Source organism: Nonomuraea sp. NPDC059194, assembly GCF_042754765.1.
GTDB lineage: Bacteria > Actinomycetota > Actinomycetes > Streptosporangiales > Streptosporangiaceae > Nonomuraea.
The window spans coordinates 55,892-110,444 of the sequence record NZ_JBHZBH010000016.1; the positions used below are offsets into that span (position 1 = coordinate 55,892).

The window sequence follows — 54,553 nt, forward strand, 5'->3', positions numbered from 1 at the left end:
GTCGTGGACCTACGCCATGGGCACCCGCGACGGCGAACACCTGCTCACCAGCCAGGTCAACGGCGACTGGAGCGGCCTGAGCATCTTCGACGCCCTGCTCGCCGCCGAGTTCTGCCCTCGATAAAGGTCCGCCCGCCCGGCGTCACGTCCCCGGCCTCCAAAGTCCCGGTCATGCGCACCCCGGGTCTGGGTGCCCTCTGCCACCGCCGCCGAGCGCGGACCGAGAGGACCGACCGCTGCCGGCGTCGAGGTGGTCGTCTTCCTCGAGGGGGAAGAGCACGTCGCAGTCGTTGGCCGCGATGCCGGCAGTGAGGTCGGGCATGCCGCCCACGTCGACCCACTCGGTGACGATGTCATGCGTCATGGCCCCGGACCGTAGGTCTCGCCGTCGCCCGGCCACCAATAGAGATCTTGATGGCGCCCATCGGCCGTGCGATCGCGACCCGTCCAGACGAGAAATTTACCTGGTCAACCAGGGAATGGAGGGACGCTGGAGTAATGGCTCTCTGGACTCCTGACCCGACCTTCTACCCATCGCCTCGGGCCGCCGCGAACGCCCCTCCCGAACGGCTCGCCTACGTCGCGACCCTGGACCCCTCGGCCGCCAGGCCGGATGCGATAGCCGTACTGGACACCGATCCGGGCTCCGCCGACTACGGCACGGTCGTCGGCTGGACCGACCTGCCGTACACCGGTGATGAGTTGCACCACTTCGGGTGGAACGCCTGCAGCAGCGCGCTGTGCCCCTATGCGCCGCACCCGCACGTCGAGCGCCGATTCCTGGTCGTCCCCGGGTTGCGCTCGTCGCGGATCTACATCCTCGACACCAAGGACCGGGTCAGCCCGGAGATCGTGAAGACGATCGAGCCCGAGGAACTGGCCGGACGCGCCGGATACTCGCGTCCGCACACCGTGCACTGCGGCCCCGAGGGCATCTACGTCTCCGCGCTGGGCGGGGCCGACGGCCAGGAAGGGCCGGGCGGCATCGCGATCCTCGACCACAACTCCTTCGAGGTGCTCGGCCGGTGGGAGGTCGATCGCGGGCCGCAGTATCTCGCCTACGACTTCTGGTGGCACATCAGCCACGACGTGCTCATCAGCTCCGAGTGGGGCACCCCGTCGATGGTCGAGAACGGCCTGGTGGGGGAGCTGCTGCTGGGCCGGAAGTACGGTCACCGGCTGCACTTCTGGGACCTGCGCAAACGCCGCCACGTGCAGGAGGTCGATCTCGGCGACCAGCACCAGCTCACGTTGGAGCTGCGCCCCGCGCACGACCCGACGAAGACGTACGGCTTCGCCTCCGTGGCCGTCAGCGTGGAGGACCTGTCGGCCTCGGTCTGGCTTTGGTTCGACGAGGACGGCCGCTGGCAGGCGCGCAAGGTGATCGAGATCCCCGCCGAGCCTGCCAATCCCGACGACCTGCCGCCGGTACTGAAGCCGTTCGGCGCGGTGCCGCCGCTGATCACCGACATCGACCTGTCGGTCGACGACACGTCCCTGTACGTCTCCTGCTGGGGCACCGGCGAGATCAAGAAGTTCGACGTCTCCGACCCCTTCCACCCCGTCGAGACCGCCTCGCTCAAGATCGGCGGCATCGTACGGCAGGCGGCCCACCCCGCCGCTCCCGACCTGCCCCTGCGCGGCGGCCCGCAGATGGTCGAGATCAGCCGCGACGGGCGGCGCGTCTACGTCACCAACTCCCTCTACGGGGTCTGGGACGACCAGTTCTACCCCGAAGGCGTCGGCGCTTGGATGGCGAACATCGACACCGGCTCGTTCACGTTCGACGAGCGCTTCTTCCCGCACGGTGACGACTTCCGCGGCCTGCGCCCCCACCAGGTACGGCTGCAGGGCGGTGACGCCTCCTCCGACTCCTACTGCTATCCATGACGATCGCGGCGGTGATCCTGCTGGGCGCCTTCCACGGCCTCAACCCGGCCATGGGCTGGCTCTTCGCCGTGGCGCGCGGCCTGCAGGAACGCAGCAGGGACCAGCTCCTCCAGTCGATCCCCGTGATCGCAGCCGGGCACCTGGCGTCGGTGGCGCTGGTCGCGCTCGTCGTCGGCGCCACCGGCTCGCTGGTCACCGGCACGGTGCTGGCGGTCGCCGGGGGAGTGCTGCTGGTCGGGTTCGGACTGTGGCGGCTGCTGTCCAAGCGGCACTTCCGCTGGGTGGGCATGCGACTGTCGCTGCCCCAGCTCGCCGCCTGGTCGTTCCTGATGTCGTCGGCCCACGGCGCAGGACTGATGCTGATGCCGGTCTTCACCGGACTGCACAGGGGCCACGCGATCACGGGCGGGCTGGGCGTGGCCGCCATCCACACGCTGGCCATGTTCGCGGTGGCGGGCACCGTCGCGGTGGTCGTCTACGAGGTGGCCGGGCTCACCTTCCTGCGCCGGGCCTGGTTCAACGTGGACCGGATGTGGGCGGCGGCCCTCATCGGCGCGGGCCTCATCACGCTCGCCCAGCCGATCGCCGGGTGACCACGTTTGGTCAGCCCACCATCGGCAGGCTGCGGTCCAGACCGGTGATGTGCAGCAGCCGCGACATGTACGGGCGGGGAGCGGTCAAGGCGAGCGTGATGCCCTGCGCTCGCGCGCGGCGCTGAATGCCGACCATGACGGCCAGGCCGGTGGCGTCGCAGAACGACACCTGCGACAGGTCGAGGACGAGCAGGCTCGTGCTGTGGCGCAGCGCACCCAGCAGTTTCAGGCGGAGCGCCTTGCTGGTGAAGATGTCGATCTCGCCGGACAGGTGAACGGTCGTGGGTGCCGATGGTCCGGCCCTGCCGAGCGGGGATGCGTCGATGACGGTCATGAGGTTCTCCGATCGGAGAAGAGAAGAAAGGAAACGCCTGCCGACCGGTGGTCGGTCAGCCGTTGGACGGCGGTGTCGGCACCGCTCGGTCCGGTCGGCGGGGCGGCGTGTGGTCACGTTCACGCGGTTCGGCGGCGGTGTTATGGGAGGAGGATCACCCGGCGGGTTGGCGTGAAAGAGAAGTGTCGGCGTCATGGCTGCCCGGCCTGCCCGCGCTCCCCGAAGGAGCCGCGAATGGTCTATCGCCGTGGGCGACGCCGACCTGAATGCCAACGTGCGAAGTGTCCTCGGTGCGTTCAGCCTACCCCACTGCCGAGCTGACCGGGCTATTCGTGCTTGTGGACCGTGACGGCTTGGACCGCCGACAGCGCAATCGTGTGCACAGGGGATTCGTGTCTCGTCACGGCGGAACCCTGTGCGTATTCGTCGAGAACGACGACTTCGTTGACGCGGTCGAATTCGACGACGACGCCCTTGAGCGACTGACCGCCCAGGAGGTGAACCGTCACCCGCTGAGGGGTGCCCGGCAGGTCGGCCAGCAGGTCACGCCACACCTTCATCGCGGCCATCGGGCCGCCTCCTCTCCACGCCTCAGCCATCCCGTATGCCTCCTCGGATCGGCGGAAACGAACGATCGCGCGGCTGGTTTCTTCCACGCGAGAGAGGTTTTCGGCGAGAGGGTGGAACTCCATACGTATTGTACGCCCCTCGTTGATTAGCAACTAAATATATATAACGTGAATTTGGCCGAGGAAAATCAGGAAAGGGTTTCCGGCCCGTCCACCGGAGACGTCAGGGCTGGGAGACGAGCTGGATGCGGATGCCGTTGTCGTAGGGAATGACGATCGTGTGGTCACGCCCGGCCGCCGGACTCGCAGGCGCCGTCCCGAGGAGGAGTGACTACCCTTCACCGACCGATCACTGGCCAGGATACGATCGCCTGCTCACCGGGCCTCCAGCTTCCGCCAAAGGTTGTGAAAGAGTGAACCCCGTGAGCGAGCAGGCGGTCTGTTCGGCGAAGGGGTGCCGGGCTCCGGCGGTGTACGCGCTGGTCTGGAACAACCCGAAGATCCACCCGCCTGAGCGGGAGAAGCTGTGGGTGGCCTGCGAGGAGCACCGTCAGTCGCTCGCCGACTTCCTGGGTGTGCGCGGGTTCCTCCGCCGGGTGGAGAGGCTGGAACGGCCCCATGGCGAGACGGCCCCAGATAACGGATAATCGGGACAAATACCCACAAACCACTCGGACGATGGGATGTGCCCATGGTTGCCATCGACGTTCCGATCTGGGCCGCCCGGCTGCGGGTCCTGCGCCGCGCGCGCCTGTGGAGTCGCACGGAGCTCGGGAAACGGCTGGCCGACGCGGCGGACGAGACCTCACGCGATCGGCTGCCCTCACTCGACACGCTCACCCGGATGATCGAGCTCTGGGAGGCCGGAGAGCAGCGTCCCGACGAGAGGTACGCGGAGCTGCTCTGCCGGGCGTTCGGTGTGGACGAGACGGAGCTGTTCGTCGGTGACGCGACCGAGGTCGGCACCACCCTGTGGCACTACCTGACGGGCATCCCGCTGATGCCGGGGATGTTCACCGCCGAGGAGGAGGAACGCACCGGCCGGGCGATCGAGGCGCCCCAGCGGGCCGACGACGAAACGATCGGCTACTTCAGAACCATCCTCGACGCCTACACCCGCACCGATCTCCGGCCCGCCGACCTGATCAACGTCCTGCGGCCGGTCTTCGCCGGGATCGAGGTATTCCACCGCGATGCAGGCTCGCCGGTCAGGCGCGCTTTCCTGCTGCTCGCGGCGGAGAACGCGGAGCTGATCAGCCGCATGCACCACGAGGCGGGCGACCCGTACGGCGCGCTGACGTGGTCGGACGAGGCCATCCGCGACGCGCGTGAAGCTGCGGACACGCTGCTCGAGGCATACACGCTCGCCCAGCGGGGCGGCCTGTCCGACACCCCGGGCGATCCCGCCCAGCTCGTCGCGCTCGCCGTCGCCGCCCGCGAACGCGGCCACCTCCCTCCGCGCGTGGACGCCCTGGCCCGGCACCATGAGGCGCAGGGTCACGCCCTGGCCGGTGACCACGACATGTGCCACCGCCGGCTGGAAGAATCCGCGCAGTCGCTCGCCGAACCCGGCGACGACCCGCCCTACCGGTTCGACTGTTCGGCCGAGGCCCACAACACCCTGTGCGCCGGGTGCCTGGTCGATCTCGGCCGGGCCAGGGGCGCGCTGGACATCCTGGAACACCAGCCGCCGCAGGCGCCCTCGACGTATGCCGCCGCCTACGCCCTGGCGCGCATGGCCCACGCGTACGCCGACGCCCATGAGCGCGAGCGGTCGGTCGAAACGGCCCGTCAGGCGCTGATCCTGGCCAGGCGGACCGGCGCGTCGCGCGCGCTGCGCGAACTGGCCAGAGTCCGGATCCCGCGCCAGGCGACCCGGGCCAGACGCGTCCTGGTGTAGTCACTCCACGATCCCTCCTCCGGTCCCCGGCCTCTCGGAGGAGCGGGTCGCACGTTGGCGACCCCGGAGAGCAGCAGGTGAGCGGCGGCCTCTAGGCTCGGGCGGCAAGTGCATACGGAATACGAAAGGGGCCGGGAACTTGTCGCCGTGGGAGGCGGTCGCGATCTGCGCGGCCGGAGTCGCAGCCGGGGCCATCAACGCCGTCGTCGGGTCGGGGTCGCTGATCACCTTTCCCACGCTGGTGGCCGTAGGCGTCGACCCCGTCACGGCCAACGTCTCCAACAACATCGGCCTGGTCCCCGGCTCCTTCACCGGCGCGTACGGGTACCGCGCCGAGCTCAAGGGCCAGCGCGACCGCCTCGTCAAGCTGGGCACGGGCTCGGCGCTCGGCTCCCTGCTCGGCGGCCTGCTCCTGCTGATCCTCGACCCCGACGTCTTCCAGATCGTCGTCCCCGTCCTGATCGCGATCGCCTGCGTCCTGGTGGTCCTGCAGCCCAGGCTGAACGGCTGGCTGGCCGCCCGGCGCGAACACGCCCACCCCGACGGCGGCCCGCTGATGTGGCTGGGGGTGTTCGGCGCGGGCGTCTACGGCGGCTACTTCGGCGCCGCCCAGGGGGTGCTGCTCATCGGCCTGCTCGGCGCTTTCCTGACCGAGGACCTGCAGCGGGTCAACGCCGCCAAGAACGTCCTGTCCCTGATCGTCAACGCGACGGCGGCCGTCCTGTTCACGCTCATCGCGCCGGTGGACTGGTGGGCGGTGCTGATGGTGGCGCTCGGCGCGACGCTGGGCGGTTTCCTGGGCGCGAAGGTGGGCCGCAAGCTGCCCGCGCCGGTGCTGCGGGCGTTCATCGTGTGCGTGGGAATCGTCGCCATCATCAAACTGGTGTACGGATAAATCCCAGGTAAATGGGTATAAATCGGGGCATGAAGGGTGACCGGGTTGAGATCGTGATCGACGCGGGAGGCACCCCGCGCACCTACGAAGTGATCGCCACCAAAGCGGGCAGGCGCGTCGAGGTCGCCACCAGACGCGGCCTGGTCGAAGTGAGCGAGGTGACCCGAAGCGGCACGGCCGTACGCACCGCGCGCTTCATGTCCAGCAGAATCCTCGCCCTCGTCGAGCACCCCGCCGACGCACCCCGCCCCAGAGACCAACGCCCCGCGGGTCAACGTCCCGCGGGCCAACAGGGTCAGCGGAAGTCGGCCGCGTGATCGGCCGCCCACTCCTCGAATGACCTGGCCGGGCGGCCCGTCAGCCGCTCGACCGCGTCCGTGACCTTCTCGGGAGCGGTGACGAACTCGCCCCAGGCCTCGACCGCCTCCCTCGCCAAGTCGGGATCGCCCCACATGGCGGCCATCTCCGCCACGGCCTCCTCGGGCGGCATCTCCTCCCACCGCACCTCGCGTCCCACGGCCGCGCCGATGATGCGCACCTGTTCGGCCTGCGTGACGGTGGCGGGGCCGCTGAGCACGGGAGCCTGACCGACGAGCTCGTCCGACAGCAGCGCCTTCACCGCGACAGCGGCGATGTCGGCCTCGTGGATCAGCGAGCGGGCCCCCGCGCCGTACACCCAGCGGACGCTCCCGCCGCGGACCTGCTCGGCCCAGCCGAGCGTGTTGGCCGCGAACCCGCCGGGGCGCAGGAACGTCCACTCCAGCGGAGAGGCCTGGATGAGGCGCTCGACGTCCTTGTGGAACATCGTGGAGTCCTCGGGCAGGTTCGCTGACAGGTAGACGATGCCGCGAGCGTGCTCGGCGACGAGGTCGACCACCTTGGCGGCGGTCTCGGCGGCGAAGCCTGGCCAGATGAGGAAGACCTTCTCGACCCCTTCGAGGGCCGGAGCCAGCGAGGAGGGGTCGGTGAGGTCGCCCTTGACGACCTCGACGCCCTCGGGGAAGGCCGCCTTGGCGGGGTTCCTGACGAGCGCCCTGACCTGGGCGCCCGCGGCGACGAGCTGACTGACTGCTTGGCGGCCGACGTTGCCGGTCGCTCCGGTGACGAGAATCATGGGAACGACTGTAAGAGTTAAACGAAGGTTTAAGTCAAGGGGCGCACCTGGACGGTGCCGTCCTCCCTGACCCGCGTCTCGAAGGTGGGCGCGGGCGCGGTGGCGGGGCCGTGCGCGACCGAGCCGTCGACCAGCCTGAACGTGCTGCCGTGCCAGGGGCAGACCACGCACGGCACGCCGTTCTCCATCACGACCCTGCCCTGGTGGAGCGGACCCGCCAGATGCGAGCACTGGTCGGCGAGCACCGTCACGCCGCTGGCGTGACGCATCACGAACAGCTGGATGTAGCCGAGCCTGCGGGCCACCGGCCGGCCCGCGGGCAGGTCATCGATCCTGCACAGGTCGTGCCAGCCGAGCGGCACCAGGTGCGTGACCTGCTCGGCGTGGTTGGCGCCGGCCGCCTGCCGGTAGGCCATGTGGCCGCCGAGGTAGCCGCCGACGGCGGCGGCGCCGAGCCCCAGGAGCGACATCGCTCGGCCGCCGCCCTCCCGGCCCGCCAGCCTGAGCATGAGGGATCCGGAGAAGAGCCCCACCGCGCTCAGGTTCACCAGCATGTGGACGAACCCCACCCGCTGCTGCTCGAGATGGAGCGAGGACCAGTCGGTCAGCCCGGCGGCGGCCGTCGGCAGCGCGCCGCCGAGCCCGGCGGCGATCAGCGTCCGCGAGGCGCGCGGGTCGGTCTTGGCGAAGTCGAGCAGGGTCGCCGACACCCAGCAGCCGAGCGCCACGGTCGCCAGCGGCGGGTGCAGCGGCTTGCCCGTGGGCACACCGTGCAGCCAGTCGCGCAGCGTGCCCGGCCCGATCTTCTCGCGTACGGCTTTCGCCAGCGTTCTGATCGGCCGGTCCATCGACCTGCTCTTCTCGAGCCTGTCGGCGAGATCGACCGGTCCAGCCAGCCTGACTTTCTCCTTCACGACCGGACCCCTACCCCCACGATAAGGGGATCACTCGGACAGGTGACCTCGGCGGACCGACAGGTCGACCAACTCGTAGGCGTAGGCGCCGAGCGAGGCCGACCCCTCCTCGATGAGCTTCACCTTCTCGCGCACCTGGTCGGCGCGCACCTTGAACAGCGGCCACGTGCCGCCCTCGGTCTGGTGGTTGGCCAGGATCGGGGCGAACCGGTCGAGCGCCTTGGCGAAGCGCGCCTCCACCGTCTCCCGCGCCTCGAACTCCTCCCACAGCTCCCTGAACTGGGTCGCCTGGTCAGAGGGGAGCAGCGCGAAGATCCGGTCGGCGGCGGCGCGCTCGGCCTCGGCCTGCGCCGCCACGGCCACCGCGTCGTAAATGAAGACGTCGCCCGCGTCGATCTCCACCAGGTCGTGCACGAGGAGCATGGCGACCACGCGCTGGATGTCCGTGCCGGGCGGCGCGTGCTCGCCGAGGATCATCGCCAGCATGCCGACGTACCAGGAGTGCTCGGCGTCGTTCTCCCGCCGCGAGCCGTCCATGAGGCTGTTGCGGCGGATCACTCTCTTCAGCTTGTCGATCTCCAGAGCGAAGGCGATCTGGGTGTTCAGTCGGTCCTCTTCCGGGGCGCTAGTCACGCGCGACACCCTATTCATGACCGACACGTCCGGTCGACCGCGTCACAGCGCCTCGACGGTGACGGGAACCCCGTTGAACACGGCGTTCCCCGACGGGACGTCGATCACGGCGTCGTCGGTCAGCGTGTTCGCGTTGACGCCGGGATGCTTGGTGGCAACCGACTGCGTGCTGTCCGCGTGGCCCCAGCCGTGCGGGAGGCTGACCACTCCCTGCATGATCGTGTCCGTGGGCTCCAGCGTGACCGTGATCCGGCCCGTGGCCGAGGTGAGCACCGCCTGGCCGTCCAGGCCGAGCCGTTCCACGTCGGCGGGGTGGATCTGCAGCGTGCACCTGTTGCTGCCGCCGACCAGCGGGCCGACGTTGTGCATCCAGCTGTTGTTGGAGCGCAGGTGGCGGCGGCCGATCAGCACCATCTCGGGCGGTGTGTGCTCCAGCCGCGCCTTCAGCCGCTCGACGTCCTCCATGAGCTGCGGGGGCGCCAGCTCGACCCGTCCCGAGGCGGTGCGGAGGGCGCCGGGCAGCCGGGGCTCCAGCGCGCCGAGGTCGAGCCCGTGCGGGTTCTCGCGCAGCTTGGCCAGCGACAGCCCGTACGGCCCGAGGCGCAGCATCAGGTCGAGCCTGCGCTCCGCTCCCGTCTCCCCGTCGAGCTGGAATTCCACGCCTGCCTTCTGGAGCGTCTGGTCGATGATGAACTCGTCCAGGTCGCCGTCGAGCCCCGAGGCGATCATCGCGAGCCGCGCCATGATCTCCGACTCCGACGGCCGCTCGCCCAGCGGAAGGACCGGCGGCGAGTAGCGCGCGTAGTTGCGCACCGCGAACCCGAGCAGCGCGAAGTCGAAGTGCCCCGACTGCAGCACCCGCGGGGGCGGCAGGATCACGTTCGCGTGCCTGGTCGTCTCGTTCAGATAGGGATCCACGCTGACCATGAAGTCGAGCCGCTCGAACGCCCTGTCCAGCCGCGGCCCGTTCGGCGCCGACAGCACCGGGTTGCCCGCCACCGTCACCAGGAAGCGCACCTGGCCCTCGCCCGGCGTCTCGATCTCGTCGGCCAGCGTCGCCACGGGCAGTTCGCCGTTGGCCTCGGGCAGGCCGCGCACCCTGCTCTTCCACCTGCCGGTCGTGTACGGCTTGCGGGTGTTCGGCGCCTCGGTCGCCGCCATCGGGAACATCGCCCCGCCCGGCCTGTCGAGGTTGCCCGTCAGCGTGTTCAGCACGTCGACCAGCCACTGGGTCAGCGTGCCGAACTCCTGGGTGCAGGTGCCGATCCGCCCGTAGACGGCGGCGGAGGGCGCCGCGGCCAGCTCGCGGGCCAGCCTGACGATCGTCTCCGCGGGCACGCCGGTACGGCCGGCGACCACCTCGGGGGAGAAGTGCTCGGCCGCCTGCCTGACCTCCTCCAGGCCGTTGACCTCGCCCGACACCGTGGTCAGCCCTTCGGCGAACAGCGTGTGGACCAGGCCGAACAGCAGGTAGGCGTCGGCGCCCGGCCGTACGAACACGTGCTCGTCGGCCAGGGTCGCGGTCCTGGTGCGGCGCGGATCGACCACGACCACCCTGCCGCCGCGCCGCCTGATCGCCTTCAGCCTGCCGGGGAAGTCGGGCGCCGTGCACAGCGACCCGTTCGACTCCAGCGGGTTGGCGCCGAGCATCAGCAGGTAGTCGGTGCGGTCCAGGTCGGGGACGGGGATGCGCAGCGGGTGCCCGAACATCAGTCCGCTGGCCACGTGCTTGGGCATCTGGTCGGCGGTGCCGGCGGAGTAGACGTTCCTGGTGCCGAGCGCTCTGACCAGTGGTGTGCTGTAGAGCGCGCCCGCCATCGTGTGGGCGTTGGGGTTGCCGAGGTAGACGGCGATCGTCTGGCGGTCCCGCACGGTCGCGAGGGCGCGGGCGACGGTGTCGAACGCCTCCGCCCACGTCACCTCGCGCCACTGGTCGCCCTCGCGGACCAGCGGCTTGGTGAGGCGGTCGGGGTCCTCGTCCAGGCGGCCGAGGCTGGCGCCCTTGGGGCAGATGAATCCCTTGCTGAACGGGTCGTCCCTGTCGCCCTTCACGCTGGTGACGTGGCCGCCCTCGTCGATGGTGAGCGTCAGGCCGCAGACGGCCTCGCAGAGGGGACAGGTGCGGTGCGCGGTCGTCATCGCCACTCCTGGGTTCGTGATCCGAACTCATCTTGTCCCGTACGGCAGGCCGTGGGAAGGCCCGAGGGCCGGGGTCTTCGGGAGCATCTCGACTCTCGAAAACCCCGGCCCCCTCCCCTGGATGGCCTTCGGCGGTTCCGGCGGCTCTTCGGTGGTTCAGGCGGCTCTCGTCGGCTCAGGCGGCGACGAGCAGTTTCGCGGTATCGGGTGGCTCCTCGATGTCGGCGCGGGTGGATCGCAGCGCGACCCAGCCGCTCCTGCCGTACAGCCGCTCCAGGCCGGGACTCACCGCGCCGACGGTCGCCTCGCGCCTGACGATCTCCACGATCACCAGGTGCGCCCACCTGCGGTGCCGGTGGATCCTGACCTCCCGCGCGAAGCAGGCCGCCTCGATCTCCCCCGCGAAGGCCTCGAAGTCCTCCGCGCAGATGCCTGCCCTGGTGAGCACCAGCGCCTTCTCGCCGGTGGCCGTGGGCGTGATCCACAGGATGAGCGGGATCCTTCCCGCGCGGGTGTGCATGGTCGTCTCCATGCAGACCCGCTGGAGGCGGTGCCTGGAGGCGACGCACCACGCGTGCGCGACCAGCCAGTTGCGGCCCACGCGGGTGGCAGCGGGCACCGAGATCGCGCTGGTGAGCGCGATGAACGGAACCCAGCGCCCGCCCCCGAGCGCGCCAGCCACGACCACGACGATCCCGGCGGCGAGCAACAGTTCGGTGCGCATCCGCCAGAGCCTGGTCAGCAGGCCGGGCCGGTCGACGGCCGGTAGGTCGGCGACGGACGGGTGGACCTGGTGCCGAGGATTGCGCGACATTTCACGACACCTCCTCTGGGACGAGCGAGGTGCCCGGCACCTTGAGCTGGTCGAACCTCGAGTCGCGGTACAGGCGGGAGCCGAAACCCGTGCGGCTGACGGTCCAGCCACGCCGGTGGGCGAACTCGTCGGGCTCCATGCAGATGTCCCTGTCGGCCCGCGCGATCCACCCTGCGACCAGTCCCCGGATCAGGGACTTGATTCGGCTGAGCCCCTTGGTACCTTGTGAGTACATAGAAGACCCCTTTCGCGGCGTTCTTGAGGTGGACTTCTTGGCCGGGCCGGGCGCTGACAGCTCGACCGTCACCCGGGTGGCAGCCCGTCGCAGTGACGATTCGGGATCAGCGTCGGTCCGGCTTCGTGCTGATTTCCTGTGTCGCCTTTATGTGGACGGCGCCGTTGCCGGAAGGGGCGGCCGTGCCGGCCGCGCTTGAATCGTCAGCGGAAGGCCCCCTCAGCGGATCGCCACTTCGCCTTCCTGGCCCGATCGTCCTCCCGTGACCTGGCCGCGGCAATAGCTTCGGCGGAAGAAAATTCAAATTTCTTCGCAATTCCCGCTGGGAGATGCGGCGCACGAGTATGTGCAACTTGCACGCAACACCCCGGCAGAGAAAGCTTTTCTCTTGCCCCCACGGTCCTCCCGTGGAAGCCTTGTGGCAAGTCTTCGTGCGAGTCCCCGTGCAACTTGCACGGTCTCCATCACATTTGTCGTTCCCGGTGAGGAGAGCGGACGGGTGCCAGCAGAGCAGAGCAGCCCGACGGTGCGCAGGCTCAAACTCGGCCAGGAGCTGCGGCAGCTGCGCGAGCGCAGGAACATGACGGGCGCCAGGGCGGCGAGCGGGCTGGGCTGGTCGCCGAGCAAGGTGAGCAGGATCGAGGCGGCCAAGACCAAACCGAGCGAGGCGGACATCAAGGCGATGGCGGAGCTCTACCAGGCCGACGACGAGAAGATCGTTGAACTCCTTGGCCTGTTGCGTGACGCGGATCAGCGCGGCTGGTGGGAAGATTACGAAGACGTCCTGCCCGAGGAGTACACAAGACTGCTCGGACTGGAAGCGGAGGCCATCGACCAGCGAGACTGGGAACCCCAGATCGTGCCGGGCCTCCTCCAAACCGAGGACTATGCCAGGGAAGTCATCCTGGCCACCCGCGGCATCGCGCGAATCACGCACAGCGGTGTTCGCAGCAGGGTCGAGGCCCGCCTCGACCGGCAGCAGCGCGTCCTGCACCGGCCCGATCCTCCCACGCTCTGCGTGATGCTGGACGAGTCGGTCTTGATGCGCCGTTTCGGGGAACCCTCGGTAATGCGGGAACAGATGGAGCATCTCCTGGAGGTCTCCCTGCTTCCGCAGGTAAGTGTCCGTGTCCTGACCCTTGAATCGACTCATCCGGTCAACACGGGAGCCTTTATCCATCTGCGGTTCGCGGCGTTCGACGACGTTGTATACCTGGAGTCGCTCTACGGTGCACGGTTCGTCGAAGACCTCGAGCTTGTGGCTGGATATGAAACCGCCTTCGACCACATCAGGTCCGAAGCGCTCGATGAGGACGAGTCACGCGTGCTCATCCAACGCAAGGCGATGATGTGGCGGCGTTGACGGCTATCCAGAGCAAATAGGGGCAATGGCGCCCCTTCGCCCATTTGGGGAGAAAATGCACATCGAGACAACCAGGGCAGACTGGCGCAAGAGCCGGTTCTGCAATGGCGCTGCGGCTTGCGTCGAGTTCGCCCAGCTGGCGGACGGCAACGTGGCCCTCAGGGACAGCAAGGACGAGGACGGGCCGGTGCTGGTCTTCACGCAGGACGAGTGGACCGCTTTCACCGCCGGAGTCCGCGACGGCGAGTTCGACCTCGTGGCCTTGGGCGCGTCCGCATAAAGAACGGCCCTGGCAGGTTGGTGGCACAACCCTCAGGGCCGTTCGGAAGACGCCTCGATCCGGCGTCCTCGATCTCTTGTCTGCTCGTCGCGAAGTCGAGCCTGAAGATCTTCATATCATCGCACGTTGATCATTCCGGTCAGGCACCCGGGTGTCGTTTCCGCCTACTCCCCAAAACCCCGGCGACGATGGCCGCGGCGAGCACCGCCGCTCCCCACCCCAGCGACCTGGTGTCGCGCGCGGGCGCCCCCTCTGCGTGGGACGTGGCAGGCCCCGAGGCGTCACGCACTTCCTCCCATGCAACATCGATGATCTGATGGAACTCCGCCCGCGGACCGCGTCGCGGCGAGGACACCGAGAACGACCAGCGTCACGAGAATGGGGGCCAGCGGCCGGACGCTTCGACGAAAGGCGGCGCGCATGCGTATACCGTGACACACGTGTCGTAAGCCGAAAAGGCTCACGCCCCGTGAAGGGTGGAATCGCTCAGGTCTGTGTCTGGGGGATCTTCGGGCGGATGAGGAAGACCGAGCTCAACCCGGCGAGTACGGCAAGCGCCGCCAAAGCGACCGCCGTCCCGAGCGACGCCTGCCCGGTGCCGCCCTGCATGAGCGAGATGAACAGCGTCCCGACCGTGGCCACGCCGATCACCTGACCCAGCTGCATGACCGTGAGCAGCGCGCCGCTGGCGTCGGCCGCGTAGGCGGCGTCGACCTGCTGGGTGGCCATGTTGGTCACCGCGATCTGCACGCCGAGGCCCGCGCCGATCAGCGCGCTGAGCACCGCGTACGGCAGGCCGCCCCCCGAGGCGGCGGCCAGGCCGAGGTAGGCGGGGGCCGCGACGACGTACCCGAAGGGCACGAGCGAGCGCTGCAGCCGTTGCGGCAGCTTGGGCCACGCCAGCCCGACGGCGGCGAAGGCCAGCGCGCACGGCACGAGCATCAGTCCCGACATCAGCGGCGTCAGGTGCAGTTCCCCCTGCAGGTGCAGGGCCGAGGTGAACAGGAAGGCGCCCCAGGTGGCGGGCCCGAACAGCAGCACCGCGAGGCCGGGCCGCATGCCGGGCGCGCGCAGCACCCTGGCGTCCACCAGCGGGCGGCCGCCACGGGCGGTCACCCAGCGCTCCACGCGGACGAAGAGCGCGAAGACCGCCAGGCCCGCCGCCATCGACACCCATCCCCACAGCGGCCAGCCGAGATCACGGCCGAGCACCAGCGGCACGATGACCAGCAACACCGCCGAGGACAGCGTGACGAGCCCGAGCGGGTCCAGCCCTGCCCTGCCGCCGCCGGCGTCGGCGGGGAGCACCCGTAGCCCCGCGACGAGCAGCACCGCCCCGATCGGCACGAGCACCAGGAACACGATCCGCCAGCCCGCGCCGAACCCGAGCAGGATCCCGCCGAGCGCCTGGCCGACGACGATGCCGCCGCTCACCACCGCCGACCAGAGCCCCAGCGCCCTGCCGCGCGCCTCTCCCTGGTAGCTGCGCTGGATCAGCGTCAGCACCTGCGGCATCATGAGCGCCGCTCCGGCGCCCTGCGCGAAGCGGAAGGCGATCAGCACGCCGGTCGACGGCGCGAGCCCGCAGCCGAGCGTGGTCACCGTGAACAGCGCCAGACCGGTCAGGAAGGTGTTGCGATAGCCGAACAGGTCGCCGACCCTGGCACCGGTGATCAACAGGACGGCATAGGTGATCGTGTAGCCGGCCACGATCATCTGCAGCCCCGCGCCCGAGGAGTGCAGGTCGGCCTCGATCGTCGGGGTGGCGACGTTGACGATGTTGACGTTCAGGACGGCGAGGAACTGCCCGAGCAGGACGATGGACAGGAGCATCCCGCTGCTCCTGGTCGTGGCCGAAGGTTGGGTCATCCTACTAAGGTGCTGTGCCGTGGGTACTAGTAAAAAGAGCCCCTTGATCCTGGTATCGGCGACACCAGGATGAGCAGGCGCCGCGACGACCTGGCCGCGTTCCTGCGTTCCCGCAGGGAGCGGGTGACCCCCGAGATGGCGGGCCTGCCGCCGGGCACCCGCCGGCGTACCCCCGGCCTGCGCAGGGAGGAGGTCGCCCAGCTCGCGGGCGTGGGCGTCACCTGGTACACGTGGCTGGAGCAGGGGCGGCCGATCAACGTCAGCCTGCAGGTCCTCGACGCCATCGCGCGCACCCTGATGCTCGACGCCGCCGAGCGCCGGCAGCTCTACCTCCTGGCGGGACACGCCGTCGCCGCGCCCGTGCGCGACTCCACCCGCGTCACCCCCGCCATGCAGGAGATCATCGACAGGCTCAGCCCGCTGCCCGCCTCGTTCAGCACCAGCCGCCACGATGTCCTTGCCTGGAACGCCGCCTACGCCGCGCTCTTCCCCGAGATCGTCGGCGCCCCCGCGGAGGAGCGCAACTCGCTGTGGCAGTGCTTCGCCGGCGTCGAGTGGCGGACGGCGATGGTCGACAGGGAGCTCGAACTGCCCAGCATCGTCGCCGTCTTCCGCGGCGCCTACACGCGACATGCCGACGACCCTCTGTGGCGCGACTTCGTGAAGCGGCTGTCGGCGGCCAGCCCCGAGTTCGCGGCGCTGTGGGCCACCCACGACGTGGCCGACCCCCGCTCGCGCGAGAAGACGTTCGACAACGACCTGGTGGGGCGGCTGCGGTTCACGAGCACGATGTTCAACTGCACGGGCGCCCCGGAGACCCGGATGATCGTTTACAATCCCGTCGACGAGGCCACACATTCGGCCGTGGTGTGGCTCACCGCGCACAGCGAGCGATCACATGGCATGCTCGGTGCCTGAATCCGGGAGGACAAATGAGACCGAGCCGCGCCGTGGCCGTCGCTGGAGTCGCGATCGCACTGGCCGCCTGTTCGGCGGCGAAGGGCGAACAGGTCACGGAGGCGGCCGAGCAGCCGACGATCTCGCCCAGCCTGCCGCAGGAGCCGGAACGCACGCCGTACACGATCTCCTTCGGGGGTGACGTGCACTTCGAGGGCGTGCTGAGGGGCAGGCTCAACAACCCGCGCACCGCCCTCGGGCCGATCGCCAAGGTGCTGAAGTCGTCCGACCTGGCGATGATCAACCTGGAGACGGCCATCACCACGGGCGGCACGCCCGCGCCGGGCAAGCAGTACACCTTCCGCGCGCCCGCCTCCGCCTTCACCGCGCTCAAGGCCGCGGGCGTGGACGTGGTCTCCATGGCCAACAACCACGGCATGGACTACATGGAGAGCGGTCTGGGAGACTCGCTCGCCGCGATCAAGAAGTCGAAGTTCCCCGTCGTCGGCATCGGCAGGAACGAGACCGAGGCCTACAAGCCCTACCGCGTCACGGTGAACGGCAACCGCGTGGCGATCATCGGCGCGACCCAGGTGCTCGACTCGGAGTTCATCCAGGCGTGGACCGCTGCGGGCGACAAGGGCGGGCTGGCCTCGGCGAAGAACGAGGACCGTCTCATCCGAGCGGTACGGCAGGCCCGCAAGAACGCCGACACGGTGATCGTGCACCTCCACTGGGGCACCGAGATGCAGAAGTGCCCCAACCCCGCCCAGCGCGCCCTGGCCCCGAGGCTCGTCAAGGCCGGCGCGGACGTCATCGTCGGCGGCCACGCGCACATCCTGCTCGGCAGCGGTTTCCTCGGCAACTCCTACGTCAACTACGGCCTGGGCAACTTCGTCTTCTACAACTGGGGCCTCGAGACCGGCAGGACCGGTGTCCTCACGCTCACCATCGACGGGCGTAAGGTGATCAAGGACAGGTGGACACCCGCCTCCATCCAGGGCGGCGTGCCGATCCCGTTGACCGCGGCCGCCAGGACCAAGGCCGTCTCCGACTGGAAGAGCCTGCGTTCGTGCACGGGCCTGGCCGGGAGTCCGGCCGACAGTTAGCCTTTTGGACTATGCGTCTAATAGATTCGGGCGAGGTGCGATTAGCCGTCTACGAGCAGGGCGACCCCACCAAGCCGACGATCCTGTTCCTGCACGGCTACCCCGACGACCACCGGGTGTGGGACCAGGTCGTCCACCGGCTGGAGGACGCCTTCCACATCGTCCGCTACGACGTGCGGGGCAGCGGCGCCTCGTCGGCGCCCCGCACGGTCGGCGGCTACCGGCTCGACCGGCTCGCCGCGGACATGGACGCCGTGCTCGACGCGGTCGGCAGGCCCCGGGTCCACCTCGTCGCCCACGACTGGGGCTCCATCCAGGGCTGGCACATCGTCGGCAGGAGCGACAGGTTCGCCTCCTTCACCTCGATCGGCGGCCCAGGGCTCGACCAGGCCGCCGCGTTCCTCCGCCAGGCGGGCCGTACCCGGGCGATCGGGCAGTTGCTGCGGTCGTGGTACATCGCCGGGTTCCAGCTTCCCGTGCTGCCCGAGCTGATCATGTTCGTGCTCGCGCCCGCGATGGGCGCGGACGCCGCCGACGCCCGCAACGGGCTCAACCTCTATCGCGCGAACATGTTCAGCCGCCTGCGCCGGCCCGCGGACCCGCGAGTGAACGTGCCCGTGCAGCTCATCGAGTGCACCCGCGACCCGTTCGTCTCCCCCTGGCTGCTCGCCTCGCTGCGGCGGTGGGCGCCGACGTTCAGGCGCGAGCGGATCATCGCCGGCCACTGGGCGCAGCGCACCAGGCCCGAAACGGTCGCCGAACTGGTCGCCGCGTTCGTCGACTCGGCCGCCGCGTCGTGACCCGCATTCCACGCGGTTCTACAATCGCGGTTTTCCCGGCGGCACCAGGCCCATTGGAGGCAAGATGAAGTCCGTGTCATCTCTGCCGGTAGACGAGGACGGCACCGAGCTCGCTCCGCTCCGCCGTCAGCCCACACAACGCCGTAGCGCCCGCAGGGTCGAGCGGATGCTCGACGCCTGCGCCCACCTGCTCGACGAGGTCGGCTACGAAGCCCTCTCGACGACCCGCATCGCCGAACGCGCAGGCGTCGCGATCGGGTCCGTCTACCAGTTCTTCCCCGACAAGCGGGCCATCACCCAGGAGCTCACCCGGCGCAACGTCGAGTTGTTCGTCACCAGGGTCGGCGCCCGCTTCCTCGACGAGGACTACCGGGGGTGGTGGGACGCCGTCGACGCCATCATCGACGAGTACGTCGACATGCACAGGACCGTTCCAGGCTTCAAGAGCCTCCACTTCGGCGACGTCGTCGATCTCAACCTGCTCGACTCCGACTCCGAGAACAACATGGTGATCGCGGGACGGCTGCGCGGGCTGCTCCTGCAGGAGTACGGCCTGGCCGACAGCGAGGAGCTCGACGTGGCCTTCCTGGTGGCCGTCGAGGCAGGCGACGCCGTGCTCAAGCTCGCCTTCCGCCGCGACCCCGACGGCGCGCCCGCCATCATCGAGGCCGCCAAGCAACTCGTCAGGTCGTTCCTGTCACGCAGGCTCAGTCCTCGCCGGCCACGCCAGGCGTGATCGGCTCGGACCGCTCCTGATGGGCGCGCCTGCCGCCCGCCGTCTCCGGCGCGAACGCCCGCGGTGCCGGATGCCTCGTCCTCAGGCGGGTGGCGGGAACGGGGGAACAGGGACGGGGGAGAGAGACCAGCTCGATCTTGGTCGCCAGCCGGGCCTGCATCATCGCCACTCTCCGCTCGGCCGCCTCCACGGCCTCCATCCGGGCGGAGAAATATCCGGCGGCGCCCGGGATGACGGTCGACAACACGGCTGCACAGGCGATCATGAAGGTGAATTGCTTGGCCATGCCCAGCCCCTTCCGCCCCTGATGACGTGTGCCATATATGCCCTTGGTCCTGTAGGGACACGCGGTATGTAGTGGGGTTTGCACGAATCGTTGCCGAAGCTGTGCGCAGGCGGTGATGTGCATTGTCCCGGCAAAACCCGGAACGTCTCGGTAGTCTCGCGGTGTGGCGCATGTGACCCGTGAGCACCTTGATCGAATGCTTGAGCAGGCCCTTCTGGCCGACGACCACAGTTGGCTGGCCGGGCAGCTCGGCGAGCTCGCCCTCACCTACTCCTCGGGCGACGTCTCCCGCGCGGCCATCTTCGCGCTGGCCGCCGACGAGTGGAAGCAGGCAGGGCAGCCGGCCCGTGCGCTCGAATGCTTCCAGCGGGCGGTCGAGGACGGCGGCGAGTCGGCGATCGATCCGCGGGCGGGCATCGCCGACACGCTGTTCGAGCTCGACCGGCCGGGCGAGGCGCGCGAGATCATCGAGGCGCTGCGGGCCGAGGGCGCGACCTCGCCCGCCACGGCGCACACCATCGCGGAGACGCTCGTGGCGTACGGGGATCTGCGGGGCGGGCTCGAGTGGGCGACCCAGGCGGCGCTCGCCTGCGCCGAGGACGACCCCGAGCATGTCGCTCTGCTCCGCACCCGCTACCGGATCAGGCTCGACCTGGGCCTGCCCGAGGACGAACTCGACGTCCTGGTCTCCTGACCGGCCTTTTCTCGTACGGCAAGCCCGGCTGCGCTTGCCGTACCCCACCTCAGGAACTCTTGGCCGTCGGAAACGGGAAGGGCCGTGCCCGGGAAAGGGGGCACGGCCCTGATCTATGTGGAACCGCGAACAGGGGGGCGCGCCCCCGTTCAGCGGGTGGAAGCGGTCTCTCAGTCCTGGGCGGGACCCGAGTCCGGTACCAACGCGTCCTGCGCCACCCTCGTCAGCTGGCTCAGCGGCACGTCCGCCACCGCGTCGGGCACGAGCTCCTCGACCTTGCGGACCACCGAGTCGACCGGCGACGACTGATCGATGTCCTGGCCGCTGTCGTCCTGCGCGTCAGACACCGCGGACTGCGGTGGCAGGACCGGCTCCACCGGGATGAGGTTGCTGGCGGGCTCCGGCAGCGAAGACAGCCCCGGTAGGTCCGGCGAGGTGGACACGTCCGTCACCTCCGGCAGGCCCGCCCTCTGGGGCAGCCCCTCGGGGAGGGAAGGATGTCCGGCCCCCGCCGCGACGCCTGCCATGTCGGAGACGCTGAGAACCCCGGTCGTGCGGGACATGCCCGGCAGCCCCGCCTTCTTGGCGAGCTGCTCGACCGTCATCGCCGTCTCGGAGCCCTTGGGGGCGGCCATCGAGGTCTGCGTGGCCTGGGTCCTCACATCCGCCGTCTTGTCGCAGAACGACGCCAACGTCGCCCCGTCGTTGACGGCGATCCGCCGCCCGCACTCCTCCGCGGAAGCTGGCCCCGCGGCCCAGATCATGCCGGTCGCCAGGACGGCCACCGCAAGGACGCTCCGAATACCCCGTGATGCGTTCGACATTCACGTTCCTCTGATCGTGTTCGGTGATCCGACGAGGGAGAAGGTAGTGACGACGACGCGGCCGGTGGTGCGGCTTGGGGCAACGGTGGTGAAGCCCTTAATGATCGGCTCGCGTAACGCCGGCGGGCGGCGAGCGCGATTACGTATAGCTTCGGCAAAGAGCGAACGGGGGATTCCGCAGTGTCGCCGGTCATCCTCACGCATGCCGTGACCGCCCCCTGCCGGATGGGTGACCTCGTGGCGGCGGTGCTGCGTGACCTCGAGGACCTCGCCGTGCGCCGCTTCCCCCAGTGGTTACCGGGGGCCGAGGACGTTTCCGGCCCGGGCGGCGCGGGCGCCAGGGCCGTGCGTGTGCTGGCCGTACGGCTGGCGGCGGGGGACAGGCACTTCGGGCCGTTCCTCGCCGACCTGGCGGAGGCGGCGCTGCGCGGCCGTCCCTGTACGGCACGCGTGTCCGCGGAGGTACGCGCGGCGGGCCTCGGCCGGGTCCTCGGAACGGGTTCGACGATCGCGGTCGAGTCGCCCGGCGGGTTGACCCGGGGCGAGGCGGAGGCGGTGGTCGCGGCCTGCGCGTGGCTCGAACGCTGGACGGGGCTCCGCGTCCTGCACACCACGCCCCACCGACCGGTGAACCAGGCCCCGCCGGTGGGCGCACCCGCGCCGGTGAACCGGGCCACGCCGGAGGGCATGCCGGGGCGTGGGCCGGTGATGCCGCCTCTGCCGGACGACGTGCCGGAGCCGGACGAGCCAAACCCAGCCGATCTGACCCCGGCCGATCTAATCCCGGGCGAGGCGGCCAGGGCCGGGGGGCCGTGGGAGCCCAGGAGAGGGCGGCCGCATCACGCCAGCCCTGCTGAGCAGCGCCTGGAACGAGTGCTCAGGTGGTGCGGCTGGGCCGCCGACCGGGAGTGGAACCAGGTCTACGGCTCCGACCCGCTCAGCAACCCCGTCAGGCTCGACCTCCTCTGGCGGGAGGCGCGGCTGATCGTCGAGATCGACGACGACAGCCACCTGAGGCGGGACACGTTCGAGTCGGACCGGTGGCGCGACGTGCGCCTGGCGCGGGACGGCTACGTGGTGCTGCGCTTCACCAGTCGCGCCGTGCTGACGGACGCGCAGACAGTCGCCCGCGAGATCGCGGCGTTCGTTGACGAAAGGGTTGGACATGGCACTGTCGGTTCCGCAGGTCTCGGTGATGATCGTCCTCATGGCCGAGGCTGATGAGGTGACCAACCCGGAGCTGAAGGAGCGCTACAACATCAAGCTCGACGGCGAGGAGCGCCGTCAGCTCAACGACCTCAAGCTGGTCGAGAGCCGCAAACGCGGTAGGGCGTACGCGCACGTGCTGACCGATGACGGGTGGGCGCGGCTGGCCGAGGAGATCAGCGCGGGCGTGAAGGTCACCTCCGGCTCGAACGGCGCCGCGCTCAGGGCGCTGCTGGCCGGGCTGGTGCGCTTCCTGTCCCGCACGGACCAGCGCTTCGGCGACGTCTTCCAGCCGACGCGCACCGAGCCCGATGGTGGCATCGCCCACGACCTCGACCCCGCCGATGACCGTGACTCCGACGCCCGGCCCGACGCCGCCCGGCCCGATGCCGCCCGGAGTGTCGCCGACGGAGCTGTCGCCGATCGTGTCGTCGAAAGGCAGGAGGTGGAGGCGCGGGTGCGGGCCGCCTACACCGAGCTGGCCCGTGAGCCGGGCGACTGGGTGAGTCTGGCCGACGTCCGGGTACGGCTGGCCGACGTGCCCAGGGATGTGATGGACGAGGCGCTGCGCCACCTGAACAGGCAGCCCGACGTCGTCATGGTCCCCGAGAACAACCAGAAGGCACTCAGGCCCGAGGATCGCACGGCCGCGCTGGCCGTCGGCGACCAGGACAAGCACTACCTGTCGATCGGCGCGCGATGACGGCGGAGTGGGAGGCGCTCGCCGCGCTGAGACTGAACGCCGTCCACGCTCCTGACGACGTGTGGCGGCCCTCGCCGTACCACGTGGAGAGCCTGCACCGGGTGGCCGCGCACGACCTGCGCCGAGGGGTGGCGGAGGCGAAGGAGAGCCTGGACGCCAGCCCGATCGGCGTGGTGATCCAGGGGCAGCGGGGCACCGGCAAGACCCACCTGCTCGGCTGGGCTCGCGAACACGCGCAGCGGGAGGGCGGCTACTTCTTCCTGGTCGGCCTGCTCGACGCGCGCAGCTTCTGGGACAGCATCGTGATCGCCATGCTCGACAGCCTCTGGCGGCCCGTGGACGACGGCCAGTCGCAGCTGCGGCTGCTGCTGAACCGGCTGGCGCAGCTCGCCGACGTTCCCAGGATGGTACGGCGGGCCGTCGACGGCAGGGGCCGCCTGGACAGGGGAGCGCTCGACCTGTTCGTGGAGGCGCTGCGCCGTAAGGGCGGCACCGTGCTCAGGGACGCGCACGACACGGCGAGGGCGCTGGTGCTGCTGGCCTCCGACGACCTGGCGGCGCAGGACGTGGGCCAGGCCTACCTGACGTCCGTCCCCGACGAGGGGCTGGGCAAGTTGTGGGGGCTGACCAGGGGTCACCGTTCGCCACAGGAGGTGGTGCGGGACCTGTCGCGGCTGCTGGCGTTGACGGGTCCTTCGGTGATCGCCGTGGACCAGGTCGACACGCTGGTCGCCCAGTCCGGCTCCCGCCTGGTCGACGAGGGGCAGGGCGTCGCCATCGAACAGGTGGCCGGAGGGCTGATGGCCCTGCGTGACGTCACCAGGCGCACGCTGACCGTGCTGTCGTGCCTGCCGACCACCTGGATGCTGATCCGCGAGCAGGCGACCGACACTGTGCGTGACAGGTTCAGGGAACCCGCGTTGCTCAGGGTGCTGAAGGACGCGCCGACCGCGAGGGCCATCGTCGAGCGGCGTTTCGTGGCGGGGTTCGAGCGGGCGGGGTTCGTCCCGCCGTACCCGACCTGGCCGGTCAAGGAGAGCGCCTTCGACAGCGCGGTCGGGCTGACGCCGCGCCAGATCCTCGTCAAGATCGACAGGCATGTGCAGGCGTGCCTCGCGGAGGGCGAGGTTCGCGAGCTCGACCGCCTGGACGAGCCCGGAGACGGCGGCGACGCGGCCGCCGGCCCGCCGTCCGGCGCGGGCCCCTCGGGGCTGGCGGCGCTCGACGCCCACTTCGCCCTGCTGAGGGAGCGCGCCGAGGTGGAGACCGCGCTCGACCCCGCGACCGAGGACGCCGTCATGCCAGGGCTGCTGTCGGCCGGGCTGACCGCCTGGATATCGGGCAGGGGCGGCCAGGCCCACCGGTACGCCCAGGACCCGCCGCCGAGCAGGAAGCCGCCGCTGCACGCCCGGCTGCGCCTGACACTCGACGAGGCGACGGAGGACGAGGTGCACTGGTGCTTCAGGGGGATCGCCAGCACCAGTCCCGTCGCGGCCCTGCACCGGCTGAGGGCGGCGTGCGTCACGTCGGGCCTGCGGGCGGGAGTGCCGCGCAGGCAGCTGTTCGTGCTGCGGAACGCGCACTGGTCGGGCGGGCCGAAGACGAAGGAGACGCTGGCGTCGTTCGAGGCGGCGGGCGGCCGGGTGCTCCAGGTGGACGAGGCGGACCTGCGGACGCTCTGGGCGCTGCGGACGCTGCTCGACGAGGAGCCGCCGCACCTGCAGGAGTGGCTGACGGCCCGCCGCCCGGCCGACGACGTGAAGCTCCTGGTCGAGGCCCTGCGCCAACCAACCGGAGAACCACCCCGACCGGCCCCACCGGCCGCTCCGCCTGCCGCCGAACCGCCCCGGTCGGGCCTGCCCGCAGCCGAGCCGTCGCGACCGGGGGCGGCTGGTGACCCCGAGGTGACGCGCCCGATCGCCACAGCACCGCCCGCGGCGACGCCGACCCCGCCATCCACAGCGCCCCCTGTCACGGCCCCGCGCGACGCCGACCTGACGAGCTCGCCCCCGGCCGTCACCGGCCTCGCCGCCGCACCCGCCGACCGCGTCCCCTCGTCGGACGCCGCCGCCTCCGAGCGTGTACCGGCGGACGCCGCAGTCTCCGACGGCATCCCATCTCCGAATGTCGCGGCTTCCGAGCGTGTCCCCTCAGCGGACGCCGCGGTCTCCGACGGCGTGCCGTCCCGGAACGTCGCGGTCTCCGAAGGCGTGCCGTACCCGAGTGTCGCGGTCTCCGACCGCTGCCCCTCCACGGACGGCGACGGGACGCTGGTCGTCGGCAGGCGGGCGGACGGCGCGGGCCCGCCCGCCCGCATCGAACTGGCCGCCCTCAGAAAGCACACGGTCATCTTCGCGGGCTCAGGCTCGGGCAAGACCGTGCTGATCCGCAGGCTCATCGAGGAGTGCGCGCTACAGGGCGTCTCCGCCATCGTGCTGGATCCGAACAACGACCTCTCCCGCCTCGGTACGGCCTGGCCGTCGCCCCCGACCGGCTGGGAGGACGGAGACCGGCGCAGGGCCGCCGCCTACCTGGCCGGCACCGACGTCGTCGTCTGGACCCCCGGCATGCGGGCCGGCCGCCCGCTGACCTTCCAGCCGCTTCCCGACCTGGGCGCTCTCGTCGGCGATCCCGACGAGTTCCGCCTGGCGATCGACGCCGCCGTGGCCGCCCTCGCGCCCAAGGCCAGGATCGACGGGCCGACGGCCAAGGCGCATCGCTCTCAGGCCGTGCTGAGGAAGGCCATGGCCCACCACGCGAAAACCGGGTCACACGGGCTGAGGGGGCTGATCGCGCTGCTGTCGGAGCTGCCGGACGGCGTCAGCGATCTGGACGGCGCGGCGAAACTGGCCGCGGAGGTGGCGCAGAACCTGCGGGCGGCGATCATCAACGACCCGCTGTTCGGCGGTGAGGGCACCCCGGTCGACCCGGGCGTGCTGCTGACCCCCGAGCGGGGACGGCGGGCACGCGTGTCGGTGATCAACCTGGCCGGGCTGCAGGAGGACAGCCAGCGGCAGAGCTTCGTCAACCGGCTGCAGCTCGGACTGTTCGCGTGGTTCAGGCGGCATCCCGCCCACGACCGGCCGCTGGGCGGGCTGCTGGTCATGGACGAGGCGCAGACGTTCGCGCCGCAGGGCAAGGCGACACCCGCCACGGGCAGCACGCTGATGCTCGCCGCCCAGGCCCGCAAGTACGGCCTCGGCCTCGTCTTCGCCACCCAGGCGCCGAAGGGCCTGCACAACCACATTCCCGGCAACGCGGCCACGCAGTTCTTCGGCTTCCTGAACGCGCCGATCCAGCGGGACGCGGCACAGGAGATGGCCAGGGCGAAGGGCGGGGTGGCGGCGGAGATCGGGCGGCTGCGGGCGGGCCAGTTCTACGTGGCCGCGGAGGGGGCGGGCTTCCACCAGATCAGGGTGCCGATGTGCCTCAGCCACCACCCGGCCGCGCCGCCGACCTCCGAGGAGGTCCTGACCCTGGCTCGCCCTTGATCTGGTTCATCAGCCGCCATACGCCGGTGCTGGGATTCACCGCCGGATCGTCGCCGAGTCTCTGCGCTCTGTGGTTGGCTTGATCGACTCCGCTCGCATAATCCGCAAAGCGGAGAACTGCTTTGTCGTATGCCGGCAGGTGCTTCCTGAGTAGCCTGACCACGTCGATCTCGTCGAACTCGTCCGGATTCTGCGCGGCCAGCGAATGAGCGTACTTGACCACTTCCAGCGGCGACTTTGGTTTGGTCTTGATCGCAACTGATATTGCCGGATTGCGGTGCGCGACCTTGAGACCGTCGAGATACTGCTTCTCGGTTTCGAGAGAGCCGCAGACCACGAGCAGGCGGCTGGTGAGGCGCCGCTTCTGCTGCGGTTGCCGTCGTGTGCTGCCCTCACGCCTACTCATTGACGGCACGTTGCTTGACGGTGTCCTCCAGTTGCCGGCGGTCCAGTATCGGTACGGCACGCACGGATCCACCCAGATACCGCCGCTCCCAGTCGAGGCGGTCGCGTGGATTGAAGTCGGTCAGCGGATAGAGGGTGGTCGATCCGCCGAGGTCCTTCTCGGTGAACCAGATCTCGTCCCTGGCCAGGATCTCCTCGCCCTGGTGGCGCCGCAGCAGCGACACGTCATGCGTGGTGAAGATGAGTTGAGCGCCACCGGTGTTGGTTTCCGGGTTGGTGAACAACCGAATGAACTCGCGAGCGAGCAAAGGATGCAAACTGGCGTCGAGTTCGTCGATGAGAAGGAGATGCCCTCCGTCGAGCGCTCTCAACGCGGACCCCAGGTGGTGAAACCAGGCTTGTGTCCCCCTGGACTCATCACTGAGGGGGAGTTCGGTGTCTTTCGATCCCGTGCGGTGTCCGAAGTACGCGGTCAGCATGCCGCCCTGCCGTCTCTCGGTTCGGACGGAGGAGATCCCGAGATCGGCGAATGTGAGCAGGCGGATGACGCTGTCGCGGCGAGCCTCGTCCTTCAGCAGTGCTGCTGTGGGATGGTCTTCGTCGAACTCGTCCAGTTCGAGAAGGAACGGCACGTCGACATGTTCAACGCGCCGGTCGAACCAGGTGAAGATATCGCGGGCCTGTTCGAGACCCAGGTAGCCAGAAATGGTGAGCAGCAGGGCGCTAGGTCTGGTGAGATCCTCGATGGCGCTACGGTGCCCACGGAAGGAATCGCCGAATCTGATGCCGGTCGATTCTCGTTCGAAGAGGACCCGGCGTCGTCCTTTGGGGTAGACGTACAGCCACTCCTCGCGCACGTGCTTGTCGTCGATCGCGAAGCCGTACACGTGGCGAATTCCGTTGATCAGGACGTCGACCCCGAATCGCGACTCCTGATCTCCGGCTCCCTGTTCGAGCCGGAAGGGGGTACGCCCCGTGTGATCGTCGCTCGACCACACGGAGCGCCGAACCATCCGTCGCATGAAGGAAAGCGCGTTGAGCAGATTTGTCTTGCCCGACGCGTTGGCACCGTAGATGGCGGCAAGGGGGACGGCTGGGCGAGATCTGTCGTAGGCGGGCAGGAGCAGCAGCTCCTGCTCGTCCCGAATCGACCTGTGGTTGGCCACCCGGAAACTCAACAACACGACAACCTCCACCGATTTCAACGCGCTTCCCGCAAGCAGATTGCGAGAAGCGCGCTTGAATCGTCATGCTACGCCGTGTAGCAGCTCCTGTCAGGCGCGAGCGATCGTCAGCTCGTCATCACCCAGGTCGACCACCACCGTGTCGCCGTCGATCACCTCGCCCGACAGCACCGCCTTCGCGAGCTTGTCCCCGATCGCCGACTGCACCAGCCGCCGCAGCGGCCGCGCGCCGTACATCGGGTCGTAGCCGGTGATCGCCAGCCAGTCGCGCGCCGCGGGCGTGACGTCGAGCGTCAGCCGCCGGTCGGCCAGCCGCTGCCCGAGGCGGTCCACCTGCAGGTCGACGATCTTCGTCAGCTCCTCCGAGCCGAGCGCATCGAACAGGATGACGTCGTCGAGCCGGTTGAGGAACTCGGGCTTGAACGACGTCCGCACCGCTCCCATCACCGCGTCGCGCTTGGCGCCGTTCTCCAGCTTCGGATCGACGAGGTACTGCGAGCCGATGTTGGAGGTCAGGATGAGGATCGTGTTGCGGAAGTCGACCGTACGGCCGTGCCCGTCGGTCAGCCGCCCGTCGTCGAGCACCTGCAGCAGGATGTCGAACACCTCGGGGTGGGCCTTCTCGACCTCGTCCAGCAGCACGACGGTGTAAGGGCGGCGCCGCACGGCCTCGGTGAGCTGGCCGCCCTCCTCGTAGCCGACGTAACCGGGAGGCGCGCCGACCAGGCGGGCGACGCTGTGCTTCTCGGAGTATTCGGACATGTCGATGCGGGTCATCGCCCGCTCGTCGTCGAACAGGAACTCCGCCAGCGCCTTGGCCAGCTCGGTCTTGCCGACGCCGGTCGGGCCGAGGAACAGGAACGACCCTGTCGGCCTGTCGGGGTCGGCGATGCCCGCGCGGCTGCGCCGTACCGCGTCGGAGACGGCCTGGACGGCCTCGCGCTGGCCGATGAGCCGCGTGCCGAGCTCCTCCTCCATCCGCAGCAGCTTGGCGGTCTCAGCTTCGAGGAGGCGTCCGGCGGGGATGCCGGTCCACGAGGAGATGACCTCGGCGATGTCGTCCGAGCCGACCTCCTCCTTGACCATCTGCTGGTCGGGGGTCTCCTGGGTGGCGGTCGACAGCTCCTTCTCCAGGCGCGGCACCTCGTCGTACAGCAGCCTGGACGCCTCGGCGTAGTTGCCGTCGCGCTGGAACCGCTCGGCGGCGCCACGCACCTCGTCGAGCTGCTTCTTCAGGTCGCCGACCCGGTTGAGCCCCGCCTTCTCCTTCTGCCACCTGGCCACGAGCGCGTTGAGCTCCTCCTGCCGGTCGGCGAGCTCGGCGCGCAGCCGTTCGAGGCGCTGGACGGAGGCCTCGTCGGTCTCCTTGGCCAGGGCCAGCTCCTCCATCTTCATCCTGTCGACGTTGCGCTGGAGCTGGTCGATCTCGACAGGACGCGAGTCGATCTCCATGCGCAGCCGCGAGGCGGCCTCGTCGACCAGGTCGATGGCCTTGTCGGGCAGGAAGCGGTTGGTGATGTAGCGGTCGGACAGCGCGGCGGCGGCCACGAGGGCGCTGTCGGCGATCTGCACCTGATGGTGGGCCTCGTAGCGGCCCTTCAGCCCGCGCAGGATCGCGATCGTGTCTTCAACGGACGGCTCGCCGACGAACACCTGCTGGAAGCGCCGCTCCAGCGCGGCGTCCTTCTCGATCCGCTCGCGGTACTCGTCGAGGGTCGTCGCGCCGATCATGCGCAGCTCGCCGCGCGCCAGCATCGGCTTCAGCATGTTGCCCGCGTCCATGGCGCCCTCGGCCGCGCCCGCGCCGACCACGGTGTGCAGCTCGTCGATGAAGGTGACGATCTGCCCGTTGCTCTCCTTGATCTCGGTGAGCACGGCCTTGAGCCGCTCCTCGAACTCGCCGCGGTACTTCGCGCCCGCGACCATCGCGCCGAGGTCGAGCGAGATCAGCTTCTTGTTGCGCAGCGACTCGGGCACGTCACCGGCGACGATCCGCTGGGCCAGCCCCTCGACGACGGCGGTCTTGCCGACGCCGGGCTCGCCGATCAGCACCGGGTTGTTCTTGGTACGGCGCGACAGCACCTGCACCACCCGCCTGATCTCGGAGTCGCGCCCGATGACCGGGTCGAGCTTGCCGCTCCTGGCCCGCTCGGTCAGGTCGACGCCGAACTTCTCCAGCGCCTGGTAGGTGTCCTCGGGAGTCTCGCTGGTGACCCTGGCGTGCCCGCGCACCTTCTCGAACGCGTCGAGCAGCGCCTGCGGCGTGGCCCCGGTGTTCTTCAGGAGGGTGGCCATCTCGCCGCCGTCGGTCGCGAGGCCGACCAGCAGGTGCTCGGTCGAGACGTACTCGTCCTCCAGCCGCTTGGCCCGCTGCGCCGCGGTGTTGATCACCGTGAGCAGCTGCCGCGAGCTGGAGGGCGCGCTCACCGTGGCGCCCTGCGCCTTCGGCAGGCCCGCCAGCGCGGTCTCCACCTTCGCGCGCAACGTCTTCCAGTCGACGCCGACCGCTTCGAGCAGGGGTACGGCGGTGCCGCCCGTCTGGGAGAGCAGGGCGGAGAGCAGGTGCGCGGGTGCGATCTCGGGATTTCCCTCGGCGGCGGCCCGCCGCATGGCGACCGACAGCGCTTCCTGGCTCTTCTGAGTGAGCTTGTAGTCCATATGTTCAGGCCCCCGGTGGCAGCTCGTATCGGATCAGAGCTCTGACCATGGACATCTCGGCCCTGAGGCGGTGAACCTCCTCACGCAGCCTGAGCGCCTCGTTCTCCAGCTCAAGGATCCGCTTGATGCCGGCGAGGTTGATGCCTTCCTCCTGGGACAGGCGCTGCACCTCGCGCAGCTGGATGATGTCGCGCATCGAGTAGAGGCGGCCGCGCCCCGCCGTACGCCCGGGGCAGACCAGCCCCAGGCGGTCGTACTGTCTGAGGGTCTGCGGGTGCAGACCGGACAGCTGCGCGGCCACCGAGATGACATAGACGGGTGTCTCGTCCGACAGGTTGAAGTAGTTGGCGTCCATCGGCCTACTCGCTCCTGGCACGTTGGATGAGGTCGGCCCTCGGGTCGTCGCTCGCGGTGGCCGTGCGGAACTCGTTCAGCAGTTCGCGCGACTTGTCGTCGAGCTCCTGCGGCACGAGCACCTCGACCGTGGCGAGCAGGTCGCCCTTGGTGCCGTCCTTACGGGTGGCCCCCCTGCCGCGAACCCTGAAGGTGCGGCCGTTGGGCGTACCCGCCGGAATGCGCAGAGTGACAGGCAGGCCCTTGAGGACGGGCACCTTGATCTCCGCGCCGAGCGCCGCCTCGGTGAAGGTGACGGGAACGGTGATGGTCAGGTTGTCGCCCGACCGCCCGAACACCGCGTGCGGCTTGACGTGGGTCTGGATGTAGAGGTCGCCCGCAGGCCCGCCGTTCTCGCCCGGCGCGCCCTTGCCCTTGAGCTTGACCCGCTGTCCGTCGGCCACCCCCGCGGGGATGCGCGCCTGGATGGTGCGGGTGCTCTTGGCCCTGCCGCTGCCGTCGCACACGGGGCACGGGTCGTCGACGAGGAGACCACGCCCCTTGCAGTCACGGCAGGGCTCGGAGAAGGCGAAGTTGCCCAGGTTACGGCTGGCCGCACCGGTGCCCTCGCAGGTCGGGCAGACCCGCGGGGTGGTGCCGGCCTTGGCCCCCGTGCCGCTACAGGGCTTGCACGCCGACGACGTGGTCAGCCTGAGCGAGACCGTGTGGCCCTCCACCGCCTCGGTGAAGGTGAGCGTGACCTCGGACTCGATGTCCTGGCCGCGGCGCGGCCTGGACGTCGTGCCCGAGGTGCGGGTGCCGGAGCCGCCCCTGTTGAACAGCCCCCCGAACAGGTCGCCGATGCGCTCGCTCGTGCTTCCGCTCTGCTGTCCCGTGCCGCCGAACAGGTCGCCGAAGTCGAACGGGAAACCACCACCACCACCGCCGCCGGGCCGCGGCCCGCCCACGCCGGACCCGAACAGCGTGCGCGCCTCGTCGTACTCCTTACGGCGCTTGCCGTCGGACAGCACGTCGTTGGCTTCGGAGATCTCCTTGAACCTGGCCTCCTTGGCGGCGTCACCCTGGTTGGCGTCGGGGTGGTACTGCCTGGCCAGCTTCCTGTAGGCCTTCTTGATCTCGTCGGCGGTGGCGGTCTTGGGCACACCAAGGACGGCGTAGTAATCCTTCTCCAGGTAGTCCTTGGTGCTCATCTATGGCGTCCTTTCGGGGGTTTCTTAGTCTTCGTCGGACGCGGCCGGGGCGTCCTCGGGCTCGGCGACCGCGACCCTGGCGGGGCGCAGCACCCGGTCACCGATGCGGTAACCGAGCTGCAGAACCTCGATGGCGGTCGGCTCGGTCACCTCCGAGGAGTAGCTGTGCATCAGCGCCTCGTGGACGGTCGGGTCGAAGGGCTCGCCCTTCTGCCCGAACGGGGTCAGCCCCAGCTTGGTGACGACCGCCTCCAGCGACTCGGCGACCTTGGCGAAACCGCCGGTCAGCTCGCCGTGGTCGCGGGCCCTGCCGATGTCGTCGAGGACCGGCAGCAGCTCCGAGAGCGCACCCCCGACGGCCTGCTCGCGGACCGCGACCCGGTCGCGCTCGACCCGCCTGCGGTAGTTGGTGTACTCCGCCTGCAGCCGCTGCAGGTCCGCGGTGCGCTCGGCCAGCAGGCCGGCGTCACCACCGGCCACGGGCTCGGCGCCCGCCGGAGGAGCGGCCTGGACCTGCTCCTCCATGGCGGACCTCGCCTGACCGGTCTCGGGGTCGATCTTGCGGTTGTCGCGGATCACCGGCTCTGACTCGGGCCCGTTATCGCGCGGGTCAGACATCGTCACTGGTCCTTCTTGGGCTGGTCTTCGTCCACGATCTCGGCCTCGACGACGTCGTCCTCGTCGCCGTCGGCCTTGGCCTGGGCGCCCTCACCCTCGGGGGTGGTGCCGCCCGCCTGCTGCTGGCCCTGGGCGTAGATCGCCGAACCCATCTTCTGGCTGACCGTGGCGAGCTTCTCCGCCGAGGTGCGGATCACGTCGGTGTCGGTGCCCTCGAGAGCCTTCTTCAGCTCGGCGAGCGCGTCGTTCACCTCGGTCTTGATCTCGCCGGGGACCTTGTCGTCGTTGTCGCGGAGGAACTTCTCCGTCTGGTAGGCCAGGCCGTCGGCGTTGTTGCGGACCTCGGCCTCCTCGCGACGCTGCTTGTCCTCTTCGGCGTAGGACTCGGCCTCGCGCATCATGCGCTCGATGTCGTCCTTCGGCAGCGCGGAGCCGCCGGTGATCGTCATCGTCTGTTCCTTGCCGGTGCCGAGGTCCTTGGCGGAGACGTTGACGATGCCGTTGGCGTCGATGTCGAAGGTGACCTCGATCTGCGGGATGCCGCGCGGCGCCGGGGCGATGCCGGTCAGCTCGAAGGTGGCCAGCTTCTTGTTGTAGGAAGCGATCTCGCGCTCGCCCTGGTAGACCTGGATCTGCACCGACGGCTGGTTGTCCTCGGCCGTGGTGAAGACCTCCGAGCGCTTGGTCGGGATCGTCGTGTTGCGCTCGATGATCTTCGTGAAGATGCCGCCCTTGGTCTCGATGCCGAGGGACAGCGGGGTCACGTCGAGCAGCAGGACGTCCTTGACCTCACCCTTGAGCACACCCGCCTGGAGCGCGGCGCCGATGGCGACGACCTCGTCGGGGTTGACGCCCTTGTTGGGCTCCTTGCCGCCGGTGAGCTCCTTGACCAGCTCGGACACGGCGGGCATCCGGGTCGACCCACCGACGAGCACCACGTGGGCGATGTCGGCGACCTTGATGCCGGCGTCCTTGATGACCTGGTGGAACGGGCCCTTGGTCCGCTCGAGCAGGTCGGCGGTCAGGCGCTGGAACTCCGAGCGGGTCAGCTTCTCGTCGAGGTGCAGCGGACCCTCGGAGGAGGCCGTGATGTAGGGCAGGTTGATGTTGGTCTCTGCCTGGCTGGACAGCTCGATCTTGGCCTTCTCCGCGGCCTCGCGCAGCCGCTGGAGGGCCATCTTGTCCTTGGCCAGGTCGACGCCGTGCGCGTTCTGGAAGCGCTTGACGAGCTCGTCGACGACGCGCTGGTCCCAGTCGTCGCCGCCGAGGTGGTTGTCACCCGAGGTGGCCTTCACCTCGACGAAGCCGTGGCCGTCCTCCTGACCGACGTCGAGCAGGGACACGTCGAAGGTGCCACCGCCGAGGTCGAAGACCAGGATGGTCTGGTCCTTGTCCTTGTCGAGGCCGTAGGCGAGGGCCGCCGCGGTCGGCTCGTTGATGATGCGGAGCACGTTGAGGCCCGCGATCGTGCCGGCCTCCTTGGTGGCCTGGCGCTGGGAGTCGTTGAAGTAGGCCGGGACGGTGATCACAGCGTCGGTGATCTTCTCGCCCAGGTAGGCCTCGGCGTCCTGCTTGAGCTTCTGCAGAACGAAGGCGCTGATCTGCTGCGGGGAGAACTTCTTGCCGTCGATCTCCTGGGACCAGTTGGTGCCCATCTCGCGCTTGACCGAGCGAATCGTCCGGTCCACATTGGTGACGGCCTGTCGCTTGGCCACCTCACCGACGAGGACCTCGCCGTTCTTCGCGAAGGCGACCACGGACGGCGTGGTCCGAGAGCCCTGCGCGTTGGCGATGACGGTGGGCTCACCGCCCTCGAGGATCGAGACGACGGAGTTGGTCGTCCCCAGGTCGATACCTACCGCACGTGCCATGAGTACGTCCTTGTAGTCAAAGTTGAGCTTCTTGGGCTCAACCTACGAACCGTCGGGTGGTTTGTCAAACGAGTTGAGCCTACTCGACTCAACCTGGATACGCGTGGAAGCATTCCCGGCTTCCGGGAAAAAACGGGTGACTCACGATCCCGAACGAGACGCGGTGCCATGACAGTTCCGTTGCGTGAATCTCAGTGATCCTCACACCGAGACTCTTCCTGCTTCATCGACCGCTGCCAACTCCGAAGAGTGAGGTCTTACGTGGTCTCCACGAGGCGTTTTCCTCTCCGGGGAACTTCCCGGCGAGGGTTCCGATGTCAAGCAGCCCGGTCGGCGAGCATCGCGGTGAGGAGGTTTCCCGCCGCGTTCTCTTCCCGGTCATGCCGTATGCCGCAGCCGGGACACACCCAGCTCCGGTCAGCCAGGGCGAGTCCCCGGTTGATCCGGCCGCAGTCCCCGCACGTCTTCGACGAGGGGAACCAGCGGTCGGCCTTCCACACGGTCGAGCCGTACCAGTCGGCCTTGTAGCCGAGCTGGCGGACGAACTCGCCGAACCCGGCGTCGGAGATGGCGCGGGCGAGCCTGCGGTTCTTGACCATCCCTCGCACGTTGAGGGTTTCCACAGCGATGGCGGACTTGGTTCTCGTCAGCCTGGTGGTGGTCTTGTGCAAGAAGTCCCTGCGCCGGTCGGCGACCCGAAGGTGCAGCTGTCCGACACGCTTGCGGGCCTTGGCTCGGTTCTTGGAGCCTTCGGCGGTCCGTGCGAGCTTGCGGTTGGCCCGCTTCAAGGCGCGCTGCGCGGCCTTGAGCGGCTTCGGCGCCTCGATCTCCTCGATGGTTCCGTCGCTGTTCTTGATGACAGCGAATGTCTTCAGGCCCAGGTCGATCCCGCATTCCGGGGCGTCGGCGTCGGCTTGGTGGCGCTTGTTGATCTCGTCCCGGTCCACTTCGACCTGGAAGGAGATCCACCAGCGTCCGGCCTGTTCCCGGATGGTAGCGCCGAGTATGCGCGCCTGGCCGGTCGCCAGGCGGTCAACCAGCCAGGACATGTCCTCCCGGGTCGCAACGTCCCCGATCGCGGGCAGCCGGACGGTGCGGGCGTCGAGTGGCTTGGCCCGGTCGGCGTCGTAGCGGAAGCGGGAGCCGTGCTTACGCTTGCGCCACCTTGGGAAGCCCATGCGCGGACCTTTGCGCTCGCCCTTCTTCGAGGCGAGGTAGTTGGCGAACCCTGCCGCCCGCACCCGGCAGGCTTCCTTGGGGACACGGGAGGACATTTTGTTCTCGCCGAACCACGGGAACTGCTCCGGATGGGCGGCGCGCCATTCCTTCTCCAGCGCCGGGGCCGACCACGGCACGGGGGTCAGGTCGTCGCCGGTGATGCCGTAGGACTCCTCGGCCTTACGCTGCGCCCATTTCTTGCGCACGATCTCCAGACAGAAGTTCTCCACCACCCGCGACAACCCACAGTGACGACCCATCAGCACTACCTGCTCGTCGGTGGGGGCGAGCTCGAACCGGACGCCCTGTTTGTGACTGGTCACGCGGCGTCCTGCGCGGCCTGAAGCGCGGCGCGTGCCCTGCGTCCGGCTGAGCGGCGGCCATACAGGCGGGCGCAGAACGAGGTGAGGACCTCGGTCATATCCCGCGCGAGGTCGTCGTCGAGTTCGACGTCTCCGATCACCACGATGCGCCGCCCGGCCGCCTCCAACGCGACCGTCAGATGCTCCGTCCGAACCGGGTGAGCCGGCATCTTGCCATCCCGCACCCATTGCCAGGCGGTTTGGAAGTGCACACCGTTCCACCGAGCCCGCCTCGAAAGCTTCACGCACTGATCATCTGAGAAAGCCTGGCGAACGCTGGTGATTTTGCTACCAGCTAACAAGCCCACGCGACCGCGCAGGACGCGGCCACCGACAACGCACCTAGACCGACTTCGCCCATACTGCCCGCCTCTCCTCTCGACCAGGCGGCGTGGCGCGTGGCGGCGTCTCCGGAAAAGGTGCGGGCCAGCCGCTGCGCGTGCTCGCCGAGCTTCCCGGCGCCAAGGTGTACGGCGAGAGCGCGGAGTGGACCGACTCGCGGCCCCGGGTACTCCAGGGCTGCGAGAAGACGACGTCGAGATCGTGAGCGCTAGTGCTGCTTACCGCCGTCGACGATCTTGCGCTTGCCGATCGGGGACTTCAGCTTGACCGTCGTGGTCTTCTCGATGGCGAGCATGATGCAGGAGACGTTCTGCGCCTTGGCGGCCGTGCCCTCGTAGAGGGTGATGGTCACCCGCTTGGCCGTCTCCTTCACCTTCACGCTGTCCAGCACCGTGCACGGTTCGACGCCCGACCACCAGACGAGCTTGACCTGCCGGTCCTTGGCCTTGGCCTTGGTGAAGGGGACCTTGCGGGTGTTCACGGCGTCGCCGACCGGCTTGACCTGCTTGGGCGGCTTGGTGGGGGCTTGCGAAGGAGTGGAGATCACCGGCTGGGCGGTGACGGGCTCGTGGGGGTTGACGCGGCCTGCCGTGTCGGTGGCGGCAGCGCCGCAGCTCACGGTCAGCATCAGGCATCCGGCCACTAGGGCTGTAGTCCGCATATCCGTATGACGGATCCGGCCACCGCCCGGTTCACCCGTCCTGTCCCACGCAGGCCGGTTTGAGAGCGGGCGGTGGCCGGGGAGACGGCGCGGGGAGGGGGCGGAGGTCGGGAGGCGGCGCGGGAAAGGTCGGTGATCGGGGAGGGGCGTGGGGTCTACGCTGGTGGCGTGCTGCGTCACGTCCTCCTCACCGCCTCGCGAAGCGAGCGCGTCGAGCGCCTCGTCTCCTCGTCCCCGCTCACCAGGGGTGTGGTCCGCCGCTACGTCGCCGACGACGTGGCGGCCGTCGTCCACGACCTGTCCGACCAGGGTCTGCTGGTCACGGTCGACCACCTCGGCGAGGACGTCACCGACAGGACCGTGGCCGAGCGCGAGGTCCGCGCCTACCTGGCCCTCATGGAACGGCTCCCCGCGGGGGCCGACGTCTCTGTCAAGCTCACCGCCCTCGGCCTGCGCCTGTCCGAACAGCTCGCCCTCGACAACGCCGCCTCCGTCTGCGAGGCGGCAGCGGCCAAGGGGCTGACGGTCACCCTCGACGCCGAGGAGCATGACACCGTCGAGGCGCAGCACTCGATCCACTCGACCCTCCGCAAGGAGCACCCCGACGTCGGCGTGGTCGTCCAGTCCTACCTGCGTGACGCGCAGGAGCGCTGCGCGAAGGTCGACAGCGCGAGGGTACGGCTGTGCAAGGGCGCCTACGCCGCTCCCGAGGCGCTGGCGTTCACCTCCCCGAAGGACATCGACCGCAGCTACGTCCGCTGCCTCAAGACGCTCATGGCCGGAACCGGCTACCCGATGGTCGCCACCCATGACCCGCGCCTGATCGAGATCGCCGCCGCGCTGGCGGTGCTGCACGGGCGCGACACGTCCGGGTTCGAGTTCCAGATGCTGTACGGCGTCCGCCCTGATGAGCAGCTGCGCCTGGCGGGGGTCGGCTCGCAGGTCAGGGTGTACGTGCCGTACGGCGACGACTGGTACGCCTACCTCATGCGCCGCCTCGCCGAACGCCCCGCCAACCTCGCCTTCTTCGCCCGCTCACTCCTCTCCAGGGGATAGGTAGGCTGCCCGCATGATTGCGATTCTGGGAACCGGCAAGATGGGCGAAGCCCTGCTGTCGGGGCTGCTGCGGGCCGGGTTCAAGCCGGGCGACGTCCTGGCGACCGTGCGCAGGGAGGAGCGGGCCCAGGCGCTTCGGGAGACGTACGGCGTGCGGACCGTGTCGAACACCGAGGCCGCCAAGGTCGCCGACACGTTGATCCTCGCGGTCAAGCCGCAGGACATGGCCGCCCTGCTGGCCGAGATCGCCCCCTACGTGCCGGCCGACAGGCTCGTCATCTCGGCGGCGGCGGGCATCACGACCTCGTTCGTCGAGCAGCGGCTCGGCGTGGACGTGCCGGTGGTCAGGGTCATGTCGAACACGCCGATCAAGTTCGACGAGGCGATGAGCGTGATCTCCGCGGGGGCCTTCGCGGGTGAGGAGCACCTGCAGCGCACCGAGAGCCTGCTCAAGCCGGTGGGCAAGGTGCTGCGGATCCCCGAGTCGCAGCAGGACGCGGCCACGGCGCTGTCGGGCAGCGGGCCCGCCTACGTCTTCTACCTGGTCGAGGCGATGGTGGACGCGGGGATCCTGCTGGGGATGCCGCGCGCGGCGGCGCTGGACATGGTCACGCAGTCGATCGTGGGAGCGGCGATCATGCTGCGCGACTCGGGAGAACACCCGGTGATCCTCCGCGAGGCGGTCACCTCGCCCGGCGGGACGACGATCGCGGCGATCGCCGAGCTGGAACGGCACAGCGTGCGCGCGGCCTTCCTCGCCGCCATCGAGGCCGCCCGCGACCGCGGCCGCGAGCTCGCCTCCGGCTGACCCGTGGGGTCCCCCGGACCCCACTGTTAAGAAGCTTTCCTGTGTGCGGCATCATTGCCGACCATGACCGTCTGGACCCGAGACTTCCGGCTGTTCTTCACCGCGAGAACCGTGTCCATGCTCGGCTTCTCCATGGTGCCCGTCGCCACCGCCCTCGGGATGCGCCAGGCGGGCTACGGCGCCACCGGTGTCGGCCTCACGCTGGCCGCCGGTACGGGCCCCATGGTCATCCTGATCCTCTTCGGCGGCGTCCTCATGGACCGTTTCACCCCGCGCAGGATGATGGTCGCCGCCGACCTCGTCCGGGTCGTCTCCCAGGCCACCACCGCTGTCCTGTTCATCACCGGCCGCCCTCAGCTCTGGCAGATCCTCCTGCTGTCGGCGGTCAACGGCGTCGCCACTGCCATGTACAGCCCGGGCGTCGCGGGCACCATCCCCCGCATCACCGCCGACGTGCAGAAGGCCAACGCCACCCTCCGCGTCTCGGAGGCGATCGTGCAGCTCGTCGGCCCGGGAGTGGCGGGCGCGCTCGTCGGTCTGGCGGGCGTCGGCACCGTCTTCGCCATGGACGCCGCCGGTTTCGCCATCAGCGCCGCCTGCCTGCTCCTGATGCGCACCAGGGTCATCGCGGGCGCCGAGGCCGAGGAGCCGGTGCTGCGCAGGCTGCGCGAAGGGTGGCACGAGTTCAGGTCCCGCACCTGGATGTGGAGCGTCATCCTCGTCTGGGTCATCTTCGGCATCACGCTGTTCGGCCCGCTGACCCCGCTCGGCTCCCTGCTGATCACCGACGCGTACGGCGAGACCGCCTACGGCCTGGTCCTGTCGGCGGGCGGCGCGGGCACGATCGTCGGCGGGCTGGTCGCCATGCGCGTCCGCCCGGCCAGACCGCTGGCGGCGGGCGCGGCGGGGCTGCTGCTGTTCGCGGTCGTACCCCTGACGATCGCCCTCGGCGCGCCCCTCCACCTGCTCATGGCGGGTCAGGTGGTGGGCGGCGCGGCGTGGGCGTTCTGGTCGGTGATGTGGGCGACCAGCGTGCAGACCCTGGTGCCGGGCGACGCGCTCAACAGGGTCAGCGCCTACGAGATCGGCGGCTCGATGATGGCGATGCCGGTCGGCAACGCGATCGCGGGCCCGGTGGCGGACGTGGTCGGCCCGGAGAACGTGCTGGGCTTCTCCGTGCTGGTCGCGATCAGCGGATGCGCGGCGCTGCTGGCCGTACCGGCGGTGAGAGGGGTACGGCAGGCGACCGCCTGATCCGCCCTCTACGCTAGGCGGCGTGACGGTCAGTCGCGGTATCCCCCCGCTGCTCCTCCTTTTAGCGCTTACCGGCTGCACCGCCGATGAGCCGCCCGCCTTCCAGCTCGCGCAGGTACAGCGCGCCCCGGTCACCGAGGTCGTCGAGGCGCCCGCCACCATCGGCGCCAGGGCCACGGCCACGCTGCGCGCGCCCGCCCAGGGCACGGTGAGCAAGCTGTACGTGCGCGACGGCGAGAAGGTGGCCAAGGGCCAGATCCTCGCCAGGATCCGCTCGCCTCAGGCGACCGGCCAGCTCGACCAGGCGCGCAAGGCGGCGCGGCCGGTGGCCGCCCCCTCGACGCCCCGCCTGGCGAGCATCGACACCAGCGCCTTCGACCGCAAGATCGCCAGGCATTTCGCGAAGGCCAGGGCGGAGGCGCGCAAGGTCGACGACGCGTCCGCGCGCAGGCAGCTGCTGTCGGCCATCGACCTGGCCGAGACCCAGCACAAGGCGAACAAGCAGGCGCTGTCCCAGATCACCGCCTCGCTCAGCCGTACCGTCAGCGGCTTCACCAGCGGGTTGACCGCCTCGATGTCGTCGCTGCAGGCCGCCTCGCGCACGCAGGCGAAGGCGGCGGTGAAGGCGGCCGAGTCCACGGTGAAAGCGCTCACGATCAAGGCGCCGTTCGGCGGCGTCGTCACCCTCGGACGCCCTTCGGGCGGGGGCGGGTCCAGCGCGTTGAGCGGCCTGCTCGGGCAGATCCCCGGGGGCGCGGCGGCGCAGCTGCCTGCCGTACCGGCCGGTGGGTCCTCCGGCGGCGGCGCGGCGGTCGCGGTCGGCGTGCCGGTGTCGGCGGGCGACCCGATCGTGACGGTGACCGATGTCTCCAAGCTGACGCTGTCGGCCGACATCGACGAGACCGACGTGCTGCTGGTCAAGCCGGAGACGCGCGCGGAGATCGAGCTCGACGCGGTGCCGGGCGCGACCTACACCGCGACGGTGACCGGCGTCGGCATCCAGCCCATGGAGGCCACCACCGGCGGCGTCAGCTATCCGGTGCAGCTGTCGCTCGGGCCTGGCGTCTTCGACGACGGTTCCAAAGCGCCCACCCCCAAACCCGGCATGAGCGCGGTCGCCAGGCTGACCGTCCGCGAGGCGCCCGCCGCCGTCGCGGTGCCCGCCTCCGCGATCGTCTCCAGCGGGCGGGAGAGCGTGGTCTGGGTCTCGGCCGACGGTACGGCCCTGCGGCGCGTGGTCAAGCTCGGCGCCCAGGGCGATGCCATGGTCGAGGTGGCGAGCGGACTGACCGTGGGCGAGCGCGTGGTGGTCAAGGGCGCCGACACCGTACGGCAGGGCCAGCCGCTGTCATGACCCCCGCACTGGAGGCCGTCGACCTCACCCGCTCCTACCAGCTCGAAGGCGTCTCCGTCGACGCGCTGCGAGGGGTCAGCCTGCGGATCGGCCAGGGCGAGTTCGCGGCGATCGTCGGGCCCTCGGGGTCGGGCAAGTCGACGCTGATGCACCTGCTCGGCTGCCTCGACCGGCCCACGTCCGGCGCGTTGCGGGTGAACGGCACCGAGATCTCCGCCCTGTCGGACACTGCGCTCGCCTCGCTGCGCAACAGGACGATCGGGTTCGTCTTCCAGTCGTTCCACCTGCTGGGGCGGACCTCGGCGCTGGACAACGTGGCGCTGCCGCTGGTCTATCGCGGGGTCGGCAAGGCGGAGCGGCGGTCGCGGGCCAGGCGGGCGCTGGAGGCGGTGGGGCTGGGACACCGGCTCGACCACCGGCCCTCCCAGATGTCGGGCGGCGAGCAGCAGCGGGTGGCGATCGCGCGGGCGCTGGTGGGGGAGCCCTCGGTGCTGCTGGCCGACGAGCCGACCGGCAACCTCGACACGCGCAACGGCGTCGAGGTGATGGCGATCCTCGACCGGCTGAACGCCGACAGCGGCGTGGCGATCGTGCTGGTGACGCACGAGCCCGAGGTCGCCGCCCACGCTCGCCGCCAGATCCACGTCCGCGACGGCCTCATCGAACTCGACACGGCACGTGGGGAGGCGGACCGGTGAGAGGCGCGGAGGCGTTCTTCATGGCGCTGGAGGCCCTCAGGGTCAACCGGCTGCGCAGCACGCTCACCATGCTCGGCGTCATCATCGGCGTCCTGGCCGTCGTCATCCTCGTGGCCATCGGCTCGGGCGCCAAGAACGCCATCGAGCGGGAGATCTCCGGCCTCGGCAGCAACATCATCCTGGTCGTCCCCGGCCAGCTCAGCGTGGGCGCCGCGCCCACCCAGAGCAGGATGAACCTGTCCGACGCCGCCTTCGTGCGGCGGGTCGTGGGCGACCCCGGCAAGGTCACCGTCTCCGTCCAGTCGGGCGAGACCGTGCGCGTCGGCAGGACGGAGGCGTTCGTCACGATCGTCGGCACCGACGAGAACCTCCCCAACATCTTCCAGCGCCCCCTCGACCGGGGCCGCTATCTGACGGAGACCGACGTCGACACCCGCCGCAGGGTCGCGGTGCTCGGCGCGGAGGTGGCCGACGAGCTGTTCGGCGACGTCGACCCCCTGGGCCGCCAGATCACCGTCTCTGGCGCCCGTTTCCGGGTGGTCGGCGTCTACGCGACGGTCGGCGCGACGTTCGGGGTGGCCCGTGACAAGGAGGTGCACGTCCCCGTCACGACCGCGCAACGGCTGATCGGCGCCGACAAGATCAACGGCATCGCGGTCGGCGCCTCGGGCCCCGACGAGATCGAGCCGCTCCAGCAGAAGGTCGTCGCCGCGCTGGGCGAGCGCTACCCGGGCGAGCGCTTCTCCGCCGTCACCCAGACCCAGCTGCTCGGCACCATCGGGAGTGTGCTCGGGATGCTGACCGGCGTGCTCGCCGCCATCGCGGGCATCTCGCTGCTCGTGGGCGGCGTCGGCGTCTCCAACATCATGCTCGTCAGCGTCCGCGAACGCACCCGCGAGATCGGGCTGCGCAAGGCACTGGGGGCGCGTCAGCGCGACATCCTGGCGCAGTTCCTCATCGAGGCGGTGCTGCTGACCACCATCGGCGGCGTGCTCGGCATCCTGCTGGGCGTGGGCGGCGCGCTGGCCATCCAGGCGCTCACGCCCGTGCCCGCGGCGATCACCTGGTGGTCGGTGGCGCTGGCGTTCGGGGTGTCGGCCGCCGTCGGCGTCTTCTTCGGGGTGGCCCCGGCCCGCCGGGCGGGCCGCCTGGACCCGGTGATCGCCCTGCGCGCGGAGTGACCTCGCGCTCCCTGAGAACCCGGGATCACCCGCACGGCAGCTCCGCCACGATCACGGTGGGCCCGCCGGGCGGGCTGGTCACCGTGAAGCGGCCGTCCAGCGCGGCCACCCGCCGCGCCAGTCCTGACAGCCCGCCGCCCGCCGCGTTCGCCCCGCCCACCCCGTCGTCCTGGACGCGCACGACGACCGTCGTGTCCTGCTCGCGAACCTCGACGGTGACCGCGGTGGCCTCGGCGTGCTTGGCCGCGTTGGTCACCGCCTCGCTGACCACGAAGTACGACGCCGTCTCCACCGCCATCGGCGGCCGGCCGGGCAGGTCGCAGACGACCTTGACCGGGATCTCGGAGCGCTCGGCCACCCCGGCCAGCGCGTCGGCGAGCCCGAGGGAGTCCAGCCCCGACGGGTAGACCCGCCAGGCCACCTCGCGAAGCTCGGCCAGCGCCTGCTGCGCCTGCTCGTGCGCCTGCGCGAGCAGTTCAGGCCGCCCTCTGCGGGCACGCCCGACCAGCATGGACAGCGCCACCAGCCGTTGCTGCAGCCCGTCGTGCAGGTCCCGCTCGATCCTGCGCCGCTCGGAGTCGACGGCCGCCAGCACGCCGGCGCGGCTCTCGGCCAGCTCGGTGATACGGCGGTGCAGCGCCTCGGTGGGGTCGGGGGCGAGCATGCGCGCGGCCAGCCGCCGTTCCAGCGCGTGCACCCCGACCAGGCCCGACAGGTCCAGGAACAGCAGCACCGACCCGCCCAGGGCGGCGTAGGCGAGCAGCGGCACGGTCGGCGCCATGCCGTCGACCGGCAGGCCCCTGCCCCAGAACCAGGCCAGGACGACGGCCACCCCGAGGCCATAGCCGAGCAGGGCGAGGACCAGGCCGCCGAGCACGCCCACCGGCACCCTGGCCGCCAGGTAGCGCAGCTCCTGCCCGTCGGAGCGGTCCGCGTCGAGCCCGAGGGCGGCGGGGTCGAGCCGCAGGCGGCGGGCTTCGAGTACGGCCAGCAGCCGGGCCGCCCGCCGTACGCCGGGCCGGGTCCCGAAGGGCAACGCGGCCAGCACGAAGACGAGATCGAGCAGCGCGGTGACCGTCCCGAGGACCACCGCGCCCAGCAGCCGCAGCCCCCTAATGGTGAGCCACATGCCGACCCTTTCGCCGCTCGCTCAGCCGGACCCCGAGGAAGACGAGGACGGCCAGCGCGACGACGGCGATCACCACGTTGGTGCCCACTCCGACATATGTCTCCACGATGGACCAATTCTCCCCGAGGAAGTAGCCGGCCAGGACGAAGATCGTGTTCCAGATGAGGCTGCCGGCCGTGGTCAGCAGCGTGAAGCCGCCCAGCGGCATCCGCTCGACCCCGGCTGGGATGGAGATCAGGCTGCGGAAGATGGGGATCATCCGTCCGAAGAACACCGTCTTGCGGCCGTGCTTGAGGAACCACGCCTCGGTCTTGGCGATGTCGGAGAGCTTCAGCAGCGGGATCCGCGCGGCCAGGGCCAGGGTGCGCTCGCGGCCGAGCAGTGCGCCCACCCAGTAGAGCGCGAGCGCGCCGACCACCGAGCCCGCGGTGGTCCACAGCAGCACGCTCAGCAGGTCCAGCTCGCCCCGGGAGGAGGCGAAGCCGGCCATCGGCAGGATCACTTCGCTGGGGAGGGGCGGGAAGAGGTTCTCCGCCGCGATCGCCAGCCCGGCCCCCGGCGCGCCGAGGCTTTCCATGAGGTTGATCAGCCATTCCGTCATGCCTCATAAGCTACGAACGATCATGATGTATCCGGAATGAGGTGCATGGCCGTTCCGGGGGTGCGGAAAACCACAGGCACAGCCGGATACGCGCCTCATTCCGGCGGCCGGGCGACCGAACCTACTGTTCCTGGCCATGATCGGAAAGATGTTCGACGTCCCGAGACGGGCGCTGGCCGGGATGGCGGCCCTTCTCACGCTGGCCGCGGTGATCCTGCTGTCCGCCATGGCCGACAGCACGATGCAGCCCCTCCCGACGAGCGCCCCCGGCACCCAGTTCATCGCCGAGCGCGCCCTGGCCCACCTGGAGAGGTTCGCCGCCGAGCCGCGGCCCATCGGCAGCCCCGCCAGTGACCGGGCCAGGGACTACCTGGTCGGGCAGCTGCGCGCCGCGGGCCTCGAGGTCGAGGTCCAGCGGTCGGTGGGAGCCCGCTCGGCGGCGGGGCTGGCGACGTTCGGCCAGGTCGACAACATCGTGGGGCGGCTGCCCGGCACCGATCCGACCGGCACGGTCCTCATCGCCGCGCACTACGACTCCGCGGCCATGGGGCCCGGTGCCTCCGACGACGGCGCGGCGGTGGCCGCGATGATCGAGACGATCAGGGCGCTGCGAGAGGGCACCGGCCCGCGTAACGACATCGTGCTGCTGATGTCGGACGGCGAGGAGGACGGCGTGCTCGGCGCCGAGGCGTTCGTCAGGGAACACCCCCTGGGGCGCAAGGGCGGGGTGCTGCTGAACTGGGAGGCCCGCGGGGTGAGCGGCCCCTCGCTGATGTTCGAGACCTCCAGGAACAACGCCCGGCTGGTCGAGGCGTTCGTCAACGCCGTTCCCGCCCCGCGCGGCGACTCCTCCATGGTGGAGCTCTACCGGCTGCTGCCGAACAACACCGACTTCACCCCGCTGACCAAGGCCGGATTCACCGGCATGAACTTCGCCTACATCGAGCGTTCCTCGCTCTACCACACCGCCGGTGACTCCATCGCCAACCTCAACCGGGGCAGCCTGCAGCACCACGGCACCAACATGCTGGCGCTGGCGCGCTCCCTCGGCGACACGGATCTTCGGACGCTGTCCTCCGACCACGACGTCACCTACTTCCGCGCCCTCGGCACCATGATCACCTACCCGGACCTGTTCGTCTGGCCGCTGGCGGCGCTGGCCGTCCTCGCGGTGGCGGGGCTGGCGGTCGTCGGCCGCGTCAGGCGGCTGCTCAGCCTTCCCCGGCTGCTGGTGGCGACGGTCTCGGCCGTCGTACCGCTGATCCTGTCGGTGGTCCTCGCGCAGGGGCTGTGGGAGCTGCTCGTGGCCTGGCGGCCCGCCTACGACGCGATGGGCGGGCTGCTGCACCGCCCGCTGCCGTTCCAGGCGGCCGTCGCGGTCCTGTCCGCGCTGGCGGTGCTCGGCTGGTACCAGTCGATGCGCCGCAGGCTCGGACCGGCGGCGCTGTCGGTCGGCGCACTGCTCTGGCCGGCCGGGCTGGGCGTCCTGTGCGCCCAGGTCGCTCCGGGGGCGTCCTTCCTGTTCGCCCTCCCTTCGATGCTGTGCGCGCTCGGCGGTCTGGCCGCCCTCCTGCTCCCCCCGCTCACCTGGGTACGGCTGGCGGCGGCCCTGCTGGGTCCGATCACGGCCGCGATGCTGCTGCCCTCCCTGGCAGGCAATGCCTTCGACGGGATGGGGCTGGCGCTCGGCGGGGCGAGCGCGCTGGTGCTGGCACTGTTCGGGCTGTCGGTGCTGCCGATCGTGGAGCTGTTCCTGCCCGACCCGGCCACGAAGCCCAGGCGGGCCGCCGTGCTGGCCGTACCCCTGACGGCGGTCGTCCTCGCGGTGGGGCTGGTGGGCACGGGGCTGCTGGCGGACAGGTTCGACGCGGACCGGCCGCGGCGCACCCACCTGGCGTACGTCATGGACGCCGACACCCGCGCCGCGCACTGGGTCAGCGCCGACGGCGAGCCCGCGGAGTGGACCAGGCGGTACGTGTCAGGCCACGACCGGGCGGCGCTGCCCGAGGGGTACGCCAGGGGCGCGCTGTGGACCGGCCCCGCACCGGCGATCAGCGCCCACGGCCCGCGAGCCGACGTGCTGGCGCGCCGCGGGGACACCGTCAAGCTGCGCGTGACCGGCGGCAACGGCGCACGCTCGGTGACACTGCGGTTCGACCGGCCGATCACCCAGGCCACCGCGGACGCCGGCCGGTTCGGCTCGGTGAGCGTCCCCGTCACCGGCACGCGAACCGGCACCTGGCCCGCCGAGATCCGCTTCCGCGGCATCCCCGCCCGTGGAGTCACGATCACCGTGCGCGTCCCTGGCGCCGACCGGGTCCGTCTCACCGTCATCTCCGAGACCGACGGACTGTCCGCGGTGCCGGGTTTCGTCCCCAGACCCGCGGGCCTGGTCGCGGCCACCAGAGAGGACGGCGACCTCGTCGCGGTCACCCGCACCTACGCCCTGCCCTAGATCCGGCTCTCCCCAGGCGACCTCGATCCCGGCGACTGCGGTAACGTCGGCCGCATGAGCGAGTCGGCGCGAGTCGTCTGGGACGACGCCCTCACTGCCTATGATTTCGGCCCGGGTCACCCCCTCGCTCCCGTCAGGGTCGAGCTGACCATGGCGCTGGCGCGCGAGCTGGGCGTCCTCGACAGGACCGAGGTGGTCGGCTGCGCGCCCGCCACCGACGACGAGCTGGCCCTCGTCCACAAGCGCGACTACATCGAGGCCGTCAAGCGCGTCTCCGCGGACGGCGGGCCCGACCTGACCGCCGGTCTCGGCACCCCCGACAACCCGGCCTTCAGAAGCGTCCACGAGGCCTCCGCGCTCATCGCGGGCGCCTCGCTGGCCGCCGCCCGCTCGGTCTGGGAGGGTACGGCCGAGCACGCCGTCAACATCGCGGGCGGCCTGCACCACGCCATGGCCAACTTCGCGAGCGGCTTCTGCGTCTACAACGACCCCGCCGTGGCGATCGGCTGGCTGCTGGCCCAGGGCGCCTCGAAGGTCGCCTACGTCGACGTCGACGTCCACCACGGCGACGGCGTCCAGGCGCTCTTCTACGACGACCCCCGCGTGCTGACCATCAGCCTCCACGAGAGCCCCCGCACACTCTTCCCCGGCACCGGATGGCCGGAGGAGACCGGCGCGGACGGCAGCGCGGTCAACGTGGCGCTGCCCGCGGGCTGCGGCGACGAGGGCTGGCTGCGCGCCTTCCACGCGGTGGTGCCGCCGCTGCTGCGCGAGTTCCGGCCGGAGATCCTGGTCACCCAGCACGGCTGCGACAGCCACGCGCTCGACCCGCTGGCCCACCTGATGCTCAGCCTCGACGGCCAGCGCGCCGCCTACGAGGCGCTGCACCGCCTGGCCCACGAGACGGCGGGCGGGCGCTGGGTGGTCACGGGAGGCGGCGGCTACGAGCTGGTCCAGGTGGTGCCAAGGGCGTGGACGCACCTCATCGCCGAGGTGTCGGGCCATCCCCTCGACCCGTCGACAAGGACGGGCCAGGCCTGGCAGGCGCTGGTCCGCGAGCGGACGAGGGAGACGCCGCCGCTCACCATGACCGACGGCAGGAACCCGCGGTTCACCGACATCTCCGGCGGCTACGACCCCGCCGACGCGGTCGACCGGGCGATCATGGCGACGAGGAACGCGGTGTTCCCCTTCCACGGCCTCGACCCGATGCCCTGACGGGCCGGGAGCACCGTGTGCGACGTGGGAATTTCGTGACCTAAGTGATGGTTCAGACCATTTGTGGAGCGTAGGCTGCCACAGGTGGGAAGGAGAGCCCAGTGCTGACCCGCGACGAACTGCGCGAGCACCTGGTCCGCACGCGCATCGCCGGAGATGTGGCCACCAGCAGGGAGAACAACCTCGACCACTACAGGTCCGTCGCGAACCGTGACCCGTACTTCCTTTTCGGGCTGACCAGCCTCGAGAACTGGTCCTACCGCGACGTCCTCGCCCAGATGGCCAAGTCGGCCGGCGTGGTCGCCGACCCCGGGCACCGTGAGGGTCAGGACACCATCGACCCCGAGCGCACGATCGACCAGCTCGACCTCATGGCCGAGCGGATCGCCGTTGTGCTGGCCAAGCCCTCACCCCGCGTGCTGTTCGCCACGGGGCACCCGACCGGGCTGCTCGCCATCCACCTGCCGCTGGCCGCGGCCGTGGCGGCCAAGGGGGCCACGCTGCTGTCCCCGGCCGAAGGCTGGACCTACTGGGGAGCGGGCTTCGGCAGGAAGCGTAAGATCCGCTACCTGGGCGACGTCGCGATGCTCGACGACCGGGGCGGCTTCGTCCACACGCACGACTCGGCGCCGATGGAGGCCATGCTGGCCGAGCTCGGCGACGCGCGTCCCGACCTCGTGATCGCCGACCACGGGTGGGCGGGCGCGGCCGGCGAGGCGGGCATCCCGACCGTGGGTTTCGCCGACAGCAACGACCCCGCGCTCTTCCTCGGCGAGGCGGAGGGGAAGATCGATGTCGTGGTTCCGCTCGACGACAACGTGCTCCCACGCTATTACGCGCCGTTGACCGATCGGCTCGTCACACGAGTCTCACAAGCCCTTTGAGTTGAATTCGGCCCTCCCTATACCGTCTTTTCGCGCCTGCATTCCAAGAGGCTCGTCGTCCCTTTGCCAACTTTTGGGAGGGGCTGGGCGACTCTTATGTGTACGAACATGGACGGTTCCAACGTCCAGGCGAGGGGCACGGCCCGGCTGCTGGCCAGCGATTTTGCTGGTTCCGCTGACAGGCGGCTCCGATAACTGGGAAAGTAGGGGGTTTGCGCACTCGGAGTCCCGACTTACGCTGACGGCAGTACACGTGCGTGAGCAATGGCACCAGTGGGGATAACCCGGAAACACGTGCGGAAGAGGCGTCCGATGGGTGCAGGCGAAAGACCTCTCAGCGAGGTGAAGTTCCTGACCGTCGCCGAAGTGGCCACGGTCATGCGGGTGTCCAAGATGACGGTGTACCGGTTGGTGCACTCCGGCGAGCTCCCGGCCATCAGGGTCGGCCGCTCGTTCCGAGTTCCCGAGCAGGCGGTCCACGACTACCTGAGGGAGGCGTACATCGAGGCGGGATAGGCCCAGAAGGTAGCGGTGTGATCGGTGGTCACATCGCGAGTGTCGTCACACGGTCACCCCCAGGGGGCGATCTACCGTGGATCGCCGGTAGTCTGTTGACCGGTGTGCGCTCGCACACCGATTCAGCCTTGCTATCAGTTACCTGGGGGTCCCGTGGGCTCTGTGATCAAAAAGCGCCGCAAGCGGATGGCCAAGAAGAAGCACCGCAAGCTGCTGAAGAAGACGCGCATCCAGCGTCGTAACAAGAAGTAGACGCAGTCTGTGAGGCGCCGATGACCCACACCGTGCTTGTCACCGGGGTCTCGCGCCACATCGGCGCCCGGGTGGCGAGCGTGCTCGCGGCGGACCCGGACATCAGTCGCGTCATCGGAGTGGACACCGTGCCGCCCCCCTCGCTCACCCGAGATGGCGGCATCTCCCTCGGCCGGACGGAGTTCGTCCGGGTGGATCTTCGCAGCCCCGACATCGCTCAGGTGATCGCGGCTGCGGACATCGACATCGTCGTGCACATGAGCCTCGTCAGCGCTCCCTCGGGGAACGCGGGCCGAGCGTCCATGAAAGAGCACAACGTCATCGGCACCATGCAACTGCTCGGTGCCTGTCAGCGGTCGTCGACCGTGCGCCGCGTGGTGGTTCGTTCCACCACCGCGGTCTACGGCTCGTCGGCGATGGATCCAGCGGTGTTCACCGAGGACGTCGAACCTCACGACAGCCCGTCCCACGGCTATGCCAAGGACGCGGTCGAGGTCGAAGGCTATGTCCGGGGCTTCGCGCGACGCCGTCCCGATCTGACGGTGTCGACGCTGCGCTTCGCCAACTTCATGGGCCCCGGCGTCGACTCGCCCCTGACGCGCTACTTCGCCCAGGCCGTCCTGCCGACCGTGTTCGGCTTCGACCCCCGGCTGCAGTTCGTCCACGAGGACGACGCGGTCGAGGTGTTGCGCAGGATGGCGCTGGAGGATCACCCCGGCACGTACAACGTGACCGGGGAAGGCGTGCTTCTGCTGTCGCAGTGCGCGCGCAGAGCGGGCGCCGTCACCCTGCCGGTCCTCGCCCCCGCCTTCCGCCTGCTGGGCGAGTTCGCCCGCAGCGCGGGCCTGGCCGACTTCTCGCCCGAGCAACTGCGGCTGCTGCACCACGGCAGGGTCGTCGACGGCGCCAAGCTCGCCGCCGAACTCGGCTGGAAGCCCAAGTTCACCACCGCCGCGGCGTTCGACGACTTCCTGCGGTCGAGGAAAGGTGTCAGGAGTTGAGCGCCTCTCCCGAAGAGCGCCAGGTGATTCCCATCACCGAGGCGCCCTCCTACACCGCCGGTGACGACGACGCCGTCGCCCGCCTGCTGGCCTTCCTGCGCCACCGCCTCACCGGCGAGTACGAGGTCGACGAGTTCGGCTACGACGCCGAGCTCACCGACAAGGTCCTGCTGGAGCTGATCAGGCCGCTCTACCACCGGTGGTTCCGCGTCGAGACCGTCGGCCTCGACAACATCCCCGCCGACAGCGGCGCGCTCATGGTCGCCAACCACTCGGGCACGCTGCCCGTCGACGCCCTGATGATGCAGGTGGCCGTCCACGACGAGGCGGGGCGCGCGCTGCGGCTGCTCGGCGCCGACCTCGTCTACCAGCTGCCCGTGCTCGCCCACCTGGCCCGCAAGACCGGCCACACCCTGGCCTGCCGCGAAGACGCCGACCGCCTGCTGCGCAAGGGCGAGCTCGTCGGGGTGTTCCCCGAGGGCTTCAAGGGCGTCGGCAAGCCCTTCGCCGAGCGATACCAGCTCCAGCGCTTCGGCCGGGGCGGCTTCGTCGCCTCCGCCATCCGCGCGGGCGTGCCCATCGTGCCCACGGCGATCGTCGGCGCTGAGGAGATCTACCCCAAGATCGGCGACCTGCGCTTCCTGGCCCGGCTGCTCGGCCTGCCGTACCTGCCGATCACGCCGCTGTTCCCGTGGTTCGGCCTGCTCGGCCTGGTGCCGCTGCCGTCGAAGTGGATGATCGAGTTCGGCGAGCCGATCAGGACCGACACGCTGGAACCGGCCGCGGCCGACGACCCGATGCTGGTCTTCGAGCTCACCGACCACGTCCGCGAGGTCGTCCAGCAACTGCTCAACGCCCTGCGGCTGCGCCGCGGCCACGCCTTCTTCTGATCCCTTTTTCTGAGCTCTGTACGGCCTGCCGTACCCCCGAGCGTGAACCCGGATGGCGTCAAACGGAGAGATACCGGGGACCGCGTTGATTCCACGAAGGGGGCGGCCTGTTGACCGCGCCATCTCCCGTCAGAGCCAGGGACGACGAGCTCATCCGAGACTCCCTGGCCGACCCCGAACAGTTCGCCGAGCTGTTCGACCGCTATTCGGGAATGCTGTACCGCTACGTCTCCCGGCGTCTGGGCCCTGAGCCCGCCGAGGACCTGGTCGGGGAGACGTTCCTCGTCGCGTTCTCCAAACGCCATCGCTACGACACGTCCTACACGGACGCCAGGCCGTGGCTGTTCGGGATCCTCACCAAGCTACTCTCACGCCACCACCGTGGTGAGGCGGCCCGCTACCGGGCGCTGCTGCGCGTGCCGCAGGACGGCGTGGCCGAGTCGCCCGCCGAGCGAGTGGCGTCGGGCGTGACGGCGCAGGCCGCCCGCCCGCTGCTGGCCCGTGCCCTGGCCGCCCTGCCCGCCAGGGACAGGGACGTGCTGCTGCTGGTCGCCTGGGGCGACCTGGCCTACGAGGAGGTGGCGCAGGCACTGTCCATCCCGGTCGGAACCGTGCGCTCCCGCCTCAACAGAGCGCGCAGGAAGGTCCGTGCGGCGCTCGGCGACACCAATCCGATGCTGGAGGAGGCGTGACCATGGACGATCTCAGGATGCTGCGCGACTTCGGCGACGCGCTGGAGCACGAGCCGCCCGCCTCGCTGGTCCGCCAGCGCGGGCGCTTCATGATGGAACGGCCGCCGCGCCGTAGGACCAGGCTCGGCGGCTGGCCGATGCTGGGCCTGGCCGCCGTGGCCACGGCGGCGGCCGTCGCCGTCCCCATGGTGGTGCTCAAGACAAGCGGCCCGTTGGCCGACAGAACGGTGGCCCCGCCCGCGGGCGCGCGCCCCGCCACCAAGCCCACCGGGGCGCTCAACGTGCTGCTCGTCGGCTCCGACACCCGCAAGGGCGAGGGCAACGCGAAGTACGGCCCGATCGAGTCGAGGATGCCGGGCCGCAGGGCGGACACGATGATCCTGCTGCACCTGTCGGCTGACGGGAAGAGAGCGGTGGCGGTCAACCTGCCCCGCGACTCGATGGTGCAGTTGCCGAGCTGCGACGGCAAGCCGGGCCAGTTGGCCATGCTGAACTCCTCGCTCAACGTCGGCGGCCTGCGGTGCGTGTGGGCCAGCGTCGAGAAGCTGACGAAGGTCAGGATCGACCACGCCGTCGAGGTCGACTTCGCCGGGTTCAAGAAGATGGTGGACGCCGTCGGGACCGTCAGGGTGAAGGTGCCCACCCCCATCGACGACAAGAAGTCGAAGCTGACGCTGCCCGCGGGCGAGCACGAGCTCAACGGGGAGCAGGCGCTTGGCTACTTCCGGCTGCGCGCCTACGGCGACGGCAGCGACCTGCACCGCATCAAGCGGCAGCACCAGCTCCTGGCCGCGATGGCGGAGGAGGTGAGGAGCAGCCCCGCCAAGCTGAGCGCGTTCATCCGGACGGCGAGCGAGGCGCTCACCACCGACGAGGGGCTCGGGGTGAGCGAGATGACCGACATCGCGAGGGGCATGTCGGAGGCCGCGTTCTCCTCTCTCACCGTTCCCGTCGTGCCCTACTCCGCCGATCGCAACCGCCTGCAGTGGAAGCAGCCCGAGGCGGGCAGGCTGTTCAAGGCGATCGCCGACGACCAGCCTATTGGACGAGCAATCCAGTAGGGGTATCGTCTGCGGCATGAGAGCGTGGACGATGGCGGCAGGGGTGCTGACAGGTGTGGCCATCGGGGCGGCCGTCCGCGCGCGGCGCGCCCCTCACCTGGTGCCGGTGCGGGGCAGCCTCCGCACCGTCACCACCCCTGACGGCGTACGGCTGGCCGTGGAGGTCGACGAGCCCGAGTCGCCGTCGTACGCCGTGGTGTTCGCCCACGGCTGGGTGCTCAACCGCCATTCGTGGCACTTCCAGCGGGAGGCGCTGGCCGGACGCGCCATGCTCGTCTTCTACGACCAGCGCGGCCACGGCGACTCCATCTCGGGCGCCGCCGACAGGTGCACCATCGAGCAGCTCGGGGAG

The 54,553-nt window shown here is 70.0% G+C and carries 57 protein-coding genes and 1 pseudogene (2 of these 58 cut by a window edge); 34 read left to right on the top strand and 24 right to left on the bottom strand.

The genetic code is table 11. From position 1 onward, the window contains the following. Positions 1-124: the 3' portion of a serine hydrolase domain-containing protein gene (locus tag ACFXJ8_RS20565; RefSeq protein WP_379645512.1), read on the top strand. The gene continues 1,043 nt to the left of window position 1, outside the view; 124 of the gene's 1,167 nt are visible here — the last part of the coding sequence; its start codon lies beyond the left edge, outside the window; its stop codon occupies positions 122-124. Positions 125-169: 45 nt separating this feature from the next. On the opposite strand, the gene ACFXJ8_RS20570 is transcribed toward ACFXJ8_RS20565, so the two are convergent. Beyond that, complete coding sequence (locus tag ACFXJ8_RS20570) at positions 170-364, bottom strand: hypothetical protein (RefSeq protein ID WP_379645513.1); 195 nt, start codon at positions 362-364, stop codon at positions 170-172. 134 nt (positions 365-498) lie between these two features. Between ACFXJ8_RS20570 and ACFXJ8_RS20575 the strand changes: the two genes are divergently transcribed. Together ACFXJ8_RS20575 and ACFXJ8_RS20580 are read left to right on the top strand one after the other, a co-directional pair. After that, positions 499-1,890, top strand: a complete 1,392-nt coding sequence (locus ACFXJ8_RS20575) for a selenium-binding protein SBP56-related protein (RefSeq protein WP_379645514.1) — start codon at positions 499-501, stop codon at positions 1,888-1,890. After that, positions 1,887-2,483, top strand: coding sequence for a hypothetical protein (locus ACFXJ8_RS20580; RefSeq protein ID WP_379645515.1), 597 nt, complete (start codon positions 1,887-1,889; stop codon positions 2,481-2,483). Before ACFXJ8_RS20575 ends, ACFXJ8_RS20580 begins: the two co-directional genes overlap by 4 nt. Positions 2,484-2,493: 10 nt before the next feature. On the opposite strand, the gene ACFXJ8_RS20585 is transcribed toward ACFXJ8_RS20580, so the two are convergent. Continuing rightward, positions 2,494-2,817 carry an STAS domain-containing protein gene (locus ACFXJ8_RS20585; protein WP_379645516.1) on the bottom strand — a complete coding sequence of 108 codons (324 nt, stop codon included), beginning with the start codon at positions 2,815-2,817 and terminating at the stop codon, positions 2,494-2,496. A 326-nt stretch (positions 2,818-3,143) separates the two neighbouring features. Further along, positions 3,144-3,473 (bottom strand): hypothetical protein, encoded by a 330-nt coding sequence (locus ACFXJ8_RS20590; protein ID WP_379645517.1) that lies wholly within the window; start codon positions 3,471-3,473, stop codon positions 3,144-3,146. 326 nt (positions 3,474-3,799) lie between these two features. Here ACFXJ8_RS20590 and ACFXJ8_RS20595 point away from each other — a divergent pair, with 326 nt between their 5' ends. The 4 genes from ACFXJ8_RS20595 to ACFXJ8_RS20610 all read left to right on the top strand — a co-directional run bounded on the left by ACFXJ8_RS20595 (position 3,800) and on the right by ACFXJ8_RS20610 (position 6,498). Continuing rightward, positions 3,800-4,033 carry a hypothetical protein gene (locus ACFXJ8_RS20595; protein WP_379645518.1) on the top strand — a complete coding sequence of 78 codons (234 nt, stop codon included), beginning with the start codon at positions 3,800-3,802 and terminating at the stop codon, positions 4,031-4,033. Between the two features lie 44 nt (positions 4,034-4,077). Further along, the gene (locus ACFXJ8_RS20600; protein WP_379645519.1) at positions 4,078-5,286 is read left to right on the top strand and encodes a hypothetical protein; all 1,209 of its coding nucleotides are present in this window, start codon (positions 4,078-4,080) and stop codon (positions 5,284-5,286) included. Between the two features lie 139 nt (positions 5,287-5,425). After that, entirely contained in the window at positions 5,426-6,181 is a 756-nt protein-coding gene (locus tag ACFXJ8_RS20605; protein ID WP_379645520.1) for a sulfite exporter TauE/SafE family protein, read from the top strand. Between the two features lie 29 nt (positions 6,182-6,210). Then, entirely contained in the window at positions 6,211-6,498 is a 288-nt protein-coding gene (locus tag ACFXJ8_RS20610) for a hypothetical protein (protein WP_379645521.1), read from the top strand. Here ACFXJ8_RS20610 and ACFXJ8_RS20615 read toward each other — a convergent pair. The 6 genes from ACFXJ8_RS20615 to ACFXJ8_RS20640 form a co-directional block, all read right to left on the bottom strand. After that, entirely contained in the window at positions 6,477-7,295 is an 819-nt protein-coding gene (locus ACFXJ8_RS20615; RefSeq protein WP_379645522.1) for an NAD(P)H-binding protein, read from the bottom strand. The two genes, ACFXJ8_RS20610 and ACFXJ8_RS20615, sit on opposite strands and share 22 nt — an antisense overlap. 29 nt (positions 7,296-7,324) lie before the next feature. Then, on the bottom strand, positions 7,325-8,209 hold the full coding sequence (locus tag ACFXJ8_RS20620; RefSeq protein WP_379645523.1) for a Rieske 2Fe-2S domain-containing protein: 885 nt from the start codon (positions 8,207-8,209) through the stop codon (positions 7,325-7,327). 30 nt (positions 8,210-8,239) lie between these two features. After that, positions 8,240-8,860, bottom strand: a complete 621-nt coding sequence (locus ACFXJ8_RS20625) for an HD family hydrolase (protein ID WP_379645524.1) — start codon at positions 8,858-8,860, stop codon at positions 8,240-8,242. Between the two features lie 24 nt (positions 8,861-8,884). After that, positions 8,885-10,981, bottom strand: coding sequence for a molybdopterin-dependent oxidoreductase (locus ACFXJ8_RS20630; protein ID WP_379645525.1), 2,097 nt, complete (start codon positions 10,979-10,981; stop codon positions 8,885-8,887). Between the two features lie 175 nt (positions 10,982-11,156). Then, a complete protein-coding gene (locus ACFXJ8_RS20635; RefSeq protein WP_379645526.1) occupies positions 11,157-11,795 on the bottom strand; it encodes a hypothetical protein in 639 nt (212 codons plus the stop codon). Between the two features lies 1 nt (position 11,796). After that, positions 11,797-12,030: a hypothetical protein gene (locus tag ACFXJ8_RS20640; RefSeq protein ID WP_379645527.1), complete on the bottom strand. Its 234-nt coding sequence runs from the start codon at positions 12,028-12,030 to the stop codon at positions 11,797-11,799. A 526-nt stretch (positions 12,031-12,556) separates the two neighbouring features. On the opposite strand from ACFXJ8_RS20640, the gene ACFXJ8_RS20645 reads away from it, so the two are divergent. Continuing rightward, a complete protein-coding gene (locus ACFXJ8_RS20645) occupies positions 12,557-13,393 on the top strand; it encodes a helix-turn-helix domain-containing protein (protein ID WP_379645528.1) in 837 nt (278 codons plus the stop codon). Between the two features lie 55 nt (positions 13,394-13,448). Beyond that, on the top strand, positions 13,449-13,673 hold the full coding sequence (locus tag ACFXJ8_RS20650) for a DUF397 domain-containing protein (protein ID WP_379645529.1): 225 nt from the start codon (positions 13,449-13,451) through the stop codon (positions 13,671-13,673). 486 nt (positions 13,674-14,159) lie between these two features. Here ACFXJ8_RS20650 and ACFXJ8_RS20655 read toward each other — a convergent pair whose 3' ends face one another. Beyond that, on the bottom strand, positions 14,160-15,542 hold the full coding sequence (locus ACFXJ8_RS20655) for an MFS transporter (RefSeq protein WP_379645530.1): 1,383 nt from the start codon (positions 15,540-15,542) through the stop codon (positions 14,160-14,162). 69 nt (positions 15,543-15,611) lie between these two features. Here ACFXJ8_RS20655 and ACFXJ8_RS20660 point away from each other — a divergent pair, with 69 nt between their 5' ends. From ACFXJ8_RS20660 to ACFXJ8_RS20675, 4 genes are all read left to right on the top strand, one after another. Beyond that, positions 15,612-16,460: a helix-turn-helix transcriptional regulator gene (locus tag ACFXJ8_RS20660; protein WP_379645531.1), complete on the top strand. Its 849-nt coding sequence runs from the start codon at positions 15,612-15,614 to the stop codon at positions 16,458-16,460. 14 nt (positions 16,461-16,474) lie between these two features. Further along, the gene (locus ACFXJ8_RS20665; protein ID WP_379645532.1) at positions 16,475-17,548 is read left to right on the top strand and encodes a CapA family protein; all 1,074 of its coding nucleotides are present in this window, start codon (positions 16,475-16,477) and stop codon (positions 17,546-17,548) included. An 11-nt stretch (positions 17,549-17,559) separates the two neighbouring features. Beyond that, positions 17,560-18,348, top strand: coding sequence for an alpha/beta fold hydrolase (locus ACFXJ8_RS20670; protein ID WP_379645533.1), 789 nt, complete (start codon positions 17,560-17,562; stop codon positions 18,346-18,348). Between the two features lie 64 nt (positions 18,349-18,412). After that, positions 18,413-19,084 carry a TetR family transcriptional regulator gene (locus ACFXJ8_RS20675; RefSeq protein WP_379645534.1) on the top strand — a complete coding sequence of 224 codons (672 nt, stop codon included), beginning with the start codon at positions 18,413-18,415 and terminating at the stop codon, positions 19,082-19,084. On the opposite strand, the gene ACFXJ8_RS20680 is transcribed toward ACFXJ8_RS20675, so the two are convergent. Further along, entirely contained in the window at positions 19,056-19,370 is a 315-nt protein-coding gene (locus tag ACFXJ8_RS20680) for a hypothetical protein (protein ID WP_379645535.1), read from the bottom strand. The two genes, ACFXJ8_RS20675 and ACFXJ8_RS20680, sit on opposite strands and share 29 nt — an antisense overlap. Positions 19,371-19,566: 196 nt before the next feature. On the opposite strand from ACFXJ8_RS20680, the gene ACFXJ8_RS20685 reads away from it, so the two are divergent. Further along, positions 19,567-20,064 carry a tetratricopeptide repeat protein gene (locus ACFXJ8_RS20685; RefSeq protein WP_379645536.1) on the top strand — a complete coding sequence of 166 codons (498 nt, stop codon included), beginning with the start codon at positions 19,567-19,569 and terminating at the stop codon, positions 20,062-20,064. A 170-nt stretch (positions 20,065-20,234) separates the two neighbouring features. On the opposite strand, the gene ACFXJ8_RS20690 is transcribed toward ACFXJ8_RS20685, so the two are convergent. Further along, positions 20,235-20,849 (bottom strand): hypothetical protein, encoded by a 615-nt coding sequence (locus tag ACFXJ8_RS20690; RefSeq protein WP_379645537.1) that lies wholly within the window; start codon positions 20,847-20,849, stop codon positions 20,235-20,237. Positions 20,850-21,068: 219 nt separating this feature from the next. Here ACFXJ8_RS20690 and ACFXJ8_RS20695 point away from each other — a divergent pair, with 219 nt between their 5' ends. From ACFXJ8_RS20695 to ACFXJ8_RS20705, 3 genes are read left to right on the top strand one after another with little or no spacing between them, the layout of a single operon-like run. Beyond that, complete coding sequence (locus ACFXJ8_RS20695) at positions 21,069-22,109, top strand: endonuclease domain-containing protein (protein WP_379645538.1); 1,041 nt, start codon at positions 21,069-21,071, stop codon at positions 22,107-22,109. Continuing rightward, positions 22,054-22,797: a hypothetical protein gene (locus tag ACFXJ8_RS20700; RefSeq protein ID WP_379645539.1), complete on the top strand. Its 744-nt coding sequence runs from the start codon at positions 22,054-22,056 to the stop codon at positions 22,795-22,797. Before ACFXJ8_RS20695 ends, ACFXJ8_RS20700 begins: the two co-directional genes overlap by 56 nt. Next, positions 22,794-26,288: a helicase HerA domain-containing protein gene (locus ACFXJ8_RS20705; protein ID WP_379645540.1), complete on the top strand. Its 3,495-nt coding sequence runs from the start codon at positions 22,794-22,796 to the stop codon at positions 26,286-26,288. Before ACFXJ8_RS20700 ends, ACFXJ8_RS20705 begins: the two co-directional genes overlap by 4 nt. Here the strand turns inward: ACFXJ8_RS20705 and ACFXJ8_RS20710 are convergent. The 9 genes and pseudogenes from ACFXJ8_RS20710 to ACFXJ8_RS20750 all read right to left on the bottom strand — a co-directional run. Further along, positions 26,227-26,694, bottom strand: coding sequence for an RloB family protein (locus tag ACFXJ8_RS20710; RefSeq protein ID WP_379645541.1), 468 nt, complete (start codon positions 26,692-26,694; stop codon positions 26,227-26,229). The two genes, ACFXJ8_RS20705 and ACFXJ8_RS20710, sit on opposite strands and share 62 nt — an antisense overlap. Next, the gene (locus ACFXJ8_RS20715) at positions 26,687-27,877 is read right to left on the bottom strand and encodes an ATP/GTP-binding protein (protein ID WP_379645542.1); all 1,191 of its coding nucleotides are present in this window, start codon (positions 27,875-27,877) and stop codon (positions 26,687-26,689) included. Before ACFXJ8_RS20715 ends, ACFXJ8_RS20710 begins: the two co-directional genes overlap by 8 nt. A gap of 90 nt (positions 27,878-27,967) precedes the next feature. Then, complete coding sequence (clpB, locus tag ACFXJ8_RS20720; protein WP_379645543.1) at positions 27,968-30,535, bottom strand: ATP-dependent chaperone ClpB; 2,568 nt, start codon at positions 30,533-30,535, stop codon at positions 27,968-27,970. A 4-nt stretch (positions 30,536-30,539) separates the two neighbouring features. Further along, complete coding sequence (locus ACFXJ8_RS20725) at positions 30,540-30,890, bottom strand: heat shock protein transcriptional repressor HspR (RefSeq protein ID WP_192779185.1); 351 nt, start codon at positions 30,888-30,890, stop codon at positions 30,540-30,542. A gap of 4 nt (positions 30,891-30,894) precedes the next feature. Next, complete coding sequence (dnaJ, locus tag ACFXJ8_RS20730) at positions 30,895-32,079, bottom strand: molecular chaperone DnaJ (protein WP_379645544.1); 1,185 nt, start codon at positions 32,077-32,079, stop codon at positions 30,895-30,897. Between the two features lie 24 nt (positions 32,080-32,103). Then, positions 32,104-32,697 carry a nucleotide exchange factor GrpE gene (gene grpE, locus ACFXJ8_RS20735; RefSeq protein ID WP_379645545.1) on the bottom strand — a complete coding sequence of 198 codons (594 nt, stop codon included), beginning with the start codon at positions 32,695-32,697 and terminating at the stop codon, positions 32,104-32,106. A gap of 2 nt (positions 32,698-32,699) precedes the next feature. Beyond that, a complete protein-coding gene (gene dnaK / locus ACFXJ8_RS20740; RefSeq protein WP_379645546.1) occupies positions 32,700-34,568 on the bottom strand; it encodes a molecular chaperone DnaK in 1,869 nt (622 codons plus the stop codon). 317 nt (positions 34,569-34,885) lie between these two features. Further along, on the bottom strand, positions 34,886-36,109 hold the full coding sequence (locus ACFXJ8_RS20745; RefSeq protein WP_379645547.1) for an RNA-guided endonuclease InsQ/TnpB family protein: 1,224 nt from the start codon (positions 36,107-36,109) through the stop codon (positions 34,886-34,888). Next, positions 36,106-36,279: pseudogene (locus ACFXJ8_RS20750) on the bottom strand (IS607 family transposase); the annotation flags it as partial. The pseudogene ACFXJ8_RS20750 and the gene ACFXJ8_RS20745, both read right to left, overlap by 4 nt. Positions 36,280-36,539: 260 nt before the next feature. Between ACFXJ8_RS20750 and ACFXJ8_RS20755 the strand changes: the two are divergent. Beyond that, the gene (locus tag ACFXJ8_RS20755; RefSeq protein WP_379645548.1) at positions 36,540-36,695 is read left to right on the top strand and encodes a hypothetical protein; all 156 of its coding nucleotides are present in this window, start codon (positions 36,540-36,542) and stop codon (positions 36,693-36,695) included. A 3-nt stretch (positions 36,696-36,698) separates the two neighbouring features. Here ACFXJ8_RS20755 and ACFXJ8_RS20760 read toward each other — a convergent pair whose 3' ends face one another. Then, positions 36,699-37,118: a hypothetical protein gene (locus ACFXJ8_RS20760; RefSeq protein WP_379645549.1), complete on the bottom strand. Its 420-nt coding sequence runs from the start codon at positions 37,116-37,118 to the stop codon at positions 36,699-36,701. A gap of 201 nt (positions 37,119-37,319) precedes the next feature. Here ACFXJ8_RS20760 and ACFXJ8_RS20765 point away from each other — a divergent pair, with 201 nt between their 5' ends. The 6 genes from ACFXJ8_RS20765 to ACFXJ8_RS20790 all read left to right on the top strand — a co-directional run bounded on the left by ACFXJ8_RS20765 (position 37,320) and on the right by ACFXJ8_RS20790 (position 43,502). Beyond that, positions 37,320-38,207 carry a proline dehydrogenase family protein gene (locus ACFXJ8_RS20765; RefSeq protein WP_379645550.1) on the top strand — a complete coding sequence of 296 codons (888 nt, stop codon included), beginning with the start codon at positions 37,320-37,322 and terminating at the stop codon, positions 38,205-38,207. A 13-nt stretch (positions 38,208-38,220) separates the two neighbouring features. Then, complete coding sequence (gene proC, locus ACFXJ8_RS20770; RefSeq protein ID WP_379645551.1) at positions 38,221-39,015, top strand: pyrroline-5-carboxylate reductase; 795 nt, start codon at positions 38,221-38,223, stop codon at positions 39,013-39,015. Positions 39,016-39,078: 63 nt separating this feature from the next. Further along, positions 39,079-40,269 (top strand): MFS transporter, encoded by a 1,191-nt coding sequence (locus ACFXJ8_RS20775; RefSeq protein WP_379645552.1) that lies wholly within the window; start codon positions 39,079-39,081, stop codon positions 40,267-40,269. Between the two features lie 22 nt (positions 40,270-40,291). After that, positions 40,292-41,623 carry an efflux RND transporter periplasmic adaptor subunit gene (locus ACFXJ8_RS20780; RefSeq protein ID WP_379645553.1) on the top strand — a complete coding sequence of 444 codons (1,332 nt, stop codon included), beginning with the start codon at positions 40,292-40,294 and terminating at the stop codon, positions 41,621-41,623. Further along, complete coding sequence (locus ACFXJ8_RS20785; protein WP_379645554.1) at positions 41,620-42,321, top strand: ABC transporter ATP-binding protein; 702 nt, start codon at positions 41,620-41,622, stop codon at positions 42,319-42,321. Before ACFXJ8_RS20780 ends, ACFXJ8_RS20785 begins: the two co-directional genes overlap by 4 nt. Continuing rightward, complete coding sequence (locus ACFXJ8_RS20790) at positions 42,318-43,502, top strand: ABC transporter permease (RefSeq protein WP_379645555.1); 1,185 nt, start codon at positions 42,318-42,320, stop codon at positions 43,500-43,502. Before ACFXJ8_RS20785 ends, ACFXJ8_RS20790 begins: the two co-directional genes overlap by 4 nt. Before the next feature lie 25 nt (positions 43,503-43,527). Here ACFXJ8_RS20790 and ACFXJ8_RS20795 read toward each other — a convergent pair whose 3' ends face one another. Both ACFXJ8_RS20795 and ACFXJ8_RS20800 read right to left on the bottom strand, forming a co-directional pair. Continuing rightward, positions 43,528-44,631, bottom strand: a complete 1,104-nt coding sequence (locus tag ACFXJ8_RS20795) for a sensor histidine kinase (RefSeq protein ID WP_379645556.1) — start codon at positions 44,629-44,631, stop codon at positions 43,528-43,530. After that, positions 44,615-45,232 (bottom strand): DedA family protein, encoded by a 618-nt coding sequence (locus ACFXJ8_RS20800; protein ID WP_379645557.1) that lies wholly within the window; start codon positions 45,230-45,232, stop codon positions 44,615-44,617. The genes ACFXJ8_RS20795 and ACFXJ8_RS20800 overlap by 17 nt, the downstream gene beginning before the upstream one ends. Positions 45,233-45,368: 136 nt before the next feature. Between ACFXJ8_RS20800 and ACFXJ8_RS20805 the strand changes: the two genes are divergently transcribed. The 10 genes from ACFXJ8_RS20805 to ACFXJ8_RS20850 all read left to right on the top strand — a co-directional run. Next, entirely contained in the window at positions 45,369-47,687 is a 2,319-nt protein-coding gene (locus tag ACFXJ8_RS20805; protein WP_379645558.1) for a M28 family peptidase, read from the top strand. A gap of 54 nt (positions 47,688-47,741) precedes the next feature. Next, entirely contained in the window at positions 47,742-48,905 is a 1,164-nt protein-coding gene (locus ACFXJ8_RS20810) for an acetoin utilization protein AcuC (protein ID WP_379645559.1), read from the top strand. A 101-nt stretch (positions 48,906-49,006) separates the two neighbouring features. Beyond that, complete coding sequence (locus ACFXJ8_RS20815) at positions 49,007-49,789, top strand: phosphatase (RefSeq protein ID WP_379645560.1); 783 nt, start codon at positions 49,007-49,009, stop codon at positions 49,787-49,789. A gap of 312 nt (positions 49,790-50,101) precedes the next feature. Continuing rightward, the gene (locus ACFXJ8_RS20820) at positions 50,102-50,305 is read left to right on the top strand and encodes a helix-turn-helix domain-containing protein (RefSeq protein WP_026214222.1); all 204 of its coding nucleotides are present in this window, start codon (positions 50,102-50,104) and stop codon (positions 50,303-50,305) included. Between the two features lie 153 nt (positions 50,306-50,458). Further along, positions 50,459-50,557, top strand: coding sequence for a 30S ribosomal protein bS22 (locus ACFXJ8_RS20825; RefSeq protein WP_018654693.1), 99 nt, complete (start codon positions 50,459-50,461; stop codon positions 50,555-50,557). A 20-nt stretch (positions 50,558-50,577) separates the two neighbouring features. Continuing rightward, positions 50,578-51,558 carry an NAD-dependent epimerase/dehydratase family protein gene (locus ACFXJ8_RS20830; RefSeq protein WP_379645561.1) on the top strand — a complete coding sequence of 327 codons (981 nt, stop codon included), beginning with the start codon at positions 50,578-50,580 and terminating at the stop codon, positions 51,556-51,558. Between the two features lie 23 nt (positions 51,559-51,581). Next, entirely contained in the window at positions 51,582-52,448 is an 867-nt protein-coding gene (locus ACFXJ8_RS20835; protein WP_379645629.1) for a lysophospholipid acyltransferase family protein, read from the top strand. A 110-nt stretch (positions 52,449-52,558) separates the two neighbouring features. Further along, positions 52,559-53,140: an RNA polymerase sigma factor gene (locus ACFXJ8_RS20840; protein ID WP_379645562.1), complete on the top strand. Its 582-nt coding sequence runs from the start codon at positions 52,559-52,561 to the stop codon at positions 53,138-53,140. 2 nt (positions 53,141-53,142) lie between these two features. Then, a complete protein-coding gene (locus ACFXJ8_RS20845) occupies positions 53,143-54,201 on the top strand; it encodes an LCP family protein (protein WP_379645563.1) in 1,059 nt (352 codons plus the stop codon). Positions 54,202-54,217: 16 nt separating this feature from the next. After that, positions 54,218-54,553, top strand: partial view of an alpha/beta fold hydrolase gene (locus ACFXJ8_RS20850; RefSeq protein ID WP_379645564.1) — the 5' portion only. 702 nt of this gene lie beyond the right edge of the window; the window shows 336 of its 1,038 coding nt (coding positions 1-336); the start codon lies at positions 54,218-54,220; the stop codon falls past the right edge of the window.

What these genes read in the sequence shown, in the direction of transcription:
- ACFXJ8_RS20580 (WP_379645515.1), top strand. Translation starts at nt 1,887, where the DNA reads ATGACGATCGCGGCGGTGATCCTGCTGGGCGCCTTCCACGGCCTCAAC.
- ACFXJ8_RS20775 (WP_379645552.1), top strand. Translation starts at nt 39,079, where the DNA reads ATGACCGTCTGGACCCGAGACTTCCGGCTGTTCTTCACCGCGAGAACC.
- ACFXJ8_RS20795 (WP_379645556.1), bottom strand. Translation starts at nt 44,631, where the DNA reads ATGTGGCTCACCATTAGGGGGCTGCGGCTGCTGGGCGCGGTGGTCCTC.
- ACFXJ8_RS20650 (WP_379645529.1), top strand. Translation starts at nt 13,449, where the DNA reads ATGCACATCGAGACAACCAGGGCAGACTGGCGCAAGAGCCGGTTCTGC.
- ACFXJ8_RS20655 (WP_379645530.1), bottom strand. Translation starts at nt 15,542, where the DNA reads ATGACCCAACCTTCGGCCACGACCAGGAGCAGCGGGATGCTCCTGTCC.
- ACFXJ8_RS20760 (WP_379645549.1), bottom strand. Translation starts at nt 37,118, where the DNA reads ATGCTGACCGTGAGCTGCGGCGCTGCCGCCACCGACACGGCAGGCCGC.
- ACFXJ8_RS20810 (WP_379645559.1), top strand. Translation starts at nt 47,742, where the DNA reads ATGAGCGAGTCGGCGCGAGTCGTCTGGGACGACGCCCTCACTGCCTAT.
- ACFXJ8_RS20585 (WP_379645516.1), bottom strand. Translation starts at nt 2,817, where the DNA reads ATGACCGTCATCGACGCATCCCCGCTCGGCAGGGCCGGACCATCGGCA.
- ACFXJ8_RS20610 (WP_379645521.1), top strand. Translation starts at nt 6,211, where the DNA reads ATGAAGGGTGACCGGGTTGAGATCGTGATCGACGCGGGAGGCACCCCG.
- ACFXJ8_RS20570 (WP_379645513.1), bottom strand. Translation starts at nt 364, where the DNA reads ATGACGCATGACATCGTCACCGAGTGGGTCGACGTGGGCGGCATGCCC.
- ACFXJ8_RS20660 (WP_379645531.1), top strand. Translation starts at nt 15,612, where the DNA reads ATGAGCAGGCGCCGCGACGACCTGGCCGCGTTCCTGCGTTCCCGCAGG.
- ACFXJ8_RS20635 (WP_379645526.1), bottom strand. Translation starts at nt 11,795, where the DNA reads ATGTCGCGCAATCCTCGGCACCAGGTCCACCCGTCCGTCGCCGACCTA.
- ACFXJ8_RS20575 (WP_379645514.1), top strand. Translation starts at nt 499, where the DNA reads ATGGCTCTCTGGACTCCTGACCCGACCTTCTACCCATCGCCTCGGGCC.
- ACFXJ8_RS20820 (WP_026214222.1), top strand. Translation starts at nt 50,102, where the DNA reads ATGGGTGCAGGCGAAAGACCTCTCAGCGAGGTGAAGTTCCTGACCGTC.
- ACFXJ8_RS20675 (WP_379645534.1), top strand. Translation starts at nt 18,413, where the DNA reads ATGAAGTCCGTGTCATCTCTGCCGGTAGACGAGGACGGCACCGAGCTC.
- ACFXJ8_RS20615 (WP_379645522.1), bottom strand. Translation starts at nt 7,295, where the DNA reads ATGATTCTCGTCACCGGAGCGACCGGCAACGTCGGCCGCCAAGCAGTC.
- grpE (WP_379645545.1), bottom strand. Translation starts at nt 32,697, where the DNA reads ATGTCTGACCCGCGCGATAACGGGCCCGAGTCAGAGCCGGTGATCCGC.
- clpB (WP_379645543.1), bottom strand. Translation starts at nt 30,535, where the DNA reads ATGGACTACAAGCTCACTCAGAAGAGCCAGGAAGCGCTGTCGGTCGCC.
- ACFXJ8_RS20785 (WP_379645554.1), top strand. Translation starts at nt 41,620, where the DNA reads ATGACCCCCGCACTGGAGGCCGTCGACCTCACCCGCTCCTACCAGCTC.
- ACFXJ8_RS20845 (WP_379645563.1), top strand. Translation starts at nt 53,143, where the DNA reads ATGGACGATCTCAGGATGCTGCGCGACTTCGGCGACGCGCTGGAGCAC.
- ACFXJ8_RS20725 (WP_192779185.1), bottom strand. Translation starts at nt 30,890, where the DNA reads ATGGACGCCAACTACTTCAACCTGTCGGACGAGACACCCGTCTATGTC.
- proC (WP_379645551.1), top strand. Translation starts at nt 38,221, where the DNA reads ATGATTGCGATTCTGGGAACCGGCAAGATGGGCGAAGCCCTGCTGTCG.
- ACFXJ8_RS20680 (WP_379645535.1), bottom strand. Translation starts at nt 19,370, where the DNA reads ATGGCCAAGCAATTCACCTTCATGATCGCCTGTGCAGCCGTGTTGTCG.
- ACFXJ8_RS20640 (WP_379645527.1), bottom strand. Translation starts at nt 12,030, where the DNA reads ATGTACTCACAAGGTACCAAGGGGCTCAGCCGAATCAAGTCCCTGATC.
- ACFXJ8_RS20625 (WP_379645524.1), bottom strand. Translation starts at nt 8,860, where the DNA reads ATGAATAGGGTGTCGCGCGTGACTAGCGCCCCGGAAGAGGACCGACTG.
- ACFXJ8_RS20805 (WP_379645558.1), top strand. Translation starts at nt 45,369, where the DNA reads ATGATCGGAAAGATGTTCGACGTCCCGAGACGGGCGCTGGCCGGGATG.
- ACFXJ8_RS20600 (WP_379645519.1), top strand. Translation starts at nt 4,078, where the DNA reads ATGGTTGCCATCGACGTTCCGATCTGGGCCGCCCGGCTGCGGGTCCTG.
- ACFXJ8_RS20700 (WP_379645539.1), top strand. Translation starts at nt 22,054, where the DNA reads ATGGCACTGTCGGTTCCGCAGGTCTCGGTGATGATCGTCCTCATGGCC.
- ACFXJ8_RS20630 (WP_379645525.1), bottom strand. Translation starts at nt 10,981, where the DNA reads ATGACGACCGCGCACCGCACCTGTCCCCTCTGCGAGGCCGTCTGCGGC.
- ACFXJ8_RS20670 (WP_379645533.1), top strand. Translation starts at nt 17,560, where the DNA reads ATGCGTCTAATAGATTCGGGCGAGGTGCGATTAGCCGTCTACGAGCAG.
- ACFXJ8_RS20665 (WP_379645532.1), top strand. Translation starts at nt 16,475, where the DNA reads ATGAGACCGAGCCGCGCCGTGGCCGTCGCTGGAGTCGCGATCGCACTG.
- dnaJ (WP_379645544.1), bottom strand. Translation starts at nt 32,079, where the DNA reads ATGAGCACCAAGGACTACCTGGAGAAGGATTACTACGCCGTCCTTGGT.
- ACFXJ8_RS20800 (WP_379645557.1), bottom strand. Translation starts at nt 45,232, where the DNA reads ATGACGGAATGGCTGATCAACCTCATGGAAAGCCTCGGCGCGCCGGGG.
- ACFXJ8_RS20685 (WP_379645536.1), top strand. Translation starts at nt 19,567, where the DNA reads ATGCTTGAGCAGGCCCTTCTGGCCGACGACCACAGTTGGCTGGCCGGG.
- ACFXJ8_RS20830 (WP_379645561.1), top strand. Translation starts at nt 50,578, where the DNA reads ATGACCCACACCGTGCTTGTCACCGGGGTCTCGCGCCACATCGGCGCC.
- ACFXJ8_RS20705 (WP_379645540.1), top strand. Translation starts at nt 22,794, where the DNA reads ATGACGGCGGAGTGGGAGGCGCTCGCCGCGCTGAGACTGAACGCCGTC.
- ACFXJ8_RS20710 (WP_379645541.1), bottom strand. Translation starts at nt 26,694, where the DNA reads ATGAGTAGGCGTGAGGGCAGCACACGACGGCAACCGCAGCAGAAGCGG.
- dnaK (WP_379645546.1), bottom strand. Translation starts at nt 34,568, where the DNA reads ATGGCACGTGCGGTAGGTATCGACCTGGGGACGACCAACTCCGTCGTC.